The sequence below is a fragment of the Stenotrophomonas sp. YJH_SMC_8 genome, from assembly GCF_059371315.1.
In genome coordinates this window covers 1-57281 of record NZ_JCAFUL010000017.1, presented here as the reverse complement: position 1 = coordinate 57281, position 57281 = coordinate 1, and the positions used below count along the sequence as shown (strand labels likewise).

Sequence of the window (57281 nt, the reverse complement as noted above, 5' to 3'; positions counted from 1 at the left end):
CCGCCCTGCCGCTGTACCACATCTTCGCATTGACGGCGAACGGCCTGGTCTTCATGAAGTTCGGTGGCTGCAACCACCTGATCACCAATCCGCGCGACATGAAGGGTTTCGTCAAGGAGCTCAAGTCGGTGCGCTTCACCGCCATCACCGGCGTCAACACGCTGTTCAACGGCCTGCTCAATACCCCCGGTTTCGACACGGTCGACTTCTCGTCGCTGAAGGTCACCCTGGGTGGCGGCATGGCCGTGCAGCGCGCCGTGGCCGAACGCTGGAAAAAGGTGACCGGCGTTACCCTGGTCGAGGCCTATGGCCTGACCGAGACGTCGCCGGCGGCCTGCATCAACCCGCTTACCCTCACCGAGTACAACGGTTCGATCGGCCTGCCGATCCCGTCCACCGATGCCTGCATCAAGGATGACAACAGCAACATCCTGCCGCTGGGCGAAGTCGGCGAACTCTGCATCAAGGGCCCACAGGTGATGAAGGGCTATTGGCAGCGTCCGGAGGAAACCGACAAGGCCATCGACGCCGACGGCTGGCTGCACACCGGCGACATGGCGAAGATGGACGAACAGGGCTTCTTCTACATCGTCGACCGCAAGAAGGACATGATCCTGGTGTCCGGCTTCAACGTGTACCCGAACGAAGTCGAGGATGTCATCGCGATGATGCCCGGCGTGCTGGAAGTGGCTGCGGTCGGCGTGCCGGACGAGAAATCCGGCGAGGTGGTCAAGGTGGTCATCGTGAAGAAGGACCCGAACCTGACCGCCGAAATGGTCAAGGAGCATGCCCGGGCCAACCTGACCGGTTACAAGCACCCCAAAATCGTAGAATTCCGAAAGGAGCTGCCGAAGACCAACGTCGGCAAAATCCTCCGTCGCGAACTCCGCGATACGCCCGCCCAGTAAGGGTTTCGGGCAATTTGAACGGCATCGGGCCCGGGACGGAAACGTTCCGGGCCCTTTCGCATGCGGCGCCCCGGTGGCGGTGTAGCATCGCCGCGTGTGTGGACCGTTCGGCCCGCCGGCCACCCACCTGACTCTGCGGGCCGCATGCCGAGGACCCTTCCATGAGTACCATCGAAAAGCTGCCCAGCAGCGGCTCGCGTTTTGCCACCATCCGTACCGAGGACAGCGCCGACGGCAATGCCCACTGGCTGTTCATGCATGCCGATGCCGCCACCGGCATCCGTCCGTGCTGCCGAAAGGACATGCTCGACGAGATGTGGAGCTTCATGGCTGCCATCACCCGCAGCCCCGCCGAGCGCCACAGCGGCACGTTGCGGCATTTCGTGCTGGCGTCCGATGCCGTCGCCTACAACCTGGGGGGCGACCTGGACCTGTTCACCCGCCTGATCCGCGAAGGCAACCGCGACCTCCTGCTGAACTACGCCCAGCGGTGCGTGGAAGGCGTGCACCACCTGCATACCGGATTCGGCGGCGACGTGCGTTCGATCGCCCTGATCCAGGGCGACGCGCTTGGCGGTGGCCTGGAAATGGCACTGGCCTGCCACACCATCGTGGCCGAGGAAGGCAGCGGAATGGGCCTGCCCGAAGTGCTGTTCGGCCTTTTCCCCGGCATGGGGGCCTATTCGTTCCTGTGCCGGCGGGTGTCACCGCACCTGGCCGAGAAGATCATCCTTGACGGCCGTGTCTACAGCGCCGAGGAAATGCATGCGCTGGGCATCGTCGATGTACTGGCGAAGAAGGGCGAAGGTCGTGCCGCAGTTGAAGAATTGATCCGCCAGCAGCAACGCACCCCGCAGTCCTATCTGGCAATGAACGCCGCACGCAGCATTGCCCAGGCGGTCAGCTACGACGAACTGCTGGAGATCACCAAGGTATGGGTCGATTCCGCCCTCGCCCTTGGCGACCGCTCCTTGCGCACCATGGATCGCTTGATCAAGGCCCAGACCCGTCGCGCCGGTCTCGACGCGGCCTGATTCATCCCCTCCCCCAGGATGGGTTCAAGCCCGGTTGGCCGCCGGGCTTTTTTTATCACGCCACACGCCCAAGCTCAGCGCGCCTCGCCATCCTCGGCGGCACCGCGCAGGCGGCGCTCGGCGCGCGCATCCAGCGCACGACGGCCTTCCTTGATGGCGTCCTGCAGCACGCCCAGGCGTACGCGCCATTCGGCCTTCAACTGCCAGTCGGCCATCCGCATCAACTCGCCGGCACGGTTGGACGCGCGCATCAGTCCGAGGTTGCTGGCCACGCCCTTGATCGCATGGGACTGCTCGCGGAACACCTCCCACTGCGCGGTTTCACCCGCCTGCTCGGCCTTGCCCATGCAGCTCGCTGCGTCCTCCAGGCACTGGCGGATGAACTCACGCTCGAACCCTTCACCCATTCCCAGTGACGCCAGCTCGTCCAGCACGCTGCTGTCGAGCACGCCATCCTGCACCGGCGCCGCGGGTCGCACGACCGGCGCAGCCATGGTCCTCAACTGGGCATTGCTGGCGATCTCGGCCAGGGTGTCGAGCAGCCGTACCGCCACCACGGGCTTGGCCAGGAATGCGTGGGCACCGGCCTGGGTGCAGCGCTGGATCGCCTCCGGCGTGACATCGGCACTGAGCACCAGCACCGGCGTGCGCGGACCACCGCCGGCCTGCATCACGCGCAGTTCCTTGAGCATGTCCAGCCCACTCATGCCCGGCATGTGCAGATCGACGATGACCGCATCGAACTCGCTGTCGGCCAATGCGTCCAGTACGGCTTCACCACCGTCGACGCACAGCACCCGGTGACCGGCCTTCTGCAGCAGGCGCTGCAGGACCATGCGGTTGGCCTCGTGGTCGTCGGCCACCAGGATCTGCATGCTGCGCACGCGCGCGCGATGACGCAGGAATGGATCGGCAAAGGCAATCACGTTCCCGCCGGGCCCCGCCTCCTCCTCGCCGGACAGGGTCGGGACCGCGCCCGGCACCATCGGCTGCGGTGGCGCGAAAGGCAGCTCGACCCAGAAGTGACTACCGCGCGGTGGGTTCTCCAGATAGCCGATGTCGCCGTCCATCGCTTCGACCAGGCCCTTGGCGATGGTCGTGCCCAGTCCCGTGCCCTCATGGCGGCGCGCCATGCTCACATCCGCCTGCTCGAAGGCATCGAACAAGCGCGCACGCATCGCCGGCGCCACGCCGATGCCGGTATCGAAAATGTCGAAGCGCAGCCGCACCGCGCCGCTGGTATCAGCATGCACCACACCGACACGGATCTCGACCTGGCCGTGGTCGGTGAACTTGACTGCGTTGCCCGCCAGGTTCAACAGGATCTGCCGCAGGTGCCCGACGTCGCCGCGCACGCGCGGTGGCACGCCGTCGGCAACCTTCACCCGGTAATCCAGGCCCTTGGCCCTGGCCTGCGGCATCAGGATCAACCCGATCGCCTGGATCACGTCGGTCACGGCGAAATCCTCGGCCACCACGCGCAGCTTGCCCGCCTCGATGGCAGAGATGTCCAGCACCTCCTCCACCAGCGCCAGCAGGCTGCGCGAAGACGCCTGGATGGTACTGAGGCACTCGCGCTGCTCATCATCCAGGCGCGTGGTCGCCAGCACTTCGGTCATACCGTTGAGGCCATTCAACGGCGTGCGGAACTCGTGGCTCATGTTGGCCAGGAAGCGGCTCTTGGCCTCGCTCGCGCGCCGGGCCTCGGCCATCGCTTCGGTCAGCTGCCGCAGCAGCGTGGAAAAGTACAGCGGCACGGCGGCCAGTCCGAGCCAGAGGCCGATGGCCAGGCGGAAATTCTGCATCCAGTACGGCGTCTGGAGCACGGTGAAGCCGAAGCTCACCATGGCCATTGCCACTGCCACGTACAGGTAGTGGTTGCCGAACCGCATGCCGTTGCCGACCGTCACCCACATCACCACGATGTAGACCCAGGCCAGCGGCTCACCCATCTGCACCATGCCGGCCGCGATCAGGCCGTAGTCGGCCAGCATGCCCAGCACGCGGCGCGCGTCGGAACGTGCCGGTCGCCACAGCAGCCACCCGAACAGCAGCAGGGAGAGGCTCAATCCGGTCAGTACGATCGCCAGCACACCCACGTACTGCCCATGCGGCAGATCGTGGCGCGGCGCCGGCAACAGCACGTAGGCAAGGATCAGGCTGATCAGGACGATACGGACAATCTGCTGGCCGTGCTCGCTGTCCTGTCGCTGGGACAGGCGCAGCCGCAGCCGCGACAACAGGCGTTTCACGCGCCCAGCCCCGGGCGTGCGGACGCCATCGAATGCTCGGCGCAGATCTGGTCCAGCTGCTCACGGCCGCGCATCAGCGCATCCACGCAGCGCGGATCGAACAATCGCCCACGCTGGGCGTACAGATAAGCCAGTGTGGCTTCCATGGTCCATGCTTCCTTGTACGGACGGGGCGAGATCAGTGCATCGAAGACGTCGGCGACAGCAACGATCCGCGCTTCCAGCGGGATCGCCTCGCCGACCAGGCCATCGGGATAGCCGCTGCCGTCATAGCGCTCGTGGTGGCGCAGCGCGATGAGCGCGCCCACCTGGATGAAACGGTTCTGGCTGCCACTCAGCAGCTCGTGGCCGATGCGCGGGTGCCGGCGCATGATCGCCAGCTCCTCGTCGTTGAGTTTGCCCTGCTTGAGAAGTACCGCATCGGGAATGGCGATCTTGCCCATGTCATGCAGCGGGGCCGCCATCTCGATCAGTTTGACGTCATCCTCGGGCAGGCCCAGCTGCTCGGCGATCAGCCCGGCTACGCGGGCCATGCGTTCGAGATAGGCACTGGTGCCGGCATCACGGAACTCGATCGCCCGGGCCAATCGCGACAGGGTTTCGCGTTCGCGCTCTTCGACCTCGTGCATGCTGGCCAACAGGCGCTGCTCCAGCGACAACGCCCGCTGCTTCACGTTCTCGGTCTGCTGGCGCAGCTGCAGCAGGTTGTAGCAGCGCGCGCGCAGTTCGCGCGGGCGGATCGGCTTGACCAGGAAATCGATCACGCCAGCTTCCAGCGCTGCCTGCCGGATCGGCTCGTCACCGACCACGGTGATCAGGATCACCGGGATGTCGCGGTGCTTGGGCAGGCGACGGAAACGACGGGCGAACTCCAGCCCGTCCATCTCCGGCATGCGGTAATCGAGCAGCAGCAGGTCGACCGGGTGCGCCTCGCACCAGGCCAATGCGGTCAGCGGATCACCGAAGTCATACACGCTCAGTTCCGGCGCGATGTCTTCGATGACGTGACGCAGCATCGTCCGCGCGGACGTCTGGTCGTCAACAATGACGATGTTCAACGCGTACTCCGCCTGGTTTCTCGACCATGCTGGATCATCAGCAGGCGAGGATACCCTGCTGCTGCGAACGCTCGCACCCTGCATCGGCCCGACTCCCGTGTCATGCGTCCCGGTTCATGATCGTCATCGCATTGTGAAGCGGACTCTCCACGATGCGTCATCCCCCTGACGCCGATCAAGCCATAACGGACGTCAAGGTAGTGCATTAACGATACGCCGAGTGCGGGAGGCGTCAAATGCGCCGTCTCGTTTCGCGACGGCGCGCACAATCAGGAGTCAGAAAAGCGACTTACTGCTCCGGACGCATGTAGGGGAACAGCAGTACGTCGCGGATCGAACTGCTGCCGGTCAGCAGCATCACCAGTCGATCGACGCCGATGCCAAGGCCACCGGTCGGCGCCATACCGTACTCCAGCGCACGGATGTAGTCGGCATCGTAGTGCATCGCCTCGTCGTCGCCGCCTTCCTTCGCGGCCACCTGGGCCTGGAAACGCTGCGCCTGGTCTTCGGGGTCGTTCAGCTCGGAGAAGCCGTTGGCCAGCTCCTTGCCGTTGACGAACAGCTCGAAGCGGTCGGTGTAGCCCGGATCGTTGTCGTTGGCACGGGCCAGCGGCGAGACCTCCACCGGGTGATCGGTGATGAAGGTCGGCTGGATCAGGGTGTGTTCGACCGTGGCTTCGAAGATCTCCAGCAGCAGCTTGCCCCAGCCGTAAGACGGCTTGACGCGGATCTTCAAGCGCTCGCAATGACGCAGCAGCGCCTCACGGTCGGTGCAGTCGGCCGCGGAGATTTCCGGGTTGTGGTGGCGCACCGCTTCATCCATGCGCCAGCGACGGAAGGCCGGGCCCAGATCGATCTTCGCGCCGTCCCATTCCACTTCGGTGCCACCGTTCACGGCCTGGGCCACGTCACGGATCACGCCTTCGGTCAGGTCCATGATTTCGTTGTACGTGGCATAGGCCTCGTACAGTTCCATCATGGTGAATTCCGGGTTGTGGCGGGTGCTGACGCCTTCATTGCGGAAGTTGCGGTTGATCTCGTACACGCGCTCCAGGCCACCCACGGTCAGGCGCTTGAGGTACAGCTCCGGCGCCACGCGCAGGTACAGGTCCAGGTCCAGCGCATTGTGGTGGGTGGTGAACGGCTTGGCCGCCGCGCCGCCGGGGATGTAATGCATCATCGGCGTCTCGACTTCCAGGAAGTCGCGGTTGTCCAGCCACGCGCGCATGGCACGGATGATCTTCGAGCGCTTGATGAACACCGCGCGCGATTCCGGGGTCACGATCAGGTCGACGTAACGCTGGCGGTAACGCTGCTCGACGTCGGCCAGGCCGTGCCACTTGTCCGGCAGCGGGCGCAGCGACTTGGTCAGCAGGCGGATCGACTCGGCCTTGACCGACAGTTCGCCGGTCTTGGTGCGGGTCAGGCCGCCTTCCACGGCGATGATGTCGCCCACGTCCCAGCCCTTGAAGGCGGTGTAGGCATCACCCAGCACGGCACCCTGCAGGAACAGCTGGATACGGCCGGACTCGTCCTGGATCTGCGCGAAACTGGCCTTGCCCATGATGCGCTTGGCCATCAGGCGGCCGGCCATCTTCACTTGGCGGCCGTTGCCTTCCAGCGCCTCGGCGGTCCAGGTTTCAGCGTTGGCAAACTCCTCCTGCAGGCGGCCGGCGAAGTCCTCGCGACGGAAGTCGTTCGGGTACGCGATGCCCTGCCCACGCAGCGTTTTGAGTTTCTCGCGGCGCTCGGCGATCAACTTGTTTTCGTCAACGGGGGGGGTATCGGTAGCTTCGCTCATGGATCTGCGGGAATCGTGTAGTGAGGGGGGATGTTGCGCCCGGCACGGCCGGCTCCACAGCATACCAAAACCGCCCTGCCCCGGCCGGGAGAGGGGTCAGATCCCTTTGCGGCGCAAAGGGATCTGACCCCGTTTGGCGATGCCCCGGTAGCTCCCAACCTTGGTTGGCGGCCCGCGTGTCGACCAAGGTCGACACCCACCAGACCGCGCGGGGCCGGCGTCACCCGTTCCCGGGGAACGCCTGCCTCAACTCGTCCACCAGCACCCGCTGGTTCTCCGAATAATCGATCGGCACCGACACCAGGTGCACCCCGCCCTCGTTGAACGCCGCCTCCAGCGTCGGGATGAACTGCTCGATGGCGGTCACCTCATGCCCCTTGCAGCCATAGGCTTCCGCGTACCTGACGAAGTCCGGGTTGCTGAAGGTCATGCCGTAGTCGGTGAAGCCATCCACCGCCTGCTTCCAGCGGATCATCCCGTAGGCGCCGTCGTTGAGGATCAGCACCACCAGGTTCAGGCCCAGCCTGCGCGCGGTCTCCAGCTCCTGGCTGTTCATCATGAACCCACCGTCGCCGCACACCGCCAGCACCCGCCGCTGCGGGTACAGGATCGAGGCCATGATCGCCGACGGCAGGCCTGCACCCATCGTCGCCAGCGCGTTGTCCAGCAGCAGCGTGTTGGCCACCTGGGTGCGGTAGTTGCGCGCAAACCAGATCTTGTACATGCCGTTGTCCAGCGCCACGATGCCGTCTGGCGGCATCACCTGGCGCACGTCATGCACCAGCCGTTGCGGAGTGAAACCGGCCTCCTCGGCACGGTCGGCCAGATGCTCGAGGATGGTCGCGCGCAACGGCAGCAGTGCGTCGGCGTTCGGCACTGCGCCTTCGATGCGGTCGGCCAGCTGGGTCAGCGAACGGCCGATATCGCCGATCACCTCCACCTGCGGGAAGTACACCTGCTCCACCGCCGCCTGCGAGTAACCGATATGGATCACGGTCGGGCCACCCGGACGCATCACGAATGGCGGCTTCTCGGTGACCTCATGGCCGATGGTCACGATCACGTCGGCCTGGTCGATGGCCATGTGCACGTAGTCGCGTTCGGTCAGCGCCGCGGTGCCCATGTAAAGGCCGGAGCCACCGGCCACCGCGCCCTTGCCCATCTGCGTGGTGAAGAACGGGATGCCGGCGCGCAGCACGAACGCCGACAGCGCCTCGCTGGACTGCGGCCGCGAGGCGGCCGAGGCGATCATCAGCAGCGGGCGCTTGGCATTGCGGATGATCTCGGCCGCGCGATCCAGCGCCTCCGGGCTGGCAATCGGCCGGTCCACCGCGTGCGGGGGAATCAGTGCCACGCCCTCGACTTCATCGGCCGCGATATCTTCCGGCAGCTCCAGCAGCACCGGTCCGGGGCGCTCTTCCTGGGCCACCCGGAACGCCTCGCGGACGATGGTCGGGATGGTACGTGCCGAGACGATCTGCCGCGCCTGCTTGGTCAGCGGCTTCATCGTGCTGACGATGTCGACGATCTGGAAGCGCGCCTGCTTGCTGGCGACGATGCCCTTCTGGCCGGTGATCATGATGACCGGCCACGCGCCAAGCAGCGCGTAGGCGGCGCCGGTGGTGAAATTGAGCGCGCCCGGACCGAGCGTGGCCAGGCACACGCCCGGCTTCCCCGTGAGGCGGCCGTAGGTGGCGGCCATGAACACCGCCGCCTGTTCGTGGCGGGTGATCACCAGCTCGATGCTGGAATGGCGGAGCGACTCGACGACGTCGAGGTTCTCTTCGCCGGGAATGCCGAAAATGCGCTCGACGCCTTCGTTCTCAAGTGCGGCGACGAGCAGGTCTGAACCCTTGGACATGGGAATGCCGTCCTTTTTTCGCTGGACTGATGGTGGATCGTTGCAGGAAGGATGGAAGCCGCGCGTCAACGCTTGTCGAACCACACCGTCTGCGCGTTGACGAACTCGCGGATGCCGAAGTGCGAGAGCTCACGACCGAAGCCGCTCTTCTTCACACCGCCGATCGGCACGCGCGGGTCGGAGGCCGAGAAGCCGTTGACGAACACGCCGCCGGTCTGCAGCCGGCGGGCCAGCTGCATGGCTCGGGCACGGTCGCCAGTCCACAGGTTGCCGCTGAGGCCGAACTCGCTCTGGTTGGCCAGTTCCACCGCATGGTCGGCGTCACGGGCGCGGCTGATCGAGGCCACCGGCCCGAAGGTCTCGGTATCGAAGGCCTGCATGCCCGGCTCCACCCCGGCCAGCACGGTGGGCGCATAGAACGCACCCGGACGATCGAGCTGGTGCCCGCCGACCAGCAGCTGCGCACCGGCGTCGACCGACGCGCGCACCTGCGCATCGAGCTGTTCAAGCAGGTCCTGGCGCGCCATCGGGCCGATGCGGTTGCCGGGGTCGCGACCGTCACCGATGGTCAGCGCCTGCACCTTCTGGCAGAACTGCGCCACGAAACGATCGTAGACCGCGTCTTCGACGATGATGCGCTTGCCGGCGATGCAGACCTGCCCGGTGTTCTGGAAACGCGAGGCCACCGCCGCATCGACGGCCGCATCAAGATCGGCATCGGCCAGCACGATGAACGGGTCGGAACCGCCCAGTTCCAGCACCACCTTCTTCAGCGCCTGCCCGGCCTGCGCAGCGATGCTGCGGCCGGCGGCCACGCTGCCGGTCAGGGTCACCGCGGCAATGCGGTCATCGGCAATCGCGCGGCTGGTGCCCTCGCGGCTGATGTTGGCGGCGATGAAGGTGCCCTCCGGCAGCCCGGCATCGCGCCAGGCCGCGTCGAGCAGCTGCGCGGTGCCGACGATGTTCTCGGCCGGCTTCAGCAGGAAACCGTTGCCGCCCATCAGGATCGGCACCGCTGCGCGCATCACCTGCCAGTACGGGAAGTTCCACGGCATGATGCCCAGCACCACGCCCAGTGGCAGGTAGGACACGTAGGCCTTGTCGTCGGGCACCTGGGTCGGTTCGTCGCGCAGGAACTGCGCGCCATGATCGGCGTACCAGTCGCACAGCACGGCGCACTTTTCGATCTCGGCCAGCGATTCGGCCTGGACCTTGCCCATTTCGGCGGTGGCCAGCGCAGCCAGTTTCTCGCGGTCACGGCGCAGTACAGCGGCCATCGCGCGCAGCACCTCGGCCCGCTGCTCCAGGCTCCTGGCGCTCCAGGCGGCAAAGCCAACCTGGCCGCGATCGAGGATGGCTTCCAGTTCGGCGTCGGTAGCGAAGGGATGGCTGGCGATCTGCTGGCCGGTGGCCGGATCGCGGGAAATGGCAGTACTGGGGGCAGCGGACATGCAGGTCTCCTGGTGTCTCGACAACGGGCGGCTGCCCGTCTCCTGCACAGGAATGTGGACCCGATTGATGAACGCAACAAGGCGTCTGCTTATCCTGTGACCTGCACTTACCTGCCTGAATGGGGTTGGTCGGCAGGGCTGCGCCTGGGTACGCCCCATCGCATGCGCGCTACCGCTCCCACGCTTCGCTGCGCGAACCGCGGGCCCCACTTACCAGCTCCCAGCCCCCCGCCGCCTCGCGGCCGCCCCCTGACTCAGGGGGCTCTGCCCCAGACGCTAATCGGTCGCCACAGTAGATTCACGCCATGCGTGGATGAATCTGATCGGAATCAAATATCTCAAATCGAAAACCATCCACGCATGGCGTGGATCTACTGGCCGCCGGCCAACTGTCGAAGGCGGGGTGGGTCCGGTTGCGGGAGTGTCCGCGGCATGGATGCCGCGGCCAAGCCCCCATGGATGGGTTTACGGCGTCTCCCGCAACCGGACCCACCCCGCCATCCCACGGAATGCACGCTGTTGCCGTTGCCTTGGCTTGAGGCCTCTGCGGGTGCAGGGCGCAGCCCTGCCGACCAACCTACCTACGCGGCAGGTAAGTAACCAAGGAAAGGTCGTGCCGGCTCTCCGGCACCAGCGCCACGTACTGCAGGTCCAGCAACCCGCGCGTGGGATGGTTCAACTTCTTCGCACCTTCATCGAACCGCCGCACATCGTGTTCCGGCCACCACTGGCGGAACTCCTCGCTATGCGCCGCGATATCCTCCACCAGCGCCAGGAACGGCGCCTTGTCCGGCGCCTGTGCCATCGCCGCGCGGAAGCCGGCCAGCAGGCCGCGGGTCATTTCTTCCCAGTTGAGGATCAGCGTGCGGTACGGCGGGTACAGGAACATCAGCCGCAGCGTGTTGCGCTCATGCGGTGCCAGCTGGCTGTAGTCCACGAACAGGTCGGCGATGGCCGGGTTCCAGGCCAGGATGTCGAAACGGGTATTGCGCACGTAAGCCGGGATCGGCTGCATCGCCTCCACCAGCTGGCGCAGCCCGTCGGTCACGCTCTCGTCCGGTGATTCCAGCGGCACGCCGTAACCGGACAGCGCGAACGCATAGGCGCGCTCGTCATCGCTCATGCGCAGCACCTGCGCCAGCCGCTCCAGCACCTCGGGCGAGGCGCGCACTTCACGGCCCTGCTCGATCCAGGTGTACCAGCTGACGCTGACCCCGATGGCCAGGGCGACTTCCTCGCGCTTCAGTCCCGGGGTCCGCCGGCGCCCGGCCGGCAGGCCGAGGGTGGCAGGGTCGACACGGGCGCGGCAGGCCTTGAGGAAGCCGCCGAGTTCCTTGCGTTCACTTTCGCTGCGCATCATCGCTACCGCCGTGCCCGTTGTAGCGTCGAGCCATGCTCGACGCATCTGCTACTGCGCCAACAGCAGCCGAGCATGGGCTCGGCTCTACAGAACGCGTGATCGGCCACCCTCGGCGTTGCGCACGAGGGTGACCATATCCGCGCAGGCGCGTCGATCAGGCATCGACGCGCTTGGAGCCTACGGCGAGGCCGGCCTTCAGGCTGGCCTCGACGAACTCGTCCAGGTCGCCGTCGAGCACCTTCTGCGTATCCGAGCGTTCGATGCCGGTACGCAGGTCCTTGATGCGGCTCTGGTCCAGCACGTAGTTGCGGATCTGGCTGCCCCAGCCGATGTCGGACTTGGTGGCTTCCACCGCGTCCTTCTCGGCGTTGCGCTTCTGGATCTCCAGCTCGTACAGCTTGGCGGCCAGCATCTTCATCGCGTTGTCGCGGTTCTGGTGCTGGCTGCGGCCGGTCTGGCACGCCACAACGATGTTGGTCGGGATGTGGGTGATACGCACCGCCGACTCGGTCTTGTTCACGTGCTGGCCACCGGCACCGGACGAGCGGTACACGTCGGTCCGCAGGTCGGCCGGGTTGATGGTGATGTCGATGTTGTCATCGATTTCCGGCGACACGAACACCGAGGTGAAGCTGGTGTGGCGGCGGTTGTCCGAGTCGAACGGCGACTTGCGCACCAGGCGGTGCACGCCGGTCTCGGTCTTCAGCCAGCCATAGGCATAGTCGCCTTCCACGCGCAGCGTGGCCGACTTGATGCCAGCGACGTCACCACCGGAAACTTCCATCAGCTCGGTCTTCCAGCCGCGCGATTCACACCAGCGCAGGTACATGCGCAGCAGGATCTCGGCCCAGTCCTGGGCTTCGGTGCCACCGGCACCGGCCTGGATGTCGACGAACGCCGCCGCATTGTCCATTTCGCCGGAGAACATGCGCTGGAATTCCAGCTTCTCGACGTGCGCCTGGTGCTTGTCCAGGTCGGCGACCACGGCCAGTGCGGTGTCCTCGTCCTGCTCGGATTCGGCCAGTTCCAGCAGTTCGGTGGCGTCGGTCAGGCCGTCCAGCACCGAGGCGATGCCGCCCACGGTCTTTTCCAGACTGGAACGCTCGCGGCCCAGGTTCTGGGCGTACTCGGCGTTGTTCCAGACGTCGGGACTTTCCAGCTCCCGCGTTACTTCTTCAAGACGCTCTTTCTTGGCGTCGTAGTCAAAGATACCCCCGAAGCGACAGCACGCGATCGGTCAGATCGGTGATGCGCTGGCGGACAGGATTCAGTTCGATCATGTCGGCGGTTATGCATTCAAAAGATGACTGGTAATGATAGCGCAGGCCGGGGGTGCCCGGAATGAGGGACCAGGCCTGCCGCTGGGAGCCAACCACTGGTAGACCCGCCGCTGTAGAGTCGACTGCCAGTTGACTGCTTTTCATTCAGGTTGCGGTGGAGCCCGCGCTGCGCGCGATAGTCGACTAACAGTCGACTCTACCCGCGCCTGTCGCGCCCGCGCCCGCCCCGCCCAGCGCCTGCCGCAGCACCGGCAGCTGCCGCCGGCTGCACGGCACCTTGGCCCCGTCGGCCATGTGCAGCAGGGCCTCGCCGCCGTCCAGCGGCTCGATCGAGCGCAGCTGGCCGCGATGGATCAGCCAGCTGCGGTGAGGGCGCAGGAACATTGCGGGATCCAACCGCTGCTCCAGCACCGCCATGGTGATCCGCAGCGGATAGTCATGTCCGCGCACCCGCAGGTTCACGTAATTGCCCGCCGCCTGGGCGTACTCCACGTCTGCGGTGGCCACCAGGAACTCCTTGCCCAGCTTGCGCACCAGGAAGTGCTGGGGGCGCTCGACCGCCGCGACCGGTGGACCGTCGTCGGGCTCGGCCAGCAGGTGTGCTTCACCCTGCCGCTGGCGACCGAACCAGGCCACGGCGTGCACGGCGATCACCAGCAGGCTGTAGGTCTGCACGTCCTTGAAGAATTCGTAGAACCATTGCGTCGGCCAGTCGCCGTAGGTGTAGTGCTGCCCGACCAGGCTGAAAGCCAGCTTGCGCAGCAGCACCATGGCGCTGACGTGCAGCAGCCACCAGCCGATGCCGCCCAGCACGTAGAAGCCGATGCGGCGCTTCCACGTGTCTGCGTGCAACGGCCAGCGGCGAGCCGCCGCATGCAGAAGCGCCAGCAGCCCCAGGCTTGCCAGCGCGCTGCTGAACTCCTCGATCGAGATCGCCCCAGCGGAAAAGGACTGCCTGTCGCGCAACGCCCGCATCCACTGTGCCAGCACGTTTCCTGCGGCCGTGCCCAGGAACAGCAATGACCAGAACAGGGCGGTCAGTCCACGACGCGGCGGTGGCTCGGCAACAGGGGCGGACAACGCCGCCGGATCTCCATTTTCCATGCTGACATTGTTGCCCATCCGGCCCCGCTCGCACCGGCCATTGGTCCCAGCAGCCCCACCACTGGCCCCTGAACGGCCGCCATCGCGCCCCATCCACTGGCATCCGGGCCTCGGCTGGCGGAGCGTGCAGCTTCCTCCTGATGCCTGCAGCCCATGCACCGTCGCCACGATCTGGACACCCTGCGCATCGCCGCCTTCGCCCTGCTGATCCTCTACCATGCCGCCATGGCCTACGTGGCCGGCTGGGATTTCCATCTCAAGAGCGCCTACACCGCCGAATGGCTGCAGTGGCCGATGATCGCGCTGAACCGGTGGCGCATGCCGCTGCTGTTCGCCATCAGCGGTATCGCGCTGGGACTTTCCCTGCCCGGCCAGGGCCGGCTGCAGCACACCCTCCGCCGCTGCTGGCGCCTGCTGCTGCCGCTGCTGTTCGGCATCGTCGCCGTTTTGTCCCTGCAGGCCTACTACGAAGCTCTGGACAAGGGCGACGTGGTACCCGGGCTGGCCCGGTTCCTGTGGCGCTACTGGCAGTTCCAGCCATGGCCGGGGGCGCACTTCAGTGGTGCTGCCTACGGCTTCACCTGGAACCACCTGTGGTACCTCGCGTACCTGCTGCCCTACACCGTGCTGGCGGTGGTGCTGGCCTGCGTGCTGCGACCGCTGCGCGGTGCGCTGCCGCGCTGGCAGCCGAGCGACCGTCTACTGGGAATCGTGCTGCTGGTGCTGCCGGTGGCCTGGTTGGCCTGGGCACTGCTGGTGTTGATGCCGCGCTGGCCACCCACCCACGCCCTGCTGGACGACGTCTACGTGCATGCCGAGTCGCTGCCATTGTTCCTCGGCGGTTTCCTTGCCGCGCGCTGGCAGCGCGGCTGGGATCTGCTGGTACGCGGGCGCCGTGTGACCCTGGTCCTGGCGGTGCTGGGCCTGTGCCTGGAGCTGGGCATCCGCGCACTGTCCCGCCTGCCACATGTGGGCGATCTGGATGCCTGGGTGCTGGCCCTGCCCTGGGCCCAGACCGAACGCGTTGGCCGCGCGCTCTATACCTGGTGCATGCTGCTGACGCTGTTCGGCTGGGCGCGCGTATTGCTGGACCGTCCCTGGCCAGGCCTGGCCTACTGCCGCGAGGCGGTGTTCAGCTGGTACATCCTCCACCAGACCGTGCTGATCGTCCTGCTGTACGCGCTGCGACCGATGCAGCTTGGTCCGTGGCTTGAACCCGCCCTGCTGGTGGCCGGCACCATTGGCGGCTGCCTGCTGATCCACGAACTGCTGATCCGTCGCGTGCGCTGGTTGCGCCCCTTGTTCGGCCTGCGCAACGACGCATCATCGCTGCCCGTGGCACGTGTTGCGCCGGTGTAGGGCCGAGTCCACACTCGGCTGCCTTGGCGCGGTTCTACCTGGCCCGCTTACAAACGGATGATGAGGACAACGGATGTTCCAGACCCACTGGCACCTGTGGCTGCAGCAGACTTTTGACGCCGGCTGGATGCTGGCGCTGATGCAGTTCATCAGCCTGCTCGGCTACGAAATGGCCTACACCGCGCTGATCCTGCTCTGCGCGTTCGGCGCACGAATGCGCGCCGGCCTGTGCGTGATGCTGGCGGTACTGCTGATGGCCTGCGCCACCCACGCGATCAAGCAGGGTGCCGCCCTGCCCCGTCCATCGGACGTGGATGCACGCGTGCTGGACAAAGGGGTGCCGTCGCACCCGTTCGTGGTCGATGGCGGAGGGCACACGTTCTGGTCCCTGCCCGATGCCCGAGCCACCGCGATGTTGCGCGTGCAGCCGGATGCCGACTATGGCTTCAACAGTGGACACGTGGGCGTGGCCACCGCCGCCTGCATGGGCCTGCTGCTGGCGTTCGGCATCCGCCGCCGCTGGCTGCGCTGGGCATTGGTGTTCGGCTGGCCATTGCTGATGGCGGTGTCACGGATGTACCTGGGCCGGCACTTCCTGGCCGACGTGCTGGCCGGCTGGCTGGTCGGCATCGGTGTTGCGTTGCTGGCGTGGCAGTTGATGCCAGACATGCGCTCAAACCAGCGTTGGCAGCTGCCGGTCCTGCTGGGGCTGGGCGTGCTGATGGCCTGGGCGGCGGCAACCACCCGCTTCGTTCCGGTGGGTGAAGCCGGTCGACTGCTCGCACTGGGCCTGCTGGTGGCGTGGCTGCAATGGCGTGGCTGGCCGATGGATCCGCAGGGTATCGTGCAGCGGATACTGCGCGTGTTGGGCGTGGTGCTGATCTACCTGCTGGTGCGGCCGTTGATCGACTGGCTTGCCGGAACTGCGGCGCTGCCGGAGGTACCGGCGACCGAGCTGCTGTGGCAGACCGTCGGCACGCTGTTGATCCTCGGCGGCGGCGTAGCGCTGGCGCGGTGGATTCCGCGCCAGCGCCTTCCGGCAGTCGAAGACGTGCAGTAGATCCGCGCCATGCGTGGACAGGCCATCCCCCGGCTGTGCAGCCGCCGGGCATGGCCCAGCGCTACCGGACCTCGAACTCGCCCACCAGCACGGTTTCGGCGCGGTCCTTCAACCGCATCGTCACCATCTGGTCCTTCTGCTTCGGCGTGCCCCAGTGGGTGGTCAGGCGCAGCATCAACGTCGTCGCCCCGGTCACCAGCTGCTGGCGGCTGCCGAAGTAGTTCGCCTCCACCTTGTACTTGCCCGGCTTGGCGTTGCGCAGCGAGAACTGCTCGGGACCATAGCCGCCGGTGAAGTCCTGTGACATCTGCCCGCCCTGGTAGGTCAGGCGGTTGCCGTAGTAGGCGCGCTCGCCGTTCGGGTCGGTCACCCACAGGTCCATGTCGCTGTTGTCGGCATCCCACGACAGCACCACGCGCAGGTCCAGCGGCATCGCCTGCAGCAGGCGCGGGTCGATGCTGGTGGTATCCAGGCGCGGCGTGCTGCGGGCCACCAGGTTGGTCAGCTCATCCAGCGCGATCAGGGCGATGCCATCGAAGCGGCTGTCCCACGGCCGCACCACCACCTGGTACAGCGGCGCCAGCGCCTGCTGCGGCTTGCCGGCCGCTGCCAGTGCAAGGCCCAGGTCGCGGAAGCTCTGCGGTTCTTCCTGGCCCATCGCCAGCACCTGCTCGAACACCGGCACCGCCAGTGCGGGGGCGTCAGCCTGCATCAGGCGGTAGCCGAGCACGCGCAGCAGGTGGCGGTTGTCCAGATCCATCTCGGCCAGGTTCGACAGCACCCGCAGCGCCAGGTCGCGTTGGCCTTGCTCCAGCAGCAGGTCGGCCACGTCGAGGAAGAATGCGCTGCTGTCGGCGTGGGCATCGCGCTCGGCCAGATAGCGGTCATACAGTTGCGACGCCGGCCCCTGGCGCATGCGCCGGGCGACGGCCGAATCCGGCTGCCATGCCGCCAGCTGGATACCGAGCTCGCCCTCGTTGGCGGCAGCGGGTGTGGCGACAAGGCTGCCGGTGACCGTGATCAGATCCAGCGCCTTGTTGGATGCAGACGCCGAGCGACGTGCACGCGCGCTGCTGGCTTCCATGCGTTGCTCCGCTGCCGCCATCGGCGCGGGGGCAGGCGGAGCGGCAGGTGCGGGCGCGGCGAGCATCGCCACCGGCGCCGATTCCATCGCATGGTCCGCAGAAGCCACTTCCAGTGCCCCGCCCTTCGCCTGCGGCGCCATTCCCTTCGGCCAGCTGCGGTTCCACCACTGCTGGCGCTCCTTCCAGCGTGCCGCCACTTCATCCAGGCCCTGGCGATCTGCCGCGGCGCGATCCGCCACCTGCACTGCGAATCGTGCATCGTATTCGGTGCGAAGCGTGCCAGACGGACGGATCGCATAGCGCAGGTAGTCCTCCAGGGTCTCCAGCACGATCAGCGAGGTATCCGGCCCCACCAGGCCAAACTGCTGGGACAGGCGCTGCATGGCCTCGCGGTTGCCACGACGGTCGATCGCCAGCTGCTGCAGGCGCGCCTGCGCCCAAAGGCCGGACAGCAGTTCGCCGTCATTGCTTTTCTGCGTCGCCGGCAGCGCTTCCCACTCGCCGCCGCCCACGCGCACCCGCATCGGCACGCCGTCGGCGGCCAGTCGTGCGTGCAGCCACAGCCAGCCCTGGGCCTCACTGCGACGATCGATCACCACGTCCTGAACGCCACGACCCGCATCAACCTGCACGTCCAACGACGACGACAGCAACGCGCTGGCAGCCGCCCCCACATCCTTGCCCAGCGCGACGAAGCGACCGCCATGGGATTCGCTCCAGCCACGCAGGCGCGTGCTGTCGGTGCGGGCACCGGCGCTGCTGACCGCGAACAGACGCTGCTCCGGTGCGAGTGCTGGCAATGCCTCCGGCCCATAGGTCAGCAGACCATCGCTGAGCAGCAGGTATTCCTTCACACTCGGCTGCGGCTGCCACTGGGCCAGCGCGCTGGCACCGTCCGGGCGCACCGCCTGCAGTGCCGCGCGCAGCTCGCCCCAGTTGCCTGCGCGGATACGGAAGCGCCGTACCGGTTCGGCGCGGTCGCGCAGCACGGTCAGTGCCACCGTGCCGTCACCCATTGCGGCGAAGTACCGATCAAGCAGGGCGAACTCACGCGTGCGGTCACGCTGGCCCGCTGAGCCGGAGCCATCCCACAGCAACCCGACCTCGCTGGGCAGCGTGCGTGGCGTAGGGCTGACCGGCACGGGCAGCTGCGCCAGCAGGTAGTGGCCGTCCTGCCAGGGCGCCACGTGAACCTGTGCCTGACGTGCTGCGGGCAGGCTCCACTGCAGCTGCGCCGGCAGCTGCGCGCCCTTGCCCTGCCAGTGCAGCTGGCCCGCGCTGATGCGGAACGGCGTCTTTCCTGCGTTGGCCGTGATGGGGGCCTGCAGCTTCAGTTCAACCGAGGCTGCACCGGCTGCGAACTGCAGCGGCAGCGTCCACTGCCAACCTTCGCCGGCGAAGGCCAACGGCTCGCGGATCACCAGCTGCACGCGCCGGCTGCCGCCGGCCGGCAGCGGATAGATGCGCAGCCGGAACTGGTTGCCGGCGGTCTGTTCCAGCAGGCCCGGATCAACGCCACGGCGGGCAATCTCCTCGAACACCTGGCGGCCACGGTCCTTGGGCACCGGCACGGCGTCGCGCAGCTCGCCGTTGATATCCAGAGCGAAGCCGGAGATCTGTTGGCCATCGGCCAGCGGGAACTGCAGCTCGCCCTCCAGCACGCGCCGGTTCGGGTTGTGGAATTCCAGTGTGATCCGGGTCTGGGCAACGCCTGCCTGCACGTCGCCTTCAATGCGTGCGCGCTGCAGCTGCACCGGTTGTTCGGCGGCGGGCGCGATCAGCAGCGGCGTGGTGGCCTGCGGCCGGGAGATCCGTGGCGACTGCGCGCCAGCGGGCCAGGCCACGAGGGCCAGCAACAACACAGTGCAGCATCGGGCGAAGACCATGACCGGACTCCAGTGGGATCGTGGACCTTTGAACGCACGGACAGCCGGAACGGGGTTGGACGATGCACAGCTTTTCTTTGCCCCCACCCACAGGCACCATGCCCCACTCTCCCACACGCGCAAGGATGCCGATGCGATTCCCGCTGGTTTTCGCCTTGCTGGCCCTGGCCTGCCCATTGGCCACCCGCGCTGCAGCACCGCCCAAGCGCCTGTATTTCCAGCACCATGACTGGGTCGTAGCCTGCGACAACATGCTGACCTGCCGCGCCGCCGGCTATGCCCCCGACGATGGCAGCCCCCTGAGCGTGCTGCTCACCCGCAACGGCGGTCCTGCCCAGGCCATCCAGGGTCGCCTGTCGCTGCAGCCGGAAGAAGGCCAGCCCCAGCCCAAGGGCGCGTTGCACCTTCGCATCCAGCGGCAGGACCTGGGCGTCCTGGCTCCCGCCAAGGGCGAAGGCACGCACAGCTTGAATCCCGCGCAGACCAGTGCGTTGCTGTCCGCATTGGTGCGCGACGGTGGGATCATCGTGATCGATGCCGCAGGCCACCGCTGGCCGCTGTCGGACAAGGGGGCCGCAGCGGTGCTGCTGAAGATGGATGAGTACCAGGGCCGTCTCGGCACACCCGGCGCAGTGATGCGCAAGGGCAGCACGCCGGAATCCAGCGTCCCGGCAGCACTCCCGGTGCCCGTGGTACGCAAGGCCGCAACCTTGGACTCGCCTCCGGACGATCCCGCGTTTGCGCGGCTGGCCGCCTCACCCGCGCTTCGTGCGGCGCTGCGTGCCACGCTGAAGGACAACAGCTGCGAAGGACTGCTGGAGACCGACGCCGAGGTTCCGCTCAGCAACGCCCCGCTGCAGATCCAGCGCCTGGACGCGCAGCATGTGCTGGTCACTGTCCCGTGCTGGCGCGCGGCCTACAACACCGGCGACGGCTACTGGGTCGCCCGCCCTCAGGCACCGTTCCAGGCGCAGTGGGTAACCAGCGATGCGATTGATTACGCCGACGGCCAGATCATTGCCGCGCAGAAGGGCCGCGGCCTCGCTGACTGTATTTCGCAGGCAACCTGGACGTGGAACGGCACAGCCTTCGTCGCCACCTCGGAGGTGGCAGCCGGCCTGTGCCGGGGCGTGCCCGGCGGCACCTGGGAACTGCCAACCCTGGTGACCGAGGTCCGCTGATCCCCTCCGTCCCCTTTCTCATGCGGGGAGGCTGTGCTCGACGATCAGCTGGATGGCGCTGCCGCCGCGGTAGTCGTCGCAGGCCAGGCGGTAGGCAAGATGCACGTGGCGGCCCGGCGCGTTGCCGTGCCAGCCGCCGAAGTGGATCGCGTTGATCGTGCCGGGTACGCCTGGCAGGCGCAGTTCCAGCTTGAGGTGGCGTTCCTTCAGCACGCGCCAGTTGGCCACTTCGAAGTGGCCGTCGAACAGCGGCTCGGGGAAGCCTTGGCCCCACGGTCCAGCAAGACGCAGCGCATCGGCGTGGCGATGGTCGAGTTCGTCCGCCGCCAGTTCGCCGTCGCTGAGTACCTGCTGCTGCAGCGCGGCCGGGTCGAGCATTTCCAGCACCACGGCGACGAAGGCGGCCTTGAAGTCATCGACGTGATCGAGGCGCAGGCTGAGGCCGGCCGCCATGGCGTGGCCGCCGAAGCGTTCGATCAAGCCCGGATGGCGCGCATCGACCAATGCCAGTGCGTCACGGATATGCAGGCCGGGAATGGAGCGCGCCGAGCCACGCAGGGTGTCGGCACCGGGTTCGGCCGGCGCGAAGGCGATCACCGGGCGATGCAGGCGGTCCTTCATCTTCGACGCGACCAGGCCGACCACCCCAGGATGCCAGTCGGCATCGAACAGGCAGGCCGCCACCGGCCGTTGCCCGGCCATATCCAGCACCACGCGGGTCAGCGCCTGCTCGGCGTCGTCGGTCATCGACTGCTGCACGGCGCGGCGTTCCGAATTGATCTGTTCCAGCGTCTGCGCGATCTCGCGCGCCTGGCGCGGGTCTTCGGTCAGCAGCAGCGCGATGCCCAGCGCCATGTCCTCCAGGCGGCCCGCAGCATTCAGGCGTGGGCCCAGGGCGAAGCCGATGTCGGTGGCGGTCAGTCGCGCGGCGTCACGGCCACTGGCCTCGATCAGGGCACGCAGGCCGATGCAGCCCTGCCCTGCACGCAACCGACGCAGGCCCGCGCTGACCAGCGCACGGTTGTTCGGGTCCAGCGCCACCAGATCGGCGACGGTGCCAACCGCCACCAGGTCCAGCAACGTGGTCAGGTCCGGGCCCTTGCCATCGGCGAAGACGCCGGCCTCGCGCATCTGACGGCGCAATGCCATCAGCACGTAGAAGATCACGCCAACGCCGGCCAGCGATTTGCTGGGGAACGCATCACCGTCCAGGTTCGGATCGACGATGACATCGGCCGGCGGCAACTGCGGACCGGGAAGATGATGGTCGGTGACCAGCACCTGCCAGCCGCGCGCCTTGGCTGCGATTACGCCGGCATGGCAGGCGATGCCGTGGTCGACGGTGACCAGCAGGTCCGGCTGCAGCGCGGCCAGTTCCTCCACCAGCGACGGCGACAGGCCGTAGCCATGCACCATGCGGTTCGGCACCGCGTGGAAGACATGCCGTGCGCCGAGCATGCGCAGGCCACGCACGCCGACCGCACAGGCGGTGGCGCCATCGCAATCGAAATCGCCGACCACCAGGATGCGCTTGTCGTTGGCGATGGCCTCGACCAGCAGGCCCACTGCATCGTCGATGCCGGTCAGCAACTCGGGAGCGTGCAGATTGCCCAGTTTCGGCTGCGCCAGCTCCGGTGTGCCCGCACCCCGGCTGGCATAGAGACGCGCCAGCAGCGGCAGCGTGCCCTCCGGCCAACTGCCGGGCGCAACCGCATCGCGGCGGCGGATCATCGGCGTATCAGAAGACGGCTGCACAGCATCGGCGGCAAGGGACATCGGCATCGCCGGGTGACGGAAGACCCGGGCATGATACCCCGCCCGGCTTGCCGGGCTCTTCCCGGGCTTGGCGCAGAGGTGGCGATCGCCCATGCTTGTTCGCTTCTGAAACGGAATTCGCCATGTATCGCCCGTTGTCCGCACTGATTGTCGGCCTGTTGCTGCCGCTCGCCAGCCATGCCACAAACACGCCGGTCACAGCCGGTATCGAGTTCGTGCACCACGACTGGTTCCTGGCCTGCGACAACACAGGTACCTGCCGTGCCGCGGGTTATGCCCCGGAAAACGCAGACGGCCTGCTGGGCCTGATGCTGGAGCGTTCCGGCGGCCCCGGAACGGCGGTGAAGGCACGGCTGCGGGTGGGCGAGGATGGCGAAAGCGCAGCGCCTGTTGGCGCGATGCGCCTGCAGGTGAGCGGCCGTGATCTGGGCCCGGTGCAGGACACCGGCGCAGATGAGGCCGTGACGCTGCGGCCCACGCAGGTTGAAGCCCTGCTGGCCGCCCTGCCCGGCCAGGCCCGCATCGAGATCATCGACAGCAACGGCACGCGCTGGCCGATTTCCGACCGAGGGGCTGCCGCCGTACTGCTGAAAATGGACGAGGCACAGGGGCGGATCGGCACCCCCGGCGCCCTGGTACGGCGTGGCGCCCGTTCCGAGGCAAGCGTGCCGGCTGCACGGGCCAGACCGGTGATCGTGCGCGCCACGCTGGCGGCCGCTCGACCCGGCGACCGTACACTGGGTACCAGCGAAGCGCTGCGCGACGCCCTGATTGCCACGATCGGCGACAGCGACGACTGTCCGCACCTGGTCCAGTACAAGGGAACTCCGGAAATGGTGATCGAGCGCCTGGACGACAGCCATGTGCTGGTCCAGGCGCTGTGCCAGATGGGTGCGTACAACTACAGCAATGGTTTCTGGATCGCGCGCGATCAGCCACCGTATGCGGCGGAGGTGGTCACACTGGAAGCCGAGGGCTTTTCGCGTGAAGACCGCACGCTGTATGCGCGCTACAAGGGTCGAGGCATCGGCGACTGCGTTTCCGGCTCGGACTGGGCATGGGACGGTCGCAGATTCCAACCCAGCAGCGCGTTCAGTACGGGCCTGTGTCGCGGCATCCCGGGCGGGCACTGGAACCTGCCGACCCTGGTCAGCGAGGTTCGTTGAATGCGCACCCTTTCTCTGCTGCAGGCGCCCCTGTTCCTGCTGGGTTTGCTGACGATGCCTTCGGCTGCTTCGGCCACGGATGCGGTGGGCGGATCGTTCGCCGATGGCGACTGGTTCATGGCCTGCGACAACACGCGTGCCTGTCGTCTCGCCGGTGCCGGCGCACCGGCGCCGCTGAGGCTGGCCGCGCTGATCGAGCGCAATGGCGGCCCCGGAGCCGCGGTGGAGATCCGGCTGGCACTCGCCCGCGACAGCGTTGACGATCCCGAAGCGCAGGCACAGTCCCCTACCGGCGAACTGCAGTTGCGGCTGGACGGAACACCCGCCGGCAGCATCGGCGCACTGGAGTCGGCGACGGAGCATGCAACGCTGACACCGGTCCAGGTGCAGGCGTTCAGTGCAGCCCTCATCGAGCATTCACCCATCAGCGTCACCGACGGCAAGGGCCACGCATGGTCGCTCTCCGCATCCGGCGCGGCCGCGCTGATGCTGAAGATGGATCAGTTCCAGCAGCGGCTGGAGACGCCTGGCGCGCTGGTGAGACGAGGGCATGGACCGGAGGCGAGCGTGCCACCTGCCCTGCCCAAGCCGCAGCTGGCCACACCCTCCATGGCGGTCGAGCCGCATGAGGAAGATGCACACCTGGAGGAACACGAGGACCTGCGCCGCCTGCTGCAGCCCATCAGCAAGGCCGACTGGGCATGCGCCAAAGATGTGCAGCAGACCGCCCCGCATTCCATCGCCATCCAGCGATTGGACGATCATCACCTGCTCGCCTCTGTTGTCTGCCACACCCAGGCGTTCAACGTGCCGGCGGGCACGTGGGTGATCAACGACCAGGCACCGTTCAATCCCGTATTCATTACCCAGGGCGCACTCTTCGCGCGCTCGCCGGAGGCGGTCTTTCTCGAGGAAACCGTGGAGACCGACCAGGATCGCTGCGAAACCGGGCGCTACTGGTCGTGGGATGGGCAGCGGATGCAGCTGACCATGGAATACGTCGGCGGCACCTGCAGTGGCTCTGGCGCCTCCATCTGGCAGCTGCCGATCTACATCTCAGAGTTCCGCTAGGGCACCCGCCGGCCATGGCCCGGCGCTACCAGCACTGCTTCAGGCATCGTGAAGCTGGCGCGGCTTCTTCCAGAACTGCCAACGCTGGCCACGGTCGAGCTGGAACTGCAGGCCGTCCTCGAAATCGAGCACCAGCCGCCGCAGTTCACCACGCTTCAGCGCGGCCAGCAACGGGCGGATCGCATCATTGCCCAGCTGCTGCAATGAACGCAGCTGGCGCAGGTCGACCAATGCATCCACCGCCTGCTCGCCGTCGACGGCAACCCCTGCGGCCAGGGCCAGGCCCTGCAGCAGTGCATCGCGGCTGCGCACCTGCGCGTGCGGCGTACTCACCGAAACCGGCATCACACCACCACCCCAGAACCACAGCGAATTGATCGGCTGCTGGCCCTGCGCGGCACGCTGCTGGTTCCAGGAATGGTTGTGCAGCAGCACCTGCGCTTCGGTCATCAGCGCTCGCCAGCGGCGACCGCCCTCGCCTTCAGGCAGGTGCGAGAACAGGTCATCGCCCAACACCTCGTCGGGGCTGTCGAAGTCCGGCAACGCCAGATCGATCGGCAGCCGCAGGTACCAGCGCGAGGGATCGGGCGCATCCAGCACAAAACCGGCGTCGGCGAACAACGGCTGCAGCACCGGCAGCAGGGCCAGGCTGTCGGCCAGCGATGGCCGCAGCGTTTCGCCGTAGGCCATCATCCGTGCACCGTGCATGTCCGGCACCATGCAGGCCGGGTCGGCACGCAGCCAGCTGGCGCCGGCGGCATCGCCAACGTCGCGCTGGCGGGTCAACGCGGCCACCGGCCAGTGCGGCGCGGCAACCGTGAAATGGCGCGTCAGTTGTGCGCGTTCGCCCGGCGCAACCTGCACCGTCGTGGCACGGCCAAGCGCACGCGCCACATCGTCCGGCAGCGCAGCCGCGGCAAAGCGGCTGCGTGCAGGCAACAGCAGGGTCGCCGTCGCCACGTGGTCAGTCCACGTAGCTGACGCTGACGATCTCGTACTCGCGCTGGCCGGCCGGGGCGTCGATCACGATCGAATCACCTTCCAGCTTGCCGATCATCGCACGCGCCACCGGCGAGGAAATCGCGATCAGGCCCAGCTTGATGTCCGCTTCCAGGTCACCAACGATCTGGTACTTCTTCTCTTCGTCGGTTTCCACGTCGGCCAGCGTCACGCTGGCGCCGAACACCACCTTGGAGCCAGCATTGAGCTTGCTCACGTCGATGATCTCGGCGTGGGACAGCTCGCCTTCCAGCTGCTTGATGCGGCCTTCGATGAAGCCCTGTTCCTCGCGCGCGGCGTGGTACTCGGCATTTTCCTTCAGGTCGCCGTGCTCACGCGCTTCGGCGATGGCCGCAATGACCTTCGGGCGCTTGACCGACTTCAGGTGGTCCAGCTCGTCGCGCAGCTTCTGCGCGCCCTTCATCGTGATGGGGGCTCTCATGCATTCAACTCCTTGTGCAGCTCCTGCAGCGACCAGACGGGGCCGGTGCCACGGAATTCCAGTGAATCCACCAGCGCCTTGGCGCCGGCAATGGTGGTCGAGTAGGTGACGCGGTGCTGCAGCGCCTCGCGACGGATCGAGAACGAGTCGTTGATCGCCGAACGACCTTCGGTCGTGTTGACGATGTAGACGATCTCGCCGTTCTTGATCGAGTCGACGATGTGAGGACGGCCTTCGACCACCTTGTTGATGATCTCGCAGTCCATGCCATGCTGCTGCAGCCACGCGGCGGTGCCACGGGTGGCGACCAGGCTGTAGCCACGCGCCAGCAGGGCCTTGGCCACCGGCAGCACGCGCTTCTTGTCCGGATCACGCACCGAAACGAAGGCCTTGCCGATCGGCGGGGCCTTGATGCCGCCCGCTTCCTGCGCACGCGCAAAGGCAGCGTTGAAGGTACGGCCCACGCCCATCACCTCACCGGTGGAGCGCATTTCCGGCCCGAGGATCGGATCGACGCCCTGGAACTTGGCGAACGGGAAGATCGCTTCCTTCACCGAGTAGTAGTCCGGCACGATTTCCTTGGTCGCGCCCTGCTCGGCAAGGGTCTTGCCAGCCATGCAGCGGGCGGCGATCTTGGCCAGCGGCATGCCGGTGGCCTTGGACACGAACGGCACGGTGCGCGAGGCACGCGGGTTCACTTCCAGGAGGTAGATGGTGTCGGCACCTTCGTCGCTGGTCTGGATCGCGAACTGGGTGTTCATCAGGCCGACCACGTTCAGGGCCTTGGCCAGCTCCACCACCTGGCGACGCAGCTCGGCCTGGGTTTCCGCCGACAGCGAGTACGGCGGCAGCGAGCACGAGGAATCGCCCGAGTGCACGCCGGCTTCTTCGATGTGCTCCATCACGCCGCCGATCAGGACGTTGCCATCCTTGTCGGCGATGATGTCGACGTCGCACTCGACCGCGTTGTCGAGGAAGCGGTCCAACAGCACCGGCGAATCATTGGACACCTTCACCGCGTCGCGCACGTAGCGGGCCAGGTCGGCTTCGCCGTAGACGATTTCCATGGCGCGGCCACCCAGCACGTAGCTCGGGCGCACCACCAGCGGATAGCCGATCTCGCGGGCCAGCAGCAGGGCTTCCTGGTCGTTGCGGGCGATGCGGTTCGGCGGCTGCTTCAGGCCCAGCTTGTCGACCAGCTGCTGGAAACGCTCGCGGTCTTCGGCCAGGTCGATCGAATCCGGGCTGGTACCGATCACCGGCACGCCGTTGGCTTCCAGCGCGCGCGCCAGCTTCAACGGGGTCTGGCCGCCGTACTGCACGATCACGCCCTTCGGCTGTTCCAGTTCGACGATTTCCAGCACGTCTTCCAGGGTCAGCGGCTCGAAGTACAGGCGGTCGGAGGTGTCGTAGTCGGTCGACACGGTTTCCGGGTTGCAGTTGACCATGATGGTTTCATAACCATCCTCGCGCAGCGCCAGTGCTGCGTGCACGCAGCAGTAGTCGAACTCGATGCCCTGGCCGATGCGGTTCGGGCCACCGCCCAGGATCATGATCTTGTCGCGGTTGGTCGGCGCGGCCTCGCACTCGTCCTCGTAGGTCGAGTACAGGTAGGCGGTACCGGTGGAGAACTCACCGGCACAGGAGTCCACGCGCTTGTAGACCGGGCGCACCTTGTGCGCACGGCGCAGCGCGCGGATGGCCGCTTCATTGGTGCCGGTCAGCTGCGCCAGGCGGGCGTCGGAGAAACCGGCACGCTTCAGCTTGCGCAGACGCGCAGCGTCGAGCGCGTCGATGCCATCGGCGGCGACGGCGGTTTCCGCGGCGATGATTTCCTCGATCTGGTCCAGGAACCAGTGATCGATGAACGACAGTGCGTAGATCTCTTCAACGCTCATGCCGGCGCGGAACGCATCGGCGACGAAGAACAGGCGCTCCGGACCCGGTGCCTTCAGTTCGCGGCGCAGGGTCTGCAGGTCTTCTTCGTTGCCCAGGTCCAGGCCGGTCGGGTCGAAGCCGACCTTGCCGGTTTCCAGTCCACGCAGTGCCTTCTGCACCGACTCCTGGAAGGTACGGCCCATCGCCATCACCTCGCCCACCGACTTCATCTGGGTGGTAAGGCGTGCGTCGGCCGCCGGGAACTTCTCGAAGGCAAAACGCGGGATCTTGGTGACGACATAGTCGATGGACGGCTCGAACGAGGCCGGGGTCAGACCACCGGTGATCTCGTTCTTCAGTTCGTCCAGGGTGTAGCCCACGGCCAGCTTCGCAGCGACCTTGGCGATCGGGAAGCCGGTGGCCTTGGAGGCCAGCGCCGAGGAACGCGACACGCGCGGGTTCATCTCGATGACGACCACGCGGCCGGTCTTCGGGTTGATGCCGAACTGCACGTTCGAGCCACCGGTATCGACGCCGATCTTGCGCAGCACGGCGATGGAGGCATCGCGCAGGCGCTGGTATTCCTTGTCGGTCAGGGTCTGTGCCGGCGCCACGGTGATCGAGTCACCGGTATGCACGCCCATCGGGTCGAGGTTTTCGATCGAGCAGACGATGATGCAGTTGTCCGCCGTATCGCGGACCACTTCCATCTCGAACTCCTTCCAGCCCAGCACCGACTCTTCCACCAGCACTTCAGTGGTCGGCGACAGTTCGAGGCCGCGGCTGACGATCTCGACCAGCTCTTCGCGGTTGTAGGCGATGCCGCCACCGCTGCCACCCAGGGTGAAGCTGGGGCGGATGATGGTCGGGTAGCCGACGCGGGTCTGGATCTCCAGCGCCTCGTCCAGGGTGTGGGCAACGGCTGCGGTCGGGCATTCCAGGCCGATCTCACCCATGGCCACGCGGAACAGCTCGCGGTCTTCGGCCATGCGGATCGCTTCGCGCTTGGCGCCGATCAGCTCGACGTTGTACTTCTCCAGCACGCCGTGGTCGGCCAGGTCCAGTGCGCAGTTGAGCGCGGTCTGGCCACCCATGGTCGGCAGCAGTGCATCGGGCTTTTCCTTGGCGATGATCTTCTCGACCGTCTGCCAGTTGATCGGCTCGATGTAGACGGCGTCGGCCATCTCCGGGTCGGTCATGATGGTCGCCGGGTTGCTGTTGACCAGCACCACGCGGTAACCCTCGTCACGCAGGGCCTTGCAGGCCTGGGCGCCGGAGTAGTCGAACTCGCAGGCCTGGCCGATGACGATCGGGCCAGCACCGATGATGAGGATGGTCTTGAGGTCAGTGCGCTTGGGCATTTTCTTCTCTAAGTCAGTACAGCGTGACAAGGGGGGTGATCGCACGCTGTCGATCAGGAATCTTGATCCGCAGCGCCGCGCCAGGGGCAGCAGCGATGCGGCGGCTTACGGTCCATCGCGACGCCACCGGAGGGCCGGCGGCGTACTGATCACGCCTTGGCCTGCTCCATCAGCACCACGAAGCGGTCGAACAGCGGGCCGACGTCGGTCGGGCCCGGCGACGCTTCCGGATGGCCCTGGAACGAGAACGCCGGCACGTCGGTGCGGGCGACGCCCTGGTTGGTGCCGTCGAACAGCGAACGGTGGGTCACGCGCAGGGTGGCCGGCAGGGTCGCTTCATCGATCGCGAAGCCGTGGTTCTGCGAGGTGATCATCACCCGGCCGTTGTCCAGGTCCTGCACCGGGTGGTTGGCGCCATGGTGGCCGTGGCCCATCTTCATGGTCTTGGCGCCCGAGGCCAGGCCCAGCAGCTGATGGCCCAGGCAGATGCCGAAGGTCGGGATCTTCACGTCGATGAAGGTCTTGATCGCTTCGATGGCGTAGTCGCACGGTTCCGGGTCACCCGGGCCGTTGGACAGGAACACGCCGTCCGGCTTCAGCGCCAGCACTTCGGCAGCCGGGGTCTGCGCCGGCACCACGGTCACTTCGCAGCCGCGCTCGGCCAGCATGCGCAGGATGTTGGTCTTCACGCCGAAGTCGTAGGCCACGACCTTGAACCTGGCCGGCACGCTGACGAAGGCATTGGCGTCCAGGTCCAGCTGGCCCTCGGTCCAGGTGTAGGTCTTCTCGGTAGTGACGACCTTGGCCAGATCCATGCCCTTCAGGCCCGGGAACTTGCGGGCGGCTTCCAGTGCCTTTTCCACGTCGATGTCGCCGGCCATCAGCGCACCGTTCTGCGCGCCCTTCTCGCGCAGGATGCGGGTCAGCTTGCGGGTGTCGATGCCGGCGATGGCGACCACGCCACGCTGGATCAGCCAGTCCTGCAGCGACACCTGGCTGCGCCAGTTGCTGGGACGGCGCGGAACATCGCGCACGATCAGGCCGGCCGACCACACCTTGGACGCTTCATTGTCCTGGTCGGTCATGCCGGTGTTGCCGATATGCGGATAGGTCAGCGTGACCATCTGCCGGGCGTAGGACGGGTCGGTCAACACTTCCTGGTAGCCGGTCATGGCGGTGTTGAACACCACCTCACCGACGGACAGGCCGGGCGCGCCTACGGATTCGCCCTCGAATACGGTGCCGTCTTCGAGGACGAGGATTGCGGCTTGGGTCACGGGAATCTCACTTTGGCTACCGAGGGGGCTGCCGAAGTCACGCCTGCGCTTCACGGAAATCCGGTTGCAAAAAAGCGCGGACGTACGGTCTGGGACCGGTCCGGCTTTCGTGATTCGGCGAGTGCGAATTGTAGCGCTGCCGGGGCGCTCGCGCCAGCGGTTATCGCGCTTCATGAACAGGCGATTGCGCATTCATTTCAATCCGGCGGCGTATGCGGCGCCCGCTGGAAGCGCCGGGCCATCCCCGGCGGAACCGACACCGACGCCGGGCACGGCCCGGCGCTATCGGTTAACGCGGCCCGTCCAGCAGATCCCGCACCCGGTAGCTGCCCGGGGCCCGCCCCTGCAGCTGGCGGGCGGCAAACAGCGCGCCGCGGGCGAAGATGTCACGATTGGTGGCCCGGTGCACCAGTTCGATGCGCTCGCCCAGGCCGGTGAACTGGACCAGATGCTCGCCGACGATGTCGCCGGCACGCAGGCTGGCGTAGTGCGGCTCCGCCCCGCCCCGTTGCGCGGCGGCACCCAGGGTCAGCGCGGTGCCCGAAGGCGCGTCCTTCTTCTGGGTATGGTGCGATTCGACAATGTCGCAGTCCCAGCCGGCCACCGCCTGCGCCGCGCGCTCGACCAGCTCGTCCAGCACCGCCACGCCCAGGCTGAAATTCGAAGCCCAGACCAGCGGGATCTTCGCCGCCGCCGCCTCCAGCGCCTGGCGCTGCGTGCTGGAGATGCCGGTCGTGCCCGAGACCAGGCCCGCGCCACGCTCCACGCACAGCGCCAGCATCGGGTCGAAACCCTCCGGCAGGCTGAAGTCGATCGCCACGTCGAACACCGGCGCACCGGGCAGCTCGCTGGCGGCGAAGAACGGTACGCCATCGACCACGCGCTGGGCCGGCGCACGACCGGTCACCGCGGCGGCGATCTGCAGGGTTTCGGGGTGTTCGGCGGCCAGCCGCAGCAGGGCCTGGCCCATGCGCCCGGAGGCGCCGTGAATGAGCAATCGCAGGGGAGTCTGGTTCATGCCTGCAGGCTAGCGGCAGCACGCCCGCTCCGGCAAGCGCCATCGCTGCTACGCTGCATGCCCTTTCATGCAATGGATGGCAGCTCCCTCATGCAGATCAGCGAACAGCTGGTGCTGGTCACCGGCGCCGGGCGCGGACTTGGCCAGCACATCGCCCGCGCCTTCGCCGCACAGGGCGCGCGCGTCATCGTCAACTACCACCGCAGCGAAGGCGCCGCACGTGCCCTGGCTGCCGAGCTCGGCGGACAGGCCATCGCACTCCCGGCCGACGTCACCGACCGCGGCCAGGTCGATGCGATGCTGCAGCAGGCACTGGCCCACTTCGGGCAAGGCGTGACAACCGTGGTCAACAACGCGCTGGCGGCGTTCTCGTTCAATGGCGATGCCCGCGACAACGCCGCAGACGTCGGCTGGCCGGCCTTCCAGGCCCAGTTCGAAGGCAGCGTGCGCGGCGCACTGAACACCGTGCAGGCTGCCCTGCCCGGCATGCAGGCCCGGCGTTTCGGCCGCGTCATCAACATCGGCACCAACCTGTTCCAGAACCCGGTGGTGCCCTACCACGACTACACTGCGGCCAAGGCCGCGCTGCTGTCGCTGACCCGCACCCTGGCCGGCGACCTCGGCCCGCACGGGATCACCGTGAACATGCTGTCCGGCGGACTGCTGCGCACCACCGATGCCAGTGCCGCCACACCCGAAGCGGTGTTCGACTACATCGCGGCCAACACGCCACTGCGCAGCGTCACTACCCCGGCCGAATTCGCCGATGCCGTGTTGTTCTTCGCCAGCCCGTGGTCGCGCGCGGTGACCGGCCAGAACCTGGTGGTGGACGGCGGACTGGTGCGGGACTGAGCCGATGCGCATTTCCGAAGTCAGTCGCCTGACCGGCGCCAGCGCCAAGGCCATCCGCCTGTACGAGGCACGCGGGCTGCTGCCGCCGGTGCCACGCGTGAACCGCTATCGCGACTACAGCGAACAGGACGTCGCCTGGGTGCAGCTGATCCGCCAGGCGTTGGCGCTGGGCATCACGCTGGCAGCGATCTCCCGCCTGCAGGGCCCCGATGGGCGGCTCGACTGGCCCGCGGTACTGGCCTTGCTGGAGCAGCAGCGCAGCCACATCGCCAGCGAACGGGCACGACTGGAACAGGTCGAACTCGCCCTGCGACAGGTCAGCGACGAACTGCAGCAGTGGCTGCACTCCGGAAGCGGCGACTGCGTGCTGGAACCCAGCGGCTGCACCACCGGGGTTTGACTCTGCCCCAGGGGCAGACCGCACCCTCGCGCACGTTCCACTGCCCGAGGTTGCCGTGTCCCGTTCCATCCTGATCCTGCTGGGCCATCCCGACCGCGACAGCCTGTGCGGCGCCCTCGCCCAGCGCTACGCCACCGCCGCCGAGAACGCAGGCCACCAGGTACGCCTGATCGCACTGGGCGAGCTCGAATTCGACCCGGTGTTGCGGCACGGCTATCGCCAGATCCAGCCGCTTGAAGCCGACCTGCTGGACGCTGCCGATGCGATCCAGGCCTGCGATCACCTGGTACTGGTCTACCCCACGTGGTGGGGCGCGATGCCGGCCCTGCTGAAGGGCTTCTTCGACCGCGTGATGCTGCCGGGGTACGCCTTCCGCTACCGGCGCGATTCGGTGTGGTGGGACCGGCTGCTGGCCGGGCGCAGCGCACGGGTGATCACCACGCTGGATACACCGCCCTGGTACTACCGCTGGATCTACCGCGATCCGGGCATCACCCAGATTCGCGCGACCATCCTGGAGTTCTGCGGCATCCGCCCGGTGCGGATCAGCCGCCTGGGCGCGGTGCGCAGCAGTTCGCAGGCGCAACGCAGCAAGTGGCTGGCGCTGGCGGCAGAGCTCGGGTCACGGGCTGCGTAGATCCACGCCATGCGTGGATGGGCCCCGCAAGCGTGCGAACCAAGGTTCGCACCCATCAGGGCAGGAAAAGCAGCGTCAGTGCTGCTTCGGCGGAGTCGGCCCGCAGCTGTCGCAGCCACCACAGGCGCCACCGCCGCCCGTAGCTGGCGGCGCGATCTTCCGCCCCAGCGCCTGCATCCAGCCGGGGCGGCCCGTCTTCAGCAGGGCCAGTGCCAGCGCCCCGCGCAGCTTGCGAACGGTGCCGGGGAACTGCTTCTTCAACACCACCCAGGCACTGACCAGCACGGCCACCGCGATGATCAGGTACTGCAGCAGCAGGCCGGTATCCATCAGCCGCCTCCCAGCGCCCTGGTCACCTGGTAGGTGATCAGCGCGGCCACGTAGGCCGCCGCGAACAGGTAGAACGCGGCGAACGCCATCTGCTTCCACGAGTTGGTCTCGCGCTTGATGGTGGCCAGCGTCGAGATGCACATCGGCGCGTAGATGTACCAGACCAGCAGCGACAGCGCGGTAGCCAGCGACCAGCCGTCGCTGATCAGCGGGGTCAGCGCCTGGCTGGCGGCATCGTCATCGGCCGCCGACAGCGCATACACGGTGGCCAGCGAAGACACCGCCACCTCGCGCGCGGCCAGGCCGGGGATCAGCGCGATGCAGATCTGCCAGTTGAAGCCCAGCGGCGCGAAGAACACCGCCATCGCATGGCCGATCTGGCCGGCGTAGCTGTAATCGATCGCGGGCATGGTGGCGCCGGCCGGGGCGGCCGGGAACGACAGCAGCACCCACAGCAGGATCGTCAGCGCCAGGATGATGCCGCCGACGCGCTTGAGGAAGATCATGCCGCGCTCGTACAGGCCCACCGCCAGGTCGCGCACGTGCGGCAGGCGGTACGACGGCAGCTCCAGCATCAGCGGGTGTTCGCTCTTGTCGCGGCGCCACTTCTTCATGATCCACGACATCGCCAGCGCACTGAGGATGCCAGCGGCGTACAGGCCGAACAGCACCAGGCCCTGCTGGTTGAACACGCCCCATACCGTCTTCTGCGGAATGAACGCACCGATCAGCAGTGCGTACACCGGCAGGCGCGCCGAACAGGTCATCAGCGGCGCCACCAGGATCGTGGCCAGCCGGTCACGCGGATCCTGGATGCTGCGGGTGGACATGATGCCCGGCACCGCACAGGCGAAGCTGGACAGCAGCGGGATGAACGAGCGGCCGGACAGGCCGGCGGCCGCCATCATGCGGTCCAGCAGGAACGCCGCGCGCGGCAGGTAACCGGATTCCTCCAGCACCAGGATGAAGAAGAACAGGATCAGGATCTGCGGCAGGAATACCACCACTCCACCGACGCCGGCGATGATGCCGTCGGTCAGCAGGCTGGCCAGCGGGCCTTCCGGCAGCACGCTGCCGACGAACTGGCCGAGCCAGGCAAAGCCGGCCTCGATGCCATCCATCAGCGGCGTGGCCCAGGCGTACACCGCCTGGAAGATCAGGAACATCACCACCGCCAGGCTGATCAGGCCGAACACGGGGTGCAGCAGCCAGCGGTCCAGCGCGTCATCGATCTTCGCGGTACGTGCGGGCATGCGCACGGCCACCGAGAGGATCTGGCGCACCTTGGCGTGGTAGTCGATGCCGCCTTCCGGGCCCGGCACAGGGGCATCCAGGTGCGGCACCATCGCGTCCAGGCGCTCGACCAGGGCCTTGGCGCCCTGCTTGCGCACCGCCACGGTCTCCACCACCGGCACGCCCAGCTCGCGCTCGAGCGCGGCCACGTCCACCTGGATGCCGCGGCGCTGCGCCGCATCGACCATGTTCAGCGCCACCACCATCGGCTTGCCCAGCTCGCGCAGTTCCAGCGCGAAACGCAGGTGCAGGCGCAGGTTGGTGGCGTCGATCACGCACAGCAGCACATCCGGCGCGGCTTCGCCCGGGTAGAAGCCCCGGCACAGGTCGCGGGTGATCGCTTCATCCAGGCTGGCCGGTTGCAGGCTGTAGGCACCGGGCAGATCGAGTACGGCGAATTCGCGGCCGGACGGCGCACGCAGGCGGCCTTCCTTGCGCTCGACGGTGACGCCGGTGTAATTGGCGACCTTCTGCCGGCTGCCGGTCAGCTGGTTGAACAGTGCGGTCTTGCCGCTGTTGGGATTACCGACCAGCGCGATACGCAGCGGGGCGGTAGTGGCAGTGGCGGTCATGCACGTCGTTCCTGGCTGGCGGCGTCGACCACGACGCGCTTGGCTTCACTGATCCGCAGCGCGAACCGGGTGAACCCGACCTGCACCAGCAGCGGTTCGCCCCCCACCGGACCCTTGGCCACCAGGCGCACTTCCTCGCCCTTCACGAAACCCAGCTCGCGCAGGCGACGGGCGATGGCATCGTTGGCATGCAGGTCCTGCACGGACTCGACCACGGCCGAGGTGTGCAGCGGCAGTTCGGACAGCGTCATCTAGCGTATTCTCTGCTGGATGTAAATGGTTCTCGATTCTAACATTCCCGCGTCGCGTCATGGCCCATGACCAATGGCCCGCTATGATCCATACAGGTATGGAGTGACCCTGGAATCCCATGAACGATGCTTTGCAGATCGAGCGCAGCGGCGCCGCCCTCACCCTCTGGCTGAACCGGCCGGAGCTGCACAACGCCTTTGACGCCGGGCTGATCGCCCGTCTGACCGCTGCACTTGAGGCCGCCGGCCGCGATGATTCGGTGCGCGCGGTGGTACTGGCCGGCCACGGCGCCTCCTTCTCGGCCGGTGCCGACATGCAGTGGATGCGTGGCATGGCCGCCGCCAGCGAGGCCGACAACCGTGAGGATTCACTCGCCCTGGCCCGGCTGATGCGCACCCTGGACGAGCTGCCCAAGCCGACCCTGGCCCGGGTGCATGGCGCGGCCTTCGGCGGCGGCGTCGGCCTGGTCGCCTGCTGCGACATCGCCATCGCCAGCACCTCCGCCCGCTTCGGCCTGACCGAAAGCCGCCTCGGCCTGCTGCCGGCGGTGATCTCACCCTATGTGATCGAGGCCATCGGCCCCCGCCAGGCCCGCCGCTGGTTCGCCACCGGCGAGCATTTCGACGCCGACACCGCGCTGCGCATCGGCCTGGTCCACCAGCTGGTCGAGCCCGAACGCCTGGACGAAGCCGTGCAACGCCAGCTGGCCCTGCTCGACAAGGCCGGCCCGATCGCCTCGTCCACCGCCAAGCAGCTGGTGCGCCAGGTCCGCGACAGCCATGACCGCGACACCCTGGATCGCGATAATGCCGCCCTGATCGCGCGCCTGCGGGTGTCCGCCGAGGGCCAGGAAGGCCTGGGCGCCTTCCTCGACAAGCGCGCGCCCCACTGGGTCACGGAAGCCTGAACATGCTCGATCATCTTGGTTTGACCAGCGCCGACCTGGCGCGCAGCAAGACCTTCTTCCTGCAGGCACTGGCGCCACTGCAGATCGGCGTGGTGATGGAAGTGACCGCCGAACAGACCGGCGCCCACGACCACATCGGCTTCGGCAGCGACGGCAAGCCGTTCTTCTGGCTTGGCAATGGCGGCACTGCCAACCACGGCGTGCATGTGGCCTTCGCCTGCGCCAGCCGCGCCCAGGTGGATGCCTTCCATGCCGCAGCGCTTGCCGCCGGTGGCCGCGACAACGGCGCCCCGGGCCTGCGCCCGTGGTATCACCCCGACTACTACGGTGCCTTCGTGCTCGACCCCGACGGCAACAACATCGAGGCGGTCTGCCACCGCCCTGCCTATGGGGCAACCGCATGAACGACTACGTCCGCATCGTCGAGGTCGGCCCGCGTGACGGCCTGCAGAACGAAAAGCAGTCGGTGTCCACCGCCGACAAGATCGAACTGATCAACCGCCTGTCGGCCACCGGCCTGCGCAGCATCGAGGCGACCAGCTTCGTCAGCCCGAAGTGGATCCCTCAGCTGGCCGATGCCGCCGAGGTCTACGCCGGCATCCAGCGCCGGCCCGGCATCCACTACCCGGTGCTGGTACCGAACGAACAGGGCTACGACCGTGCCCGTGCGGTGGGCGTGGAGGAAGTGGCGGTGTTCACCGCCGCCTCCGAGGCGTTCAACCGCACCAACACCAATGCTGGCATCGATGAATCCCTGGCCCGCTTCGAACCGATCCTGCGCCGCGCCGCCGCCGATGGCGTGCGCGTGCGCGGCTACGTCTCGACCGTGCTCGGCTGCCCCTACCAGGGCGAAGTGCCGCTGGCCGACGTGGTGCGTGTTGCACGCGCCCTGCACCAGATGGGCTGTTACGAAATCTCGCTGGGCGACACCATCGGCGTCGGCACCCCGCGCAAGGCACGGGCGATGCTGCAGGCGGTGGCGGCCGAGATTCCGATGACGGCACTGGCCGTGCACTTCCACGACACCTACGGCCAGGCCATCGCCAACATCGCCACCTGCCTGGAAGAAGGCGTGCGCGTGGTCGACAGCGCGGTATCGGGCGCCGGTGGCTGCCCGTATGCGAAGGGTGCCAGCGGCAACGTCGCCAGCGAGGACGTGGTCTATCTGCTGCAGGGCCTGGGCCTGGACAGCGGCGTGGACCTGCCGGCCCTGGCCGAGACCGGGCGCTGGCTGGCCGGCCTGCTTGGCCGCGCCACTGCCAGCCGCACCGGCCAGGCGCTGGCCGCCGCCGGTTGATGGTGGCACTGCGCCGCCCTTGCCGGGCGGCGCAGTGCACAACGGCGACGGTCCCGGCTTCCGTTAGAATCGGCGGTTCTCGAACCTGCAGGACCGTTCAATGCAGCTGTCTTCCGTACGTGCCGTGATCACTGGCGGCGTCTCCGGCCTCGGCCTGGCCGTGGCCCAGCACCTCGTCGCCCAGGGCGGCAAGGTGGCCCTGTTCGACCTCAACGACGACAAGGGCGCTGCCGCCGTTGCCGGACTGGGCGCCGACAAGGCCCGCTACTTCAACGTCAACGTCAGCGATGAGGCGGCGGTGACCGCGGCCATCGACCAGGCCCACGATTTCCTCGGCGGCCTCAACGTGGCGATGAACTGCGCCGGCATCCTCGGCGCCGGTCGCGTGCTGGGCAAAGAGGGCCCGATGCCGCTGGCCGGTTTCCAGGGCACGGTGATGGTCAACCTGGTCGGCAGCTTCAACGTCGCCAAGGCCGCGGCCAACCGCATGCAGCACAACGAAGCCGGCACGGACGGCGAGCGCGGCGTCATCATCAATACCGCCAGCATCGCCGCCTATGAAGGCCAGATTGGACAGGCTGCCTATGCCGCCAGCAAGGGCGGCGTGGTCTCGATGACGCTGCCGATGGCGCGCGAACTCTCGCGCTTTGGCATCCGCGTCAATACGATTGCACCTGGCGTGTTCTGGACGCCGATGGTCGACGGCATGCCCGAGGCCGTGCAGCAGTCGCTGGCCGCCTCGATTCCGTTCCCGTCGCGCCTGGGCAAGCCGGAAGACTTCGCCAGCCTGGTCGGCTTCATCCTCGGCAACACCTACCTCAACGGCGAGACCATCCGCCTGGACGGCGCTACCCGCCTCGCTCCGAAGTGATTCCCCCCGGGCGCCGGGACGGCGCCCTCCCCCAACGACCTAGATCACCATGAAAGCCAACGACATCAAGAAGGGCAACGTCGTCGAGTACAACAACGGCGTGTACCAGATCCGCGACATCGAGCGCAGCTCGCCGCAGGGTCGCGGCGGCAACGTCCGCTTCCGCTTCATCATGTACAGCGTGCCGGGCGGCAACAAGCTCGACGCCAGCTTCGATGCCGACGACAACCTGGTCGAGGTCGAACTGCTGCGCCGCCAGTCCACCTATTCGTACAAGGACGGCGACGCCTTCGTGTTCCTCGATGACGAGGACTACACCCCGTATACCCTGGACGCGGACGTGATCGGCGATGACGCCGGCTACATCACCGATGGCCTGACCGGTATCTACGTGCAGGTGATCGACGAGCAGCCGGTGGCGATCCAGCTGCCGGCCTCGGTGGTGCTGGAAGTGATCGAGACCCCGCCGGAACTGAAGGGCGGCACCGCCACCAAGCGCCCGAAGCCGGCCAAGCTCAACACCGGCATCGAGATCATGGTGCCGGAGTACATCGTCAACGGTGAACGCGTGCTGGTGAACACCGCCACCGGCGAATTCGCCGGCCGTGCCGACTAAGCGCCTTGCGCTGATCGCCTGCCTGTCCCTGCTTGCGGCGTGCTCGCCGCAGGCAGCGGACAGCGCTGCCGATACGAATGCCGCGCAGAAAGCCGCGCCGGCCGAACCGGTCGTGACTGTCGCTCCGCCGGTGGAGGCACCCGCCGCCGTCGAGGCCACCGCCGAAGCCGAGTCCTCTACCGACCCGTCCTCTGGCGATGATGCGCTGGACAAGGCACGTGCCGCCGCAGGCTGCCCGGTTCCTGCCGATGTGTATGACGTCGACGACGTGCGCATCTATTGCCGGATGCCGGCCGACGTGCAGGCCTTCCTCGCGCGCGAAAACACCTGCCAGCACTTCGCCGGCGAAGAGCCCTACGACGACGAACGCCGCCGTGAGCTGGAAGCGGCCAATGCCCAGTACTGCGAGGGCCGCGAGAAGATCTTCACCGATCTGGTCACGCGTCATCGCGGTGACTGTGCGATCCGCGAAGCGCTGATCGGGATCAACGGCCGCTACGATCTGGTGTTCGAGCTGGACCTGAAGCCCTGCGAGGGCTGAACGAAGAACGCCGGGCGTGGCCGCGCTCGATCCCGTGCATCGAATGCATCATGAGGCGGTAGCGCCGGGCCATGCCCGGCGAGCGGAGCGGCCGCGGAAGGCAACGCCGGGCATGGCCCGGCGCTACCGTCCGGTGGAACCCCGCATTACTTGGCGCCGAAATTGCCGCATCCGTGGTACTGGCGCGTGCCGACAGTCAGCATCACCTTGGCCTCGAACGCCTCGCCACTCATGTCGTCCTGGCAGGTGGCGCGCTGGAAGCTGAGCTTGACGTCGGTGCCATCGGACGCCTTGCCACTCCAACCGTCAGCACCTTCGGTGGGCTTGGCCACGTCGAAGCGACGCTCGCCATAGTCGACTTCCACCTGCAGGCCAGGCGCGTCGCCATCAACGACCGCAAGCCAGCCGGGCTCATTGCCGGTGGCACGGAACGCGGCATTGCCGGCACTGCCATCGCCTTCGGCAGCCTCCACCGCGTGGCACTCACGGTCCGCCTCGCCCTTCAGGCTCAGCAGGCCGTCATCGCTACCCTTGGTCCAGAAGCTGTTGCCCTGGCCATCGCCATATTTGGCGCCGGATGCCGCGCGTTCGGTGGCCATGGCGAAGGTACGTTCGCCGATCACTACCGTGGCCGCATCCTCGCCATTGAAGGTCGCGCGCACGTTCAGGTCACCACACCGGTAGGCGGTCTCGTTGCCCCCCACGGCGCTGCTGTTCGGCTGCGGCGTGGCAGGCGGGGTGTCATTGCCGCTTGCAGCGGGTGCCTGGGCCGGCTGGCACGCGGCCAGCACCAACCCGAGGGAGGCTGCCAACAGACTGGGAACTACACGCATGGCTCGACTCCTTGTCGACACTACAGAGAAGCTCGACCCTACCATCTGCCGGCGAGCGGGGCCTGAAAGCGGCCTGACCGCACTCATGCGGCCAGTACAGCCATCGACAGCAGCTGTGCACCGCTATCGCCGGAACTACAGGTCCACACCCGCAGCAGGCGCAGTTCCAGATCGTGCTCACGGCCCTGTTGGCGCACCGACAGGCGCACGTCACTGGACAGCAGTGCAAGGCGGCCACACAGCAGGGTTTCCGCCGCCTGCAGCTGCAGGGCCCGTACCTGCAGGCCACCGGCCAGCCAATCGCCCAGCCACGGCAGGTCGAGCATGCGGCCGCCGTGGCCGTCCATCATGAACAAGGCCGGCGATACCAGCGCGGTCAGCGCATCGTGATCATTTTCCAGCAACGCTGCGCACAGGCGCTGCTCCAGCATCATCAACTGCCGCTCATGCAGATCTTCAACGATGTTCCGTTCCATCCACGGTTCCTTCCGGCATCGGCCGGCGCCTGCGCAGGCGTTGCGCGATCCACTGCCGCGCGCCCTGTACCACTACATAGAAGACCGGCACGAAGAACACCGCCAGCACGGTCGCGCTGACCATGCCGCCGAACACACCGGTTCCAATCGCCTGCTGGGTTTCCTTCGACGCGCCCTGCGCCAGCATCAGCGGCACCACGCCCAGCGCGAACGCCAGCGAGGTCATCACGATCGGCCGCAGGCGCAGCCGCGCCGCCTCCAGGGCCGCTTCCACCAGGCCGCGGCCCTGCTGCTGCAGCTGGCGCGCGAACTCGACGATGAGGATCGCGTTCTTCGCCGACAGCCCGATCACGGTGATCATGCCGACCTTGAAGAACACGTCGTTGGGCATGCCGCGCAACAACACCGCCGCGACCGCGCCGAGCAGGCCCAGCGGCACCACCAGCATCACCGCCAGCGGAATCGACCAGCTCTCGTACAGCGCCGCCAGTACCAGGAACACCACCAGCATCGACAGCATCAGCAGCCATGGTGCCTGCGCCCCCGACTCACGCTCCTGCAGCGACTGGCTGGTCCACTGCAGGGCGAAGCCGGACGGCAGCGCTTCGGCCAACCGCTCCATCTCCGCCATCGCCTGGCCGGTCGATACGCCCGAGGCCGGTGCGCCGGACAGGTTCAATGCCGGGAAGCCCAGATAGCGCTGCAGCTGCAGCGGCGCTTCCGTCCAGTGCGGGGTGACGAGCTCGGACAGCGCGACCATGCCGCCTTCGCTGTTGCGCACGTACAGCTTCAGCACATCTTCCAGCTCCATCCGGTGCGGCGCATCGGCCTGCAGGATCACCTGCTGCAGGCGCCCCTTGTTGGGGAAGTCGTTGACGTACTGCGAGCCCATTGCCGCCGACAGCGTGCTGCTGATGTGCTCGAAGCCCACGCCCATCGCCTCGGCCTTGGCCCGGTCGATGTCCAGCCGCACGCTGGTGCCCGCAGGCAGGCCATCGGCGTGCACCTCCGACAGCAACGGGCTCGCCTCGGCCAGCTTCAGCAGCTGCTGCAACGCCGCGCGCAGCTCCGCCTGGCTCTGCCCGGTACGTGCCTGCAGGGCCAGCGAGAAGCCGGAAGAACGCCCCAGGCTGTCGATCGCCGGCGGCATCACACTCATCACCTCGCCCTCGGCCAGCGTGGCCATCGCCTTCTGCGCGGCCTCCACCTCACCGGCCGCAGTGGCGCCTGCACGCTCGCCCCAGTCCTTCAGCATGGTGTAGGTCAGCGCCGCGCTCGGGCCGGAGCCTGAGAAGCTGTAGCCGAGGATGGACTGGTTGGAAGCAATGCCCGGGCGCGAGGCCACGTGCCGTTCATAGGCTTCGACCACCGCCAGCGTGCGTTCGGCTGTCGCTTCGGCCGGCAGCTGGATCGAGGTCATGAAGTAGCCCTGGTCCTCTTCCGGCAGGAACGCGCCCGGCAGCCAGTGCAGGCCCAGCAGCAGGGCCGCCACCAGGGCAGCGAACACGCCCATCACCCGCCCACTGCGCTGCAGCACCGAGGCCACGCCGCGCCGGTAGCGCCCGGTCATCTTCTCGAAACCGCGATTGAACGCGCCGAACAGCCCACCACGACCGTGATGACCATGGGTGCTGGGGCGCAGCAGGGTCGCGCACAACGCCGGCGTCAAGCTGAGTGCCAGCAACGCCGAGAACAGGATCGACACCGCCATCGCCACGGTGAACTGGCGGTAGATCGCGCCCACCGAACCGCTGGCGAATGCCATTGGAATGAAGACCGCAGTCAGCACCAGGGTGATGCCGATCACCGCGCCGGTCAGCTCGCGCATCGCCTTGATGGTGGCCTCGCGGGGTGGCAGTCCTTCCTCGGCCATGATCCGTTCCACGCCTTCGACCACCACGATCGCATCGTCAACGATGATGCCGATCGCCAGCACCATGCCGAACATGGTCAGCACGTTGATCGAAAAGCCAAGCGCCAGCATCACTGCAAAGGTGCCCAGCAGCGCGATCGGCGCGACCAGCGCCGGGATCAGCGTGTAACGCCAGTTCTGCAGGAACAGGTACATCACCGCGAACACCAGCAGCATCGCTTCCAGCAGCGTCTGCACCACCTTCTGGATAGAGATCTTCACGAAGGGTGCGGTGTCGAACGGAATGCTCGACTCCACCCCACGCGGCAGCAGCGGCGCCAGTTCGGCCATGCGTTCGCGCACCGCGGATGCGGTCCGCACGGCATTCGCGCCGGGGCGCAGCTGCACGCCGGCAGCGGTGGCGGGATGGCCATCCTCGCGGCTACCCCAGGCATAGCTCTGCGCGCCCAGTTCGACGCGGGCGACATCGCCCAGCAGCACTCGTGAGCCGTCGGTCCCGGCGCGCAGCACGATGGCCGCAAACTGTTCAGGGGTCGACAATTGGCCATCGGCGCTCAACGGCACGGTGATGCGCTGGCCCGGCACGCCCGGCGAATCGCCGATGCGTCCTGGCGAGATTTCCAGGTTCTGCTGCTCGATGGCGGCCGCCACGTCGCCCATGGTCAGGCCGTAGCCGGTCAATCGCGTCGGGTCCAGCCACACACGCATCGCCTGTTCGGCACCGAACAGCTGCACGCGGCCGACGCCATCGATGCGGCGCAGCTCTTCGATGATGTTGCGTGCCATGAAGTCGCCCAGCGCGGCTTCGCTGACGCTGGCATCGGGCGAACGCAGGCCCACCAGCATCAGGAAACCGGAATCGGCGGCCTCCACGAACAGGCCGTTCTGGCGGACGCTGCGCGGCAGGCGCGGTTCGATCGCCTTGATCCGGTTCTGCACGTCCACCTGCGCCAGCTCCGGATTGGTGCCGGGCTTGAAGGTGGCAGTGATCGACGCTTCACCGGAAGTGTCCACCGACGATTCGAAGTACAGCAGGTGCTTGACGCTGGACAGCTCGCGCTCGATCAGGCCGACCACCGCATCATTCAGCGTCTGCGGGCTGGCACCGGGGTAGCTGGCATAGATGCTGACGCTGGGCGGCGCCACCGCCGGATAGCGCTCCACGGCCAGCCGCGGGATCGCCAGTACGCCAGCCAGGATGATGAAGATCGCCAGCACCCAGGCGAACACCGGGCGATCGATGAAGAAACGTGCCATGTTGGATTTCCCTGGAGGGACCGGCCCGGGACAGGCTCAGCCCTTGCTGCCGGCCTGCACGGCACCGGCACCTGCGACCGGCAGCTGCCAGTCGCGCGCATCGACCACCACGCCTTCCTGCAGGCGTTCCTGGCCCTCGACCACCACCTTCTCACCCGCCTTGAGGCCAGTGCGCACCAGCCACTGGCGATCGACGCTGCCGTCGACCTCCAGCGTGCGGATCACCGCCTTGCCATCGCCCGCGATCACCCAGGCATAGGCCTGGCCGCCAGCGCTGCGCAGCACGGCCTGCTGCGGCACGGTCAATGCGCTGGCCGGCGCACCGCGCGGCACCTTCGCACGCACATACATCCCCGGCAGCAGCTGGCGCTGGGGGTTATCCACCAGGATGCGCAGGATCACATCGCCGGTACGCGTGTCGACATTGATGCCGGAGAACAGCAGCTGGCCGCGTTCGGTCAGCGGCTTGCCCGCCGCACCGATGATGGTCACCGGCAGTTCGCCACCACCTGCACTGCGTTGCAGCGACTCCAGCTGGGCCGCCGGCTGGCGCACATCGACGTAGACCTGGTCGATCTGCTGTACCACCGCCATCGGCTCGGCATCGGCCACGCCGACCAGTGCGCCCTCGGTCACCAGCGCCTGGTCGATGCGGCCGGCAATCGGTGCACTGACCGTGGCATAGCGCAGGTCGAGCTGCCGGCGGGCCAGGATCGCGCGCGCTTCATTCACCGCCGCGCGCGCCTGCTCGTACTCGGCACTGGCGTCGTCGCGATGCTGCTGGCTGACCGCCTGCGCGGCAGCCAGGGCGTGCAGGCGCTGCGACTGCACGCGACTGCGACCCAGGGCTGCCTCACTGCGCTGCAGCGCGGCCAGTGCCGAGTCGACATCGGCACGGAACGCCGCCGGATCGATCTGGAACAGGGCCTGGCCGGCGCTCACTTCCGCGCCCTGGTCAAACAAGCGGCGCTGCACGATGCCGCCCACCTGGGCACGGATCTGCGCGGTGCGCACGGCGGCCACGCGGCCGGGCAGTTCGTCATCGCGCTGTACCACCTGCGGGCCGACGGTGACCACGCTGACACGCGGGGTGGCTTCGGGCGTGGCTTCGGGGGTGGAGCAGGCCGTCATGGCCAGGGCGAGGGCCGCGATCAACGCGACCGGAGTCCTGAAGGTTCTCATTGCTGTGCACAATGCCGCGCAGGCGGCTGATAGGTTCTGAAGCGTGCAGTCTGCGGGGCGATGATGGGGTTTCGATGGAGGAACTGTGGAGATACGATGGAGGCAAGCACCTTAAGGCCCCGCCCCTGCATGCATGCCTCCCCCGCCCTCGCCGCCCTCGTCCTGATCGTCGAGGATGAGGCCGAGATCGCCGATATTCTTACCGCCTACCTGGAACGCGAAGGACTGCGTACCCTGCGCGCCGCCGATGGCCACAGCGCACTGGACCTGCACCGCAGCGCCCGCCCCGACCTGGTCCTGCTCGACGTACAGCTGCCGCGACTGGATGGCTGGAGCGTGCTGACCCAGCTGCGCCAGCGCGGCGAAACACCGGTGATCATGCTGACCGCGCTGGACCAGGACCTGGACAAGCTGACCGCGCTGCGCATGGGCGCCGACGACTATGTGGTCAAGCCATTCAATCCGGCCGAAGTTGCCGCGCGCGTGCGTGCGGTACTGCGGCGTACGCTGCGTGCCTCACGCGTGGACACGCCGACGGCGCTGCGCGCGGGCCCGTTGCTGATCGACTCGGCCACCCACGCCGTGCACGTCGAAGGCGATGGCTACAGCCATGAAGTACTGCTCACCCTTACCGAGTTCAAGCTGCTGCACTGCATGGCGCTGGCGCCGACACGCATCTTCAGCCGCAGCGAACTGATGCACGAATGCCTGCCGGAAAGCGAGGCACTGGAACGCACCGTCGACAGCCATGTCAGCAAGCTTCGCCGCAAGCTGGACGAAGTCGGCATGGTCAACGTACCGGCCAGCGTGCGGGGTGTCGGCTACCGGTTGATGGCCGACCGCTGATGGGCCGCCTGCGCCGATCCGGGCTCAGCCGGCACATCATCGTCTCGATGTCGCTGATGGTGATCGGCGTGATCGTGATGATGATCCTGTCGTCATGGTTGCTGTATGCGGTGCTGGTCGAGTTTTTCCCCGGCAGCACCGAGGAACCGGAAGGCTGGTTGCCGACCGGGCCGGAGCTGGCGTGGATGGTCGGCGTGATCCTGACCGGCCTGGCGCTGGCCATCGCCGCCTCGTTCCGTCTCGCCCATCGCATCCTGTCACCCCTGAATTCACTGGTGGACAGCGTGCGCGCGCTCGCTGGCGGCGACCTGGGGGCACGTGCCAGCGTCGAAGAGAATTCGCCGGGCGAGGTGGCGACCCTGGTCGAGGATTTCAATGCGATGGCGCGCCGCCTGCAGCACATGGAAAGCGAGCGTGCGATGTGGCATGCAGCCATCGCCCATGAACTGCGGACCCCGGTAACAATCCTGCGCGGTCGCCTGCAGGGCCTGGCCGAGGGCGTGTTCCAGCCCGACCAGTCACAGTTCCGCAGCCTGCTCGCGCAGGTCGAGGGCCTGTCGCGGCTGATCGAGGATCTGCGCGTACTCAGCCTGTCCGACAATGCACGGCTGGACGTGCGCCGCGCACGCACCGACGTGGTCGCCGAGGTGCACTCGGTGATGACCCTGGTCGACCCGCAGTTCCGGGCCGCCGGCTTCGTGCTGGAGCTGGAAACCAGCCGCGAGGAACACAACGCGCACTGTGACCCGACCCGGCTGCGCCAGGCGCTGCTGGCACTGCTGGAAAACGCGCGCCGCTACGCGAGCCCGGGCAAGGTGAGGATTGCCGTGCATGACACGCCCGGACACGTGCAGGTGGCAATCGAAGACGAAGGTCCGGGCATCGACCCGGAACTCCATACCGATATTTTCACTCCGTTCATGCGCGCCGATGGCTCGCGCTCGCGCCAGGGCGGCGGCAGCGGACTGGGCCTGGCGGTGGTCAAGGCCATCGCCGATGCGCATGGCGGCCGCGTCTACTGCACGCCCGGCAGTACCGGCGGCAGCCGCTTCGTCATTGAGCTTCCGCGCCAGTAACCGGTAGCGCGGCCTGTTCGCGCAGGTGCGCGCCGAGCCTGGCGAGATTGGCATCGATCGCGTCCATTTCCTCGCGCTGCGGCGCTGGCAGCGCCTGGCGCAGCTGCACGCGCAATGCCCGCCATGCAGGGACTGCCTGCGCACTGGCGGTGGCCACTGCCCCGGCCAGTACCGCCTGCTCATCGGCCAACGGCAGTCCATAGCCGCCATCCCGCAGCAACGTGCCGGGACGTAACCACTGCCCGCTCTGTTCCAGCAGCCCGTGCAGATTGCGGGATTCGCTGCTGCCCGGTGCGGCCAGCAGCTGCCGCTTCAGCACGTCACGCGCGCGCAGTTCGGCGCGGCGTTGCGCGGCCTGCTCCAGCAACAGCAGCCCGGCGCTGGCGCGCAGGTCGCCCTGCAGCAACCAGGGCGCACGTTGATGCGCGGGCAGCTTCAGCCAGCCGCGCACGTCGCGCACCGGCAGGTCCAGCTGCGAAGCCGCCACATCGAACAACTGCTGGTAGTGGTCGCGTGCCGAGGCGAAGTAGTAGCCCTGCGCCTGCGCGGCGCTGCGATCCGCCATCACCTGCTCGTCAAGCACCTGCAACCGCGCCAGGCGGCGCTTCAACCCGCGCGGGCTCAGCTGGGCCAGACCGGCCCGCCCAAGGCGCGGCACGCCCGCCTGCAGCAGCTTGGCGGTTTCCACCGCGCAGTTGTTGCTGACAAAGTAGTAGCGCCCGTCATAGCTCCAGTGCACCTGCGCGGTGCGCTCGAGCAGGCTGGCGATCTCGTCGCGTTGCAGCTGCAGCGGCAACGACTGCAGGCCGCGCAGTTCGACCTTGGTGTATTCGTCCACCACCTGCTGCAGCGGCAACACGAACAGCCGCGAGGGATAGCCGCCAGTCAGTCCGCGCCAGTTGGAAATCTGCACGTCGCCTACGAACGCGCGGAACGACAGCACGCGGTGGTACTCCAGGTCCAGGCGGCAGTCCGGCCCCGGAGCGCGGCCGGGCCGGCAGATCACCAGCCGCAACATGCTGTGGCCCCAGCGGCTCATCGGCTGCGCGCTGCCTTCGGCGAACAGGTAGTCCACCGCGTAGACACGGGAGGGATCGAGCTGCAGCAATGACGCAGCGCCCTCTTCCGCATCAGCCTGCAGCAACGGCAGCGCGGTGGCGCAATGGGATTGCGGCAGCGACGGAGGTGATCCGAAATGCGCCAGGAACCACTGCGCCAGCGCCGGGCGACGGCAGGCAAACTCGGCATCGAGCACGAAATGCTCGGCGTTCACGGCCAGATGTTCGGCCGGGTCCTTCAATTCATAGGTGTCCGGACTACGGTCACGGAAGTCGTTGTGACCACGGCCCAGATGCCAGGGCTTGCGCTGCCACCCGGCCAGATCACGCCAGCGTGCACTGCGCGACCAGTTCGCGCCGCTACGGTCTGCAACATGGGTCAGCTCATGCACCAGGGCGCTGCGCCGCGCGCGGCGGGCGCCGGGCACGGCATCATCCAGCAGCTCGCGACGCAGGGTGATGTGGCCGGCGAAAGCGCGGCCGTGTACATCGGCCGGCAGGTCATCGCTCCAGCGTACCTGGACCTGTGCCGGCAATGCAGCCAGCAGGCCATCCGGCAGCAGCGCCCGCACGTCGGCCAGGGTCTGGTTGGCGAGCTGCTGCTGTGCAGGGTTCAGCCCTGCCGGGTCGAGCTGAAGGCGATCGGCTGCGTGCGCGGCGTGGGCGATCAGCAGTAGAACCACGCCATGCGTGGCTGCTGTAACTGCCCATCTGCGCCTGGCGCTCAGCCGAGCATGGCTCGGCTCTACAGAAAGCGATGACGCGGAGGTCATGCCGCCTGGATCAGCGCGCCAGCAGCGCGCGGGCCAGTTCCAGATCGCTCTGCTGCTGTGCGGCAGTGCTCTGCTCGCGCAGGTGGACCAGCGCGGCCTGCAGGCGCGCACCGCGGATCTGGCCGTCGCTGGCAACGAATGCAGCGGCATCATCACGTGCAGCCTGCACCACCTTGTCATCGCCCGAACTGCTGGCCGAAGAGCCCGACGATGCGCCGGTGGCGGAACCGGCCGAGGTGCCGGCGAAGCTGGAAGCGAAGCCGGCCAGCGGCAGGGACAGCAGGGCGAGCAGCAGAAGCGGACGGGTCATCGGTGCGAAGCCGGTTGTGAAGGTGCGTGGAGCGTAACGGGTACGTGAAGGATTTTCCCGGCTCAGAGGTCGAAGAGCTTGCCGGGATTCAGCCGCGCTTGGGGATCGAACGCGCGTTTGACCGCCTTCATCAGGGCGATCTCGGCCGGGCCACGGGTGCTGTCCAGGTAACCCTTCTTGACCAGGCCAATGCCGTGTTCGGCCGAAATGCTGCCGTCGAAGCGGGCCAGCACCTGCGCCAGCAGCTTGGTCACATGTTCGCACTGCGCCACGAATTCGGCGTCGCCGGTGTCGTCGGGCTTGAGCACGTTGATGTGCAGGTTGCCGTCGCCGATATGGCCGAACCAGACCACGTCGAAGTGCGGATAGGCCTGCCCGATCAGCGCCTGGGTCTCGGCAAGGAACGCCGGCATCGCCGAGATCCGCACCGACACGTCGTTCTTGTAGGGCTTGTAGCGCGCCAGCGATTCGGTGATGCCTTCGCGCAAGCGCCACAGCTGGGCGGCCTGGGCGTCGCTGGCGCTGATCACGCCGTCGCTGACCCAGCCGTTGCCCATGCAGTCCTCGAAGGCGGCCATCGCCGCCGCTTCCTGCGCCTCGTCGTTGGCCGCGAACTCGGTGACCACGTAGTACGGGTGCACCTCGTCGAACGGCGCCTGCGCGCCGTGCGCCAGCACATGCTCCAGCGCCCGGTCGGTGAAGAACTCGAAGGCCTGCAGCTGCAGGCGCGCGCGGAACGCGGCGAATACCTGCATCAGCACCTCGAAGCTGGGCAGCGCCAGCAGCATCACGTTGCTTGCAGGCGGCGGGTCGGTCAGTTTCACCGTCGCCTCGACGATAACGCCCAGGGTGCCTTCCGAACCGATCAGCAGCTGACGGAAGTCGTAGCCGCTTGAGTTCTTGATCAGGCCCTTGTTGAGCTCGAGCAGTTCGCCACTGGCAGTGACCACCTTCAGTCCTGCGATCCACTCGCGGGTATTGCCGTAGCGGATCACGCGGATGCCGCCGGCATTGGTGGCGATGTTGCCGCCGATCGTGCAGGAACCACGCGCGGCGAAATCAACCGGGTAGATCAGGCCATGGTCCAGCGCGGCATTGTGCACGGCTTCCAACGGCATGCCGGCCTGCACCACCAGCGTGCGATCGACCGCATCGTAGGCCAGTGCCTTGTTCATCCGTTCCAGGCTGAGCACCAGCTCGCCGTTGGCCGCCACTGCGCCACCGGACAGGCCGGTACGGCCGCCGGACGGCACCACCGCCACGTCATTCCCGGCGCTCCAGCGCATCACCGCCTGTACTTCCTCGACCGTGGCCGGCAGCGCGACCGCCAGCGGCGCCGGTGTCCAGCGCCGGGTCCAGTCGCGCCCGTAATGCTCCAGGTCGGCCGGGTCGGTCTTCAGCTTCAGGCCGGGACAGGCCAGCTGCAGCGAGGCAATGCGGGAATCGGTCATGACGGTCCAGCGCGGTGCGTGAAGAACGGGCAAGCGTGCCAGCGGCACGCGCCAGCGTCCAGCCCCGCAGGCAGGCAGATAGCTACCGATGCAACCAATTGCGCACTGCACCATGGTCGTCGCGATCTGGCATAGTGATTGGCCCCTGTCCCACTGGCCGTGTCGCCCCATGTCGCCGAAGAAGACCTCGTTCCCGAAGCAGGATATCCGCGTGCTGTTGCTGGAGGGGGTCAGCCAGACCGCCGTGGAGGTGTTCAGCGCCGCCGGCTACAGCCAGATCGAAGCGCACACCAAGGCGCTGCCCGAGGACGAACTGAAGGCGCGCATCGCCGAAGCGCACATCGTCGGCATCCGCTCGCGCACCCAGCTCAGCGCCGAGGTGCTGGCCGAGGCCAAGCGCCTGATCGCGGTGGGTTGTTTCTGCATCGGCACCAACCAGGTGGACCTGGACGCGGCCGAGCTGGCCGGCATCCCGGTGTTCAACGCGCCCTATTCCAACACCCGCAGCGTGGCCGAGCTGGTGATCGCCGAGGCGATCATGCTGACCCGCGGCATCCCGCAGAAGAACGCCGAGTGCCATCGCGGCGGCTGGTCGAAGTCGGCCAGCGGCAGCCATGAGGTGCGCGGCAAGACCCTGGGCATCATCGGTTACGGCCACATCGGCACCCAGGTCGGCGTGCTGGCCGAATCGCTGGGCATGCAGGTGATCTTCCACGACGTGGAAACCAAGCTGGCGCTGGGTAATGCCCGCGCTGCCGCCAGCCTGGACGACCTGCTGGCGCGCGCCGACATCGTCACCCTGCACGTGCCGGAAACCCCTTCCACGCAGTGGATGATCGGTAGTACCGAGCTGGCGAAGATGCGCAAGGGTGCGCACCTGATCAATGCCGCACGCGGCACCGTGGTCGACATCGATGCACTGGACGCGGCGCTGGCCAGCGGCCACGTCGGCGGCGCCGCGCTGGACGTGTTCCCGGTCGAGCCGAAGGGCAACGGCGATATCTTCGAATCGCCGCTGACCCGCCACGACAACGTGATCCTGACCCCGCACGTGGGCGGCAGCACGCTGGAGGCGCAGGACAACATTGGTGTGGAAGTGGCGGCCAAGCTGGTGCGCTACAGCGACAACGGCAGCACCCTGTCGGCGGTCAACTTCCCGGAAGTGACCCTGCCCGAGCACGCCGACAGCCTGCGCCTGCTGCATATCCACCAGAACGTGCCGGGCGTGCTGTCCAGGGTCAACGAGATCTTCTCGCGCCACAACGTCAACATCGACGGCCAGTTCCTGCGCACCGACCCGAAGGTGGGTTACGTGGTGATCGACATCACCGCGAGCGAGGAACAGGCGGCCGCCGTGCGCGACGAACTGGCTGCGATTCCTGGGACACTGCGTACGCGCATCCTGTATTGATCGAAGGTTCGCCGGGCATGGCCCGGCGGATTGCTTCCGGCATCGCGCCATCCACGCATGGCGTGGATCTACTGGCGCTTTGCGCGATCCCGTAGTAGATCCACGCCATGCGTGGATGGGGCACCTCAGAACCTTACGGCGTGGAGGTTCCTGTAAAAGTCCCAATGGATCAGAACCCTGTCTTCCATCGACAGGAACAGCGTATCGACGAAATCCAGCTCCTCGGCATGAACCAGCCAGTCCTGCAGGCGGCTGCCCAGCGAAGGTACCGCCCCATCCACCTGGACAACCGTCAACGCAGCCTCGCTTGGCAAGCCAACAGCATCTGCAATGGCACTCAACTCCTGCGCCAGCCGCTCACGCCCCACTCCCGGAACCTCAAGGCGCGAGGGCACTCGCTCCCAGTCGATGGATGTGATGACCGGCAATGCCGCCTTGATCATCATGAGGGCCGCATTGTGCTTCGCCTCACCACAGACGTGAGCCGCAACAAACGCCGCGCAGGTGTCGGAGAACATCAACGCGCCAGCCACCGGCGCGCCATGCGCTGCATCGACTCGTCCGATTCCGGGTCTGCGGCGACCTCGGCCACCGGCCGCCAGGCCAGCTCCAGCGACTCCTCGCTGAGCACGAAGGCTTCGCCGCCCAGTGCCCGGATCACGAAACGCACGTCATAGTGCCAGTGTCCCGGCACGTCCTTGCGTTCCGGAATCCAGTGCTTGTCGATGTCGAAGATGGCCGGGTCTTCCAGTACCAGGCCGCTCAGGCCCGACTCCTCTTCGGCTTCCTTCAGCGCCACCTGGGCCAGGTCGCGGTCGCCGTCGGCGTGGCCGCCCAACTGCAGCCAGCGCTGGAGCTTCCGGTGATGGGTCAGCAGCAGGCGCTGGCCATCGGCACTGACCAGCCAGCAGCTGGCGGTGAAGTGGCCGGCCAGCCGTTCACGCCGGAACGGATCTTCCGGATCGTCCAGCAATGTGCCGAATTCGGCAGCCAGTGCGTCGTGGGCGGGCTCACGGCGGGCGTAGTCCCGCAGCAGGTCGCGCAGGCGATCGTCAAGCACGGCAAGGGTTTCGGCGGTCTGGCTCATGAATGGGCGGGATCGGGAACATGACTGCTCATTATCGCCGTTCATTGTTGCGATTGCGCTTGTGCGTTGGCTTCAGCTTTGGCTAAGGTACAGCGGGCCGTTCGCGCGGCCTTCACCATTCAAGGTTGCCGGCAACGTATCGGCGGCCCACCCAAATCCGATCATTAGGAAGTACTGCATGCTGAAAGCTCTGTTGAGGGTCAAGCCGGTCCAGCCGGCCGGGCACGTCGATGCCGGCGAACCCATCGAAGGCAGCCTGGACGGCGAAGCCACGTTGAAACGGACCCTCACGGCTAAACACCTCATCCTGCTCGGCGTGGGTGCGGTGATCGGCGCTGGTATCTTCGTGCTGACCGGCCAGGCTGCGGCCAACCATGCAGGCCCGGCGGTGATGCTGTCGTTCGTGCTGGCCGGTTTCGCCTGTGCCCTGGCGGGCCTGTGCTACGCCGAGTTCGCGGCAATGATGCCGGTCTCCGGCAGTGCCTATTCCTACTCGTACGCCACCCTCGGCGAAGGCATGGCCTGGTTCATCGGCTGGTGCCTGGTGCTGGAATACCTGTTCGCCTCGGCCTCGGTCGCGGTGGGCTGGTCGGCCTACCTGATCAGCTTCATCACCACCACGCTGCACATGCCGTTCCCGGACCTGCTCAGCGCCGCGCCCATTGCCTGGACCGGCAGCGAGTTCGTCTCCTCCGGCAAGCTGTTCAACCTGCCGGCGGTGCTGATCGTGGCAGCGGTGTCCGGCCTGCTGTACGTGGGCGTGACCCAGTCGGCCTTCGTCAATGCGATCATCGTGGCGATCAAGGTCACCGTCATCTGCCTGTTCATCGGCATCGGTGCGGCCCACATCGACCCCGCCAACTGGCAGCCGTTCATCCCGGAAAACACCGGCGTGCCGGGTGAGTTCGGCTGGAGCGGCGTGTTCCGCGCGGCCACCATCGTGTTCTTCGCCTACATCGGCTTCGATGCGGTCTCCACCGCCGCCGGTGAAACCAAGGACCCGCAGCGCAACATGCCGATCGGCCTGCTCGGCTCGCTCGCGGTGTGCACCATCGTCTACATCATCGTCTGCGCGGTGCTGACCGGCATGATGCCGTACCACCTGCTGGGCACCGACAAGCCGGTGGCCACCGCGCTGGAAGGTTACCCGCAGCTGGCGTGGTTGAAGACCGCGGTGGAAATCGGCGCCATCGCCGGCCTGTCCTCGGTGGTGCTGGTGATGATGATGGGCCAGACCCGCATCGCCTACACCATCTCCCGCGACGGCCTGCTGCCGAAGTTCTTCGGCAAGGTCCACGCCCGTTTCCGTACCCCGTACGTCGCTACCATCGTGGTCGGCGTGATCGCTGCCGCACTGGCCGGCCTGGTGCCGCTGAACGTGCTGGGCGAGCTGGTGTCGATGGGCACCCTGCTGGCCTTCGCCACCGTGTGCATCGGCGTGCTGGTGCTGCGCTATACCAAGCCGGAGATCCATCGCCCGTTCCGCGTGCCGGCGGTGTGGATCATCTGCCCTCTGGGCGCGGCCACCTGCCTGTTCCTGTTCTGGCAGGCGTTCGTGGTGCACTGGCACCTGTTCGTGGGCTGGACGCTGCTCGGCCTGCTGATCTACCTGGGCTACGGCATCCGCAACAGCAAGCTGGCCAAGTCGCCCTGATCCGCCTACGGGCCGGCCTCGCGCCGGCCCGTCCGTTTTCCCCGCGCGCCGGTCATGGCGCGCTTCGACAAGACCACCACACATGTTCAAGCAACTGTGGGCCACCAAGCACCCGCATGCCGCCCATGAAGACGCCAACGGCCTGAGCCTGCGCCGCCACCTCGGCCCCTGGGGGCTGACCGCCCTCGGTATCGGCGCGGTGATCGGCGGCGGCATCTTCGTCATCACCGGCCAGGCCGCCGCCAACCACGCCGGCCCGGCGATCATGCTGTCGTTCGTGCTGGCCGCCATCTGCTGCGCCTTCTGCGCGCTGGCCTACGCCGAGTTCGCCTCGATGGTGCCGGTTTCCGGCAGCGCCTACACCTATACCTATGCCACCTTCGGCGAACTGTCGGCCTGGTTCATCGGCTGGATGCTGGTGCTCGAATACGGCGTCTCCGCCTCGGCAGTAGCGGTCAGCTGGACCGGCTACTTCCTCAGCCTGCTCAGCCAGTTCGACATCCATCTGCCAGCCGCGCTGGTCAGTGCGCCACTGGACGCACAGCTGCGCCCGACCGGCGCGATCGCCAACCTGCCTGCTGCGGCCCTGGTCCTGCTGCTGACCTGGCTGTGCTACGTCGGCATCAGCAAGTCCTCGGCGATGAACATGGCGATGGTCGTGCTCAAGACCGGCCTGATCGTGCTGGTCATCGTGGTCGGCTGGAAGTACGTGGATACCAGCAACTGGACGCCGTTCATCCCCGCCAACGAAGGCCCCGGCAAGTACGGCATGGAAGGCGTGCTGCGCGGCGCGGCGATGGTGTTCTTCGCCTACATCGGCTTCGAGGCGGTGTCGGTGGCGGCGCAGGAATCGAAGAACCCGCAGCGTGACATGCCGATCGGCATGATGCTGTCACTGGTGGTCTGCACCGTGCTCTACATCGCGATGGCCGCGGTGATGACCGGCCTGGTGCCATTCCAGCTGCTGGGCACCGATGAGCCGGTGGTGACCGCGGTGGCCGCGCATCCGCAGCTGGGCTGGCTGCGCTGGGTGGTCGAGGTCGGCGCGCTGGTCGGCCTGTCCTCGGTGGTGCTGGTGATGATCATCGGCCAGCCGCGCATCTTCATGATCATGGGCCGCGACGGCCTGCTGCCGCCGGTGTTCACCAAGATCCACCCGAAGTACCGCACCCCGCACATCAACACCGTGATCACCGGCATCGGCATCGCGCTGCTGGCGGCGCTGTTCCCGCTGGACATCCTCGGCGAGCTGACCTCGATGGGTACGCTGATCGCGTTCGCCGCCGTCTGTGCCGGCGTGCTGATCCTGCGCCGCACCCAGCCGGACCTGCCGCGCCCGTTCCGCATGCCGATGGCCTGGCTGATCTGCAGCCTGGGCGTGCTGAGCTGCCTGGCGCTGCTGTCGGCGATGACGATGCACAACTGGATGTTGATGGGCGTGTGGACGTTCGTCGGTTTCGTGATCTATTTCTGCTACGGGTTCCGGCACAGCCGCCTGCGGGGCAAGTGAGGTTTTGCAGTGCAGGGCCTGCGGCCCTGCACCCGCCGGAGCAACGGCAAGAGCGGGTGTGTTGGTTTGGCGGGGAGGCATGGGTACGCGGGGGGCGCCGCAAGTACCTCCCTGTAGCAACTGTGTTGCTGGGGAGGCTTGGATCTCTCCGGCAAGCGGGCACGGTAGTGCCGGCCGCTGGCCGGCAGCCTCCGGAGGGACGCCGCGACTGTCCTTAGGCGGGGATCGGTCTGCTTCGGGCGTCGCGT

The 57281-nt window shown here is 67.2% G+C and carries 49 protein-coding genes (1 of these 49 running past the window's edge); 21 read left to right on the top strand and 28 right to left on the bottom strand.

Annotated features, from left to right (window positions below; translation table 11 throughout):
• Positions 1–908: the 3' portion of a long-chain fatty acid--CoA ligase gene (locus tag AC5P88_RS17560; protein ID WP_106550804.1), read on the top strand. The gene continues 769 nt to the left of window position 1, outside the view; 908 of the gene's 1677 nt are visible here — the last part of the coding sequence; its start codon lies beyond the left edge, outside the window; the stop codon is at positions 906–908.
• Between the two features lie 161 nt (positions 909–1069).
• Complete coding sequence (locus AC5P88_RS17555) at positions 1070–1942, top strand: crotonase/enoyl-CoA hydratase family protein (RefSeq protein ID WP_106550805.1); 873 nt, start codon at positions 1070–1072, stop codon at positions 1940–1942.
• 74 nt (positions 1943–2016) lie between these two features.
• Here AC5P88_RS17555 and AC5P88_RS17550 read toward each other — a convergent pair whose 3' ends face one another.
• The 9 genes from AC5P88_RS17550 to AC5P88_RS17510 form a co-directional block, all read right to left on the bottom strand.
• Positions 2017–4194 carry a response regulator gene (locus tag AC5P88_RS17550; protein WP_495225624.1) on the bottom strand — a complete coding sequence of 726 codons (2178 nt, stop codon included), beginning with the start codon at positions 4192–4194 and terminating at the stop codon, positions 2017–2019.
• A complete protein-coding gene (rpfG, locus tag AC5P88_RS17545) occupies positions 4191–5336 on the bottom strand; it encodes a cyclic di-GMP phosphodiesterase response regulator RpfG (RefSeq protein WP_106550808.1) in 1146 nt (381 codons plus the stop codon). Before rpfG ends, AC5P88_RS17550 begins: the two co-directional genes overlap by 4 nt.
• A 205-nt stretch (positions 5337–5541) precedes the next feature.
• Positions 5542–7053, bottom strand: coding sequence for a lysine--tRNA ligase (gene lysS, locus AC5P88_RS17540; RefSeq protein WP_106550809.1), 1512 nt, complete (start codon positions 7051–7053; stop codon positions 5542–5544).
• A gap of 220 nt (positions 7054–7273) precedes the next feature.
• The gene (locus AC5P88_RS17535) at positions 7274–8914 is read right to left on the bottom strand and encodes an acetolactate synthase large subunit (protein WP_286075781.1); all 1641 of its coding nucleotides are present in this window, start codon (positions 8912–8914) and stop codon (positions 7274–7276) included.
• A 65-nt stretch (positions 8915–8979) separates the two neighbouring features.
• Positions 8980–10365: an NAD-dependent succinate-semialdehyde dehydrogenase gene (locus AC5P88_RS17530; protein ID WP_495225622.1), complete on the bottom strand. Its 1386-nt coding sequence runs from the start codon at positions 10363–10365 to the stop codon at positions 8980–8982.
• Between the two features lie 577 nt (positions 10366–10942).
• On the bottom strand, positions 10943–11725 hold the full coding sequence (locus AC5P88_RS17525) for a helix-turn-helix transcriptional regulator (protein ID WP_021204557.1): 783 nt from the start codon (positions 11723–11725) through the stop codon (positions 10943–10945).
• A 154-nt stretch (positions 11726–11879) separates the two neighbouring features.
• Positions 11880–13005, bottom strand: a protein-coding gene (gene prfB, locus AC5P88_RS17520) for a peptide chain release factor 2 (protein ID WP_099551678.1) whose coding sequence is annotated in 2 segments (ribosomal slippage) — positions 11880–12929 and positions 12931–13005 — 1125 coding nt in all. Because the reading frame shifts where the segments join, the coding sequence is not laid out codon by codon here.
• Entirely contained in the window at positions 12928–13149 is a 222-nt protein-coding gene (locus tag AC5P88_RS17515) for a hypothetical protein (protein WP_495225631.1), read from the bottom strand. Before AC5P88_RS17515 ends, prfB begins: the two co-directional genes overlap by 78 nt.
• A 39-nt stretch (positions 13150–13188) precedes the next feature.
• A complete protein-coding gene (locus tag AC5P88_RS17510) occupies positions 13189–14109 on the bottom strand; it encodes a LytTR family DNA-binding domain-containing protein (RefSeq protein WP_428993035.1) in 921 nt (306 codons plus the stop codon).
• A gap of 153 nt (positions 14110–14262) precedes the next feature.
• Here AC5P88_RS17510 and AC5P88_RS17505 point away from each other — a divergent pair, with 153 nt between their 5' ends.
• Positions 14263–15468: an acyltransferase family protein gene (locus AC5P88_RS17505; protein WP_495225621.1), complete on the top strand. Its 1206-nt coding sequence runs from the start codon at positions 14263–14265 to the stop codon at positions 15466–15468.
• A gap of 73 nt (positions 15469–15541) precedes the next feature.
• Positions 15542–16528: a phosphatase PAP2 family protein gene (locus AC5P88_RS17500; protein ID WP_495225620.1), complete on the top strand. Its 987-nt coding sequence runs from the start codon at positions 15542–15544 to the stop codon at positions 16526–16528.
• Between the two features lie 61 nt (positions 16529–16589).
• Here AC5P88_RS17500 and AC5P88_RS17495 read toward each other — a convergent pair whose 3' ends face one another.
• Positions 16590–19499: a DUF2135 domain-containing protein gene (locus AC5P88_RS17495; RefSeq protein WP_495225619.1), complete on the bottom strand. Its 2910-nt coding sequence runs from the start codon at positions 19497–19499 to the stop codon at positions 16590–16592.
• 131 nt (positions 19500–19630) lie between these two features.
• Between AC5P88_RS17495 and AC5P88_RS17490 the strand changes: the two genes are divergently transcribed.
• Positions 19631–20680, top strand: coding sequence for a DUF1176 domain-containing protein (locus AC5P88_RS17490; RefSeq protein WP_495225618.1), 1050 nt, complete (start codon positions 19631–19633; stop codon positions 20678–20680).
• Between the two features lie 18 nt (positions 20681–20698).
• Here AC5P88_RS17490 and recJ read toward each other — a convergent pair whose 3' ends face one another.
• Complete coding sequence (recJ, locus tag AC5P88_RS17485; RefSeq protein WP_495225617.1) at positions 20699–22456, bottom strand: single-stranded-DNA-specific exonuclease RecJ; 1758 nt, start codon at positions 22454–22456, stop codon at positions 20699–20701.
• A 122-nt stretch (positions 22457–22578) separates the two neighbouring features.
• Here recJ and AC5P88_RS17480 point away from each other — a divergent pair, with 122 nt between their 5' ends.
• Both AC5P88_RS17480 and AC5P88_RS17475 read left to right on the top strand, forming a co-directional pair.
• Entirely contained in the window at positions 22579–23622 is a 1044-nt protein-coding gene (locus AC5P88_RS17480) for a DUF1176 domain-containing protein (protein WP_495225616.1), read from the top strand.
• Positions 23623–24693 carry a DUF1176 domain-containing protein gene (locus AC5P88_RS17475; RefSeq protein ID WP_495225615.1) on the top strand — a complete coding sequence of 357 codons (1071 nt, stop codon included), beginning with the start codon at positions 23623–23625 and terminating at the stop codon, positions 24691–24693.
• Positions 24694–24732: 39 nt separating this feature from the next.
• On the opposite strand, the gene AC5P88_RS17470 is transcribed toward AC5P88_RS17475, so the two are convergent.
• The 5 genes from AC5P88_RS17470 to dapB all read right to left on the bottom strand — a co-directional run bounded on the left by AC5P88_RS17470 (position 24733) and on the right by dapB (position 31668).
• Positions 24733–25653 (bottom strand): phosphoglycerate mutase, encoded by a 921-nt coding sequence (locus AC5P88_RS17470; protein WP_106550404.1) that lies wholly within the window; start codon positions 25651–25653, stop codon positions 24733–24735.
• A gap of 4 nt (positions 25654–25657) precedes the next feature.
• Complete coding sequence (greA, locus tag AC5P88_RS17465; protein ID WP_026347191.1) at positions 25658–26122, bottom strand: transcription elongation factor GreA; 465 nt, start codon at positions 26120–26122, stop codon at positions 25658–25660.
• Positions 26123–26130: 8 nt separating this feature from the next.
• Positions 26131–29373, bottom strand: coding sequence for a carbamoyl-phosphate synthase large subunit (gene carB / locus AC5P88_RS17460; protein ID WP_495225614.1), 3243 nt, complete (start codon positions 29371–29373; stop codon positions 26131–26133).
• Between the two features lie 149 nt (positions 29374–29522).
• Positions 29523–30650, bottom strand: a complete 1128-nt coding sequence (carA, locus tag AC5P88_RS17455; RefSeq protein ID WP_054171664.1) for a glutamine-hydrolyzing carbamoyl-phosphate synthase small subunit — start codon at positions 30648–30650, stop codon at positions 29523–29525.
• Positions 30651–30939: 289 nt separating this feature from the next.
• Positions 30940–31668: a 4-hydroxy-tetrahydrodipicolinate reductase gene (dapB, locus tag AC5P88_RS17450; RefSeq protein ID WP_495225613.1), complete on the bottom strand. Its 729-nt coding sequence runs from the start codon at positions 31666–31668 to the stop codon at positions 30940–30942.
• Between the two features lie 90 nt (positions 31669–31758).
• Here dapB and AC5P88_RS17445 point away from each other — a divergent pair, with 90 nt between their 5' ends.
• The 3 genes from AC5P88_RS17445 to AC5P88_RS17435 are packed head-to-tail and all read left to right on the top strand — an operon-like array spanning position 31759 to position 33557.
• Positions 31759–32520 (top strand): 3-oxoacyl-ACP reductase, encoded by a 762-nt coding sequence (locus tag AC5P88_RS17445; protein WP_495225612.1) that lies wholly within the window; start codon positions 31759–31761, stop codon positions 32518–32520.
• A gap of 4 nt (positions 32521–32524) precedes the next feature.
• Positions 32525–32920 (top strand): MerR family transcriptional regulator, encoded by a 396-nt coding sequence (locus AC5P88_RS17440; RefSeq protein WP_106550409.1) that lies wholly within the window; start codon positions 32525–32527, stop codon positions 32918–32920.
• A gap of 55 nt (positions 32921–32975) precedes the next feature.
• Positions 32976–33557 (top strand): NAD(P)H-dependent oxidoreductase, encoded by a 582-nt coding sequence (locus AC5P88_RS17435; RefSeq protein ID WP_495225611.1) that lies wholly within the window; start codon positions 32976–32978, stop codon positions 33555–33557.
• Positions 33558–33632: 75 nt separating this feature from the next.
• On the opposite strand, the gene AC5P88_RS17430 is transcribed toward AC5P88_RS17435, so the two are convergent.
• From AC5P88_RS17430 to AC5P88_RS17420, 3 genes are read right to left on the bottom strand one after another with little or no spacing between them, the layout of a single operon-like run.
• Complete coding sequence (locus AC5P88_RS17430) at positions 33633–33887, bottom strand: DUF6587 family protein (protein WP_495225610.1); 255 nt, start codon at positions 33885–33887, stop codon at positions 33633–33635.
• On the bottom strand, positions 33887–35752 hold the full coding sequence (gene feoB / locus AC5P88_RS17425; RefSeq protein WP_106550412.1) for a ferrous iron transporter B: 1866 nt from the start codon (positions 35750–35752) through the stop codon (positions 33887–33889). The genes AC5P88_RS17430 and feoB overlap by 1 nt, the downstream gene beginning before the upstream one ends.
• Positions 35749–36003: a FeoA family protein gene (locus AC5P88_RS17420; protein WP_005409473.1), complete on the bottom strand. Its 255-nt coding sequence runs from the start codon at positions 36001–36003 to the stop codon at positions 35749–35751. The genes feoB and AC5P88_RS17420 overlap by 4 nt, the downstream gene beginning before the upstream one ends.
• Before the next feature lie 119 nt (positions 36004–36122).
• On the opposite strand from AC5P88_RS17420, the gene AC5P88_RS17415 reads away from it, so the two are divergent.
• From AC5P88_RS17415 to AC5P88_RS17390, 6 genes are all read left to right on the top strand, one after another.
• Positions 36123–36911, top strand: coding sequence for an enoyl-CoA hydratase/isomerase family protein (locus AC5P88_RS17415; protein ID WP_106550413.1), 789 nt, complete (start codon positions 36123–36125; stop codon positions 36909–36911).
• A gap of 2 nt (positions 36912–36913) precedes the next feature.
• Positions 36914–37315 (top strand): VOC family protein, encoded by a 402-nt coding sequence (locus AC5P88_RS17410; protein WP_495225609.1) that lies wholly within the window; start codon positions 36914–36916, stop codon positions 37313–37315.
• A complete protein-coding gene (locus AC5P88_RS17405; RefSeq protein ID WP_495225608.1) occupies positions 37312–38208 on the top strand; it encodes a hydroxymethylglutaryl-CoA lyase in 897 nt (298 codons plus the stop codon). Before AC5P88_RS17410 ends, AC5P88_RS17405 begins: the two co-directional genes overlap by 4 nt.
• A gap of 100 nt (positions 38209–38308) precedes the next feature.
• Positions 38309–39079, top strand: a complete 771-nt coding sequence (locus AC5P88_RS17400) for an SDR family oxidoreductase (RefSeq protein ID WP_111113408.1) — start codon at positions 38309–38311, stop codon at positions 39077–39079.
• A gap of 49 nt (positions 39080–39128) precedes the next feature.
• On the top strand, positions 39129–39695 hold the full coding sequence (gene yeiP / locus AC5P88_RS17395) for an elongation factor P-like protein YeiP (protein ID WP_005409468.1): 567 nt from the start codon (positions 39129–39131) through the stop codon (positions 39693–39695).
• Positions 39685–40236: a hypothetical protein gene (locus AC5P88_RS17390; protein WP_495225607.1), complete on the top strand. Its 552-nt coding sequence runs from the start codon at positions 39685–39687 to the stop codon at positions 40234–40236. The genes yeiP and AC5P88_RS17390 overlap by 11 nt, the downstream gene beginning before the upstream one ends.
• Before the next feature lie 146 nt (positions 40237–40382).
• On the opposite strand, the gene AC5P88_RS17385 is transcribed toward AC5P88_RS17390, so the two are convergent.
• The 4 genes from AC5P88_RS17385 to AC5P88_RS17370 form a co-directional block, all read right to left on the bottom strand.
• Positions 40383–41069: a COG3650 family protein gene (locus AC5P88_RS17385; RefSeq protein WP_495225606.1), complete on the bottom strand. Its 687-nt coding sequence runs from the start codon at positions 41067–41069 to the stop codon at positions 40383–40385.
• Positions 41070–41152: 83 nt separating this feature from the next.
• A complete protein-coding gene (locus AC5P88_RS17380) occupies positions 41153–41545 on the bottom strand; it encodes a nuclear transport factor 2 family protein (RefSeq protein ID WP_495225605.1) in 393 nt (130 codons plus the stop codon).
• On the bottom strand, positions 41526–44675 hold the full coding sequence (locus tag AC5P88_RS17375; protein WP_495225604.1) for a multidrug efflux RND transporter permease subunit: 3150 nt from the start codon (positions 44673–44675) through the stop codon (positions 41526–41528). Before AC5P88_RS17375 ends, AC5P88_RS17380 begins: the two co-directional genes overlap by 20 nt.
• Positions 44676–44711: 36 nt before the next feature.
• The gene (locus AC5P88_RS17370) at positions 44712–45857 is read right to left on the bottom strand and encodes an efflux RND transporter periplasmic adaptor subunit (RefSeq protein WP_286075764.1); all 1146 of its coding nucleotides are present in this window, start codon (positions 45855–45857) and stop codon (positions 44712–44714) included.
• 129 nt (positions 45858–45986) lie between these two features.
• Between AC5P88_RS17370 and AC5P88_RS17365 the strand changes: the two genes are divergently transcribed.
• On the top strand, positions 45987–46703 hold the full coding sequence (locus AC5P88_RS17365) for a response regulator (protein WP_180848859.1): 717 nt from the start codon (positions 45987–45989) through the stop codon (positions 46701–46703).
• A complete protein-coding gene (locus tag AC5P88_RS17360; protein WP_495225603.1) occupies positions 46703–47779 on the top strand; it encodes an ATP-binding protein in 1077 nt (358 codons plus the stop codon). Before AC5P88_RS17365 ends, AC5P88_RS17360 begins: the two co-directional genes overlap by 1 nt.
• On the opposite strand, the gene AC5P88_RS17355 is transcribed toward AC5P88_RS17360, so the two are convergent.
• From AC5P88_RS17355 to AC5P88_RS17345, 3 genes are all read right to left on the bottom strand, one after another.
• Positions 47757–49610, bottom strand: a complete 1854-nt coding sequence (locus AC5P88_RS17355; protein WP_495225602.1) for a DUF7844 domain-containing protein — start codon at positions 49608–49610, stop codon at positions 47757–47759. The genes AC5P88_RS17360 and AC5P88_RS17355 overlap by 23 nt on opposite strands.
• A gap of 10 nt (positions 49611–49620) precedes the next feature.
• Complete coding sequence (locus AC5P88_RS17350) at positions 49621–49920, bottom strand: DUF2388 domain-containing protein (protein ID WP_111113400.1); 300 nt, start codon at positions 49918–49920, stop codon at positions 49621–49623.
• Positions 49921–49982: 62 nt separating this feature from the next.
• Complete coding sequence (locus AC5P88_RS17345) at positions 49983–51371, bottom strand: FAD-binding oxidoreductase (RefSeq protein WP_106550425.1); 1389 nt, start codon at positions 51369–51371, stop codon at positions 49983–49985.
• A 169-nt stretch (positions 51372–51540) separates the two neighbouring features.
• On the opposite strand from AC5P88_RS17345, the gene serA reads away from it, so the two are divergent.
• On the top strand, positions 51541–52782 hold the full coding sequence (serA, locus tag AC5P88_RS17340; protein WP_197579385.1) for a phosphoglycerate dehydrogenase: 1242 nt from the start codon (positions 51541–51543) through the stop codon (positions 52780–52782).
• A gap of 125 nt (positions 52783–52907) precedes the next feature.
• On the opposite strand, the gene AC5P88_RS17335 is transcribed toward serA, so the two are convergent.
• Together AC5P88_RS17335 and AC5P88_RS17330 are read right to left on the bottom strand one after the other, a co-directional pair.
• Positions 52908–53300 (bottom strand): hypothetical protein, encoded by a 393-nt coding sequence (locus tag AC5P88_RS17335; protein ID WP_495225601.1) that lies wholly within the window; start codon positions 53298–53300, stop codon positions 52908–52910.
• Positions 53300–53914 (bottom strand): NUDIX hydrolase, encoded by a 615-nt coding sequence (locus AC5P88_RS17330; protein ID WP_106550427.1) that lies wholly within the window; start codon positions 53912–53914, stop codon positions 53300–53302. The genes AC5P88_RS17335 and AC5P88_RS17330 overlap by 1 nt, the downstream gene beginning before the upstream one ends.
• Before the next feature lie 133 nt (positions 53915–54047).
• Between AC5P88_RS17330 and AC5P88_RS17325 the strand changes: the two genes are divergently transcribed.
• Positions 54048–55523, top strand: coding sequence for an amino acid permease (locus AC5P88_RS17325; protein WP_495225600.1), 1476 nt, complete (start codon positions 54048–54050; stop codon positions 55521–55523).
• An 82-nt stretch (positions 55524–55605) separates the two neighbouring features.
• On the top strand, positions 55606–57033 hold the full coding sequence (locus AC5P88_RS17320; RefSeq protein ID WP_286075758.1) for an amino acid permease: 1428 nt from the start codon (positions 55606–55608) through the stop codon (positions 57031–57033).
• Positions 57034–57281: the final 248 nt, after the last annotated feature.

What these genes read in the sequence shown, in the direction of transcription:
- AC5P88_RS17555 (WP_106550805.1), top strand. Translation starts at nt 1,070, where the DNA reads ATGAGTACCATCGAAAAGCTGCCCAGCAGCGGCTCGCGTTTTGCCACC.
- rpfG (WP_106550808.1), bottom strand. Translation starts at nt 5,336, where the DNA reads ATGCAGGGTGCGAGCGTTCGCAGCAGCAGGGTATCCTCGCCTGCTGAT.
- lysS (WP_106550809.1), bottom strand. Translation starts at nt 7,053, where the DNA reads ATGAGCGAAGCTACCGATACCCCCCCCGTTGACGAAAACAAGTTGATC.
- AC5P88_RS17535 (WP_286075781.1), bottom strand. Translation starts at nt 8,914, where the DNA reads ATGTCCAAGGGTTCAGACCTGCTCGTCGCCGCACTTGAGAACGAAGGC.
- AC5P88_RS17530 (WP_495225622.1), bottom strand. Translation starts at nt 10,365, where the DNA reads ATGTCCGCTGCCCCCAGTACTGCCATTTCCCGCGATCCGGCCACCGGC.
- AC5P88_RS17525 (WP_021204557.1), bottom strand. Translation starts at nt 11,725, where the DNA reads ATGATGCGCAGCGAAAGTGAACGCAAGGAACTCGGCGGCTTCCTCAAG.
- AC5P88_RS17515 (WP_495225631.1), bottom strand. Translation starts at nt 13,149, where the DNA reads ATGAAAAGCAGTCAACTGGCAGTCGACTCTACAGCGGCGGGTCTACCA.
- AC5P88_RS17510 (WP_428993035.1), bottom strand. Translation starts at nt 14,109, where the DNA reads ATGGAAAATGGAGATCCGGCGGCGTTGTCCGCCCCTGTTGCCGAGCCA.
- AC5P88_RS17505 (WP_495225621.1), top strand. Translation starts at nt 14,263, where the DNA reads ATGCACCGTCGCCACGATCTGGACACCCTGCGCATCGCCGCCTTCGCC.
- AC5P88_RS17500 (WP_495225620.1), top strand. Translation starts at nt 15,542, where the DNA reads ATGTTCCAGACCCACTGGCACCTGTGGCTGCAGCAGACTTTTGACGCC.
- AC5P88_RS17495 (WP_495225619.1), bottom strand. Translation starts at nt 19,499, where the DNA reads ATGGTCTTCGCCCGATGCTGCACTGTGTTGTTGCTGGCCCTCGTGGCC.
- AC5P88_RS17490 (WP_495225618.1), top strand. Translation starts at nt 19,631, where the DNA reads ATGCGATTCCCGCTGGTTTTCGCCTTGCTGGCCCTGGCCTGCCCATTG.
- recJ (WP_495225617.1), bottom strand. Translation starts at nt 22,456, where the DNA reads ATGTCCCTTGCCGCCGATGCTGTGCAGCCGTCTTCTGATACGCCGATG.
- AC5P88_RS17480 (WP_495225616.1), top strand. Translation starts at nt 22,579, where the DNA reads ATGTATCGCCCGTTGTCCGCACTGATTGTCGGCCTGTTGCTGCCGCTC.
- AC5P88_RS17475 (WP_495225615.1), top strand. Translation starts at nt 23,623, where the DNA reads ATGCGCACCCTTTCTCTGCTGCAGGCGCCCCTGTTCCTGCTGGGTTTG.
- carB (WP_495225614.1), bottom strand. Translation starts at nt 29,373, where the DNA reads ATGCCCAAGCGCACTGACCTCAAGACCATCCTCATCATCGGTGCTGGC.
- dapB (WP_495225613.1), bottom strand. Translation starts at nt 31,668, where the DNA reads ATGAACCAGACTCCCCTGCGATTGCTCATTCACGGCGCCTCCGGGCGC.
- AC5P88_RS17445 (WP_495225612.1), top strand. Translation starts at nt 31,759, where the DNA reads ATGCAGATCAGCGAACAGCTGGTGCTGGTCACCGGCGCCGGGCGCGGA.
- AC5P88_RS17440 (WP_106550409.1), top strand. Translation starts at nt 32,525, where the DNA reads ATGCGCATTTCCGAAGTCAGTCGCCTGACCGGCGCCAGCGCCAAGGCC.
- AC5P88_RS17430 (WP_495225610.1), bottom strand. Translation starts at nt 33,887, where the DNA reads ATGGATACCGGCCTGCTGCTGCAGTACCTGATCATCGCGGTGGCCGTG.
- feoB (WP_106550412.1), bottom strand. Translation starts at nt 35,752, where the DNA reads ATGACCGCCACTGCCACTACCGCCCCGCTGCGTATCGCGCTGGTCGGT.
- AC5P88_RS17420 (WP_005409473.1), bottom strand. Translation starts at nt 36,003, where the DNA reads ATGACGCTGTCCGAACTGCCGCTGCACACCTCGGCCGTGGTCGAGTCC.
- AC5P88_RS17415 (WP_106550413.1), top strand. Translation starts at nt 36,123, where the DNA reads ATGAACGATGCTTTGCAGATCGAGCGCAGCGGCGCCGCCCTCACCCTC.
- AC5P88_RS17410 (WP_495225609.1), top strand. Translation starts at nt 36,914, where the DNA reads ATGCTCGATCATCTTGGTTTGACCAGCGCCGACCTGGCGCGCAGCAAG.
- AC5P88_RS17405 (WP_495225608.1), top strand. Translation starts at nt 37,312, where the DNA reads ATGAACGACTACGTCCGCATCGTCGAGGTCGGCCCGCGTGACGGCCTG.
- AC5P88_RS17400 (WP_111113408.1), top strand. Translation starts at nt 38,309, where the DNA reads ATGCAGCTGTCTTCCGTACGTGCCGTGATCACTGGCGGCGTCTCCGGC.
- yeiP (WP_005409468.1), top strand. Translation starts at nt 39,129, where the DNA reads ATGAAAGCCAACGACATCAAGAAGGGCAACGTCGTCGAGTACAACAAC.
- AC5P88_RS17385 (WP_495225606.1), bottom strand. Translation starts at nt 41,069, where the DNA reads ATGCGTGTAGTTCCCAGTCTGTTGGCAGCCTCCCTCGGGTTGGTGCTG.
- AC5P88_RS17380 (WP_495225605.1), bottom strand. Translation starts at nt 41,545, where the DNA reads ATGGAACGGAACATCGTTGAAGATCTGCATGAGCGGCAGTTGATGATG.
- AC5P88_RS17375 (WP_495225604.1), bottom strand. Translation starts at nt 44,675, where the DNA reads ATGGCACGTTTCTTCATCGATCGCCCGGTGTTCGCCTGGGTGCTGGCG.
- AC5P88_RS17370 (WP_286075764.1), bottom strand. Translation starts at nt 45,857, where the DNA reads ATGAGAACCTTCAGGACTCCGGTCGCGTTGATCGCGGCCCTCGCCCTG.
- AC5P88_RS17365 (WP_180848859.1), top strand. Translation starts at nt 45,987, where the DNA reads ATGCATGCCTCCCCCGCCCTCGCCGCCCTCGTCCTGATCGTCGAGGAT.
- AC5P88_RS17360 (WP_495225603.1), top strand. Translation starts at nt 46,703, where the DNA reads ATGGGCCGCCTGCGCCGATCCGGGCTCAGCCGGCACATCATCGTCTCG.
- AC5P88_RS17355 (WP_495225602.1), bottom strand. Translation starts at nt 49,610, where the DNA reads ATGACCTCCGCGTCATCGCTTTCTGTAGAGCCGAGCCATGCTCGGCTG.
- AC5P88_RS17350 (WP_111113400.1), bottom strand. Translation starts at nt 49,920, where the DNA reads ATGACCCGTCCGCTTCTGCTGCTCGCCCTGCTGTCCCTGCCGCTGGCC.
- AC5P88_RS17345 (WP_106550425.1), bottom strand. Translation starts at nt 51,371, where the DNA reads ATGACCGATTCCCGCATTGCCTCGCTGCAGCTGGCCTGTCCCGGCCTG.
- serA (WP_197579385.1), top strand. Translation starts at nt 51,541, where the DNA reads ATGTCGCCGAAGAAGACCTCGTTCCCGAAGCAGGATATCCGCGTGCTG.
- AC5P88_RS17335 (WP_495225601.1), bottom strand. Translation starts at nt 53,300, where the DNA reads ATGTTCTCCGACACCTGCGCGGCGTTTGTTGCGGCTCACGTCTGTGGT.
- AC5P88_RS17330 (WP_106550427.1), bottom strand. Translation starts at nt 53,914, where the DNA reads ATGAACGGCGATAATGAGCAGTCATGTTCCCGATCCCGCCCATTCATG.
- AC5P88_RS17325 (WP_495225600.1), top strand. Translation starts at nt 54,048, where the DNA reads ATGCTGAAAGCTCTGTTGAGGGTCAAGCCGGTCCAGCCGGCCGGGCAC.
- AC5P88_RS17320 (WP_286075758.1), top strand. Translation starts at nt 55,606, where the DNA reads ATGTTCAAGCAACTGTGGGCCACCAAGCACCCGCATGCCGCCCATGAA.